39 protein-coding genes (1 of these 39 running past the window's edge) are annotated in these 57,671 nt (G+C 43.5%); 5 read left to right on the top strand and 34 right to left on the bottom strand.

The features are described 5' to 3' along the window. Positions 1-1,522 precede the first annotated feature (1,522 nt). Entirely contained in the window at positions 1,523-2,899 is a 1,377-nt protein-coding gene (locus NO989_RS09850; RefSeq protein ID WP_371342447.1) for a rhodanese-like domain-containing protein, read from the top strand. 120 nt (positions 2,900-3,019) lie between these two features. Here the strand turns inward: NO989_RS09850 and NO989_RS09855 are convergent, their stop codons facing one another. The 4 genes from NO989_RS09855 to NO989_RS09870 all read right to left on the bottom strand — a co-directional run bounded on the left by NO989_RS09855 (position 3,020) and on the right by NO989_RS09870 (position 7,545). Continuing rightward, a complete protein-coding gene (locus NO989_RS09855) occupies positions 3,020-4,312 on the bottom strand; it encodes a DUF2254 domain-containing protein (RefSeq protein ID WP_371342448.1) in 1,293 nt (430 codons plus the stop codon). A gap of 133 nt (positions 4,313-4,445) precedes the next feature. Then, positions 4,446-4,592 carry a DUF2256 domain-containing protein gene (locus tag NO989_RS09860; RefSeq protein WP_371342449.1) on the bottom strand — a complete coding sequence of 49 codons (147 nt, stop codon included), beginning with the start codon at positions 4,590-4,592 and terminating at the stop codon, positions 4,446-4,448. Next, positions 4,579-6,117 carry a cryptochrome/photolyase family protein gene (locus NO989_RS09865; RefSeq protein WP_371342450.1) on the bottom strand — a complete coding sequence of 513 codons (1,539 nt, stop codon included), beginning with the start codon at positions 6,115-6,117 and terminating at the stop codon, positions 4,579-4,581. Before NO989_RS09865 ends, NO989_RS09860 begins: the two co-directional genes overlap by 14 nt. A 3-nt stretch (positions 6,118-6,120) precedes the next feature. Further along, complete coding sequence (locus NO989_RS09870) at positions 6,121-7,545, bottom strand: deoxyribodipyrimidine photo-lyase (protein ID WP_371342451.1); 1,425 nt, start codon at positions 7,543-7,545, stop codon at positions 6,121-6,123. A 111-nt stretch (positions 7,546-7,656) separates the two neighbouring features. On the opposite strand from NO989_RS09870, the gene NO989_RS09875 reads away from it, so the two are divergent. Beyond that, positions 7,657-8,964, top strand: coding sequence for a DASH family cryptochrome (locus NO989_RS09875; RefSeq protein WP_371342452.1), 1,308 nt, complete (start codon positions 7,657-7,659; stop codon positions 8,962-8,964). Positions 8,965-8,976: 12 nt separating this feature from the next. Continuing rightward, the gene (locus NO989_RS09880) at positions 8,977-10,608 is read left to right on the top strand and encodes a deoxyribodipyrimidine photo-lyase/cryptochrome family protein (protein WP_371342453.1); all 1,632 of its coding nucleotides are present in this window, start codon (positions 8,977-8,979) and stop codon (positions 10,606-10,608) included. 2 nt (positions 10,609-10,610) lie between these two features. On the opposite strand, the gene NO989_RS09885 is transcribed toward NO989_RS09880, so the two are convergent. Continuing rightward, positions 10,611-10,898, bottom strand: coding sequence for a hypothetical protein (locus tag NO989_RS09885; protein WP_014998414.1), 288 nt, complete (start codon positions 10,896-10,898; stop codon positions 10,611-10,613). Positions 10,899-11,108: 210 nt separating this feature from the next. Here NO989_RS09885 and fabA point away from each other — a divergent pair, with 210 nt between their 5' ends. Next, on the top strand, positions 11,109-11,627 hold the full coding sequence (gene fabA / locus NO989_RS09890) for a bifunctional 3-hydroxydecanoyl-ACP dehydratase/trans-2-decenoyl-ACP isomerase (RefSeq protein ID WP_014998413.1): 519 nt from the start codon (positions 11,109-11,111) through the stop codon (positions 11,625-11,627). A gap of 101 nt (positions 11,628-11,728) precedes the next feature. On the opposite strand, the gene rmf is transcribed toward fabA, so the two are convergent. The 28 genes from rmf to NO989_RS10030 form a co-directional block, all read right to left on the bottom strand. Then, on the bottom strand, positions 11,729-11,905 hold the full coding sequence (gene rmf, locus NO989_RS09895) for a ribosome modulation factor (protein ID WP_014949558.1): 177 nt from the start codon (positions 11,903-11,905) through the stop codon (positions 11,729-11,731). 302 nt (positions 11,906-12,207) lie between these two features. Further along, positions 12,208-13,965 carry a DUF3466 family protein gene (locus NO989_RS09900; RefSeq protein WP_371342454.1) on the bottom strand — a complete coding sequence of 586 codons (1,758 nt, stop codon included), beginning with the start codon at positions 13,963-13,965 and terminating at the stop codon, positions 12,208-12,210. Between the two features lie 12 nt (positions 13,966-13,977). Further along, positions 13,978-15,918, bottom strand: a complete 1,941-nt coding sequence (locus tag NO989_RS09905) for an ABC transporter ATP-binding protein (protein ID WP_371342455.1) — start codon at positions 15,916-15,918, stop codon at positions 13,978-13,980. Beyond that, complete coding sequence (locus NO989_RS09910; protein WP_014949555.1) at positions 15,915-16,148, bottom strand: glutaredoxin family protein; 234 nt, start codon at positions 16,146-16,148, stop codon at positions 15,915-15,917. The genes NO989_RS09905 and NO989_RS09910 overlap by 4 nt, the downstream gene beginning before the upstream one ends. Beyond that, positions 16,145-18,241 (bottom strand): bifunctional 23S rRNA (guanine(2069)-N(7))-methyltransferase RlmK/23S rRNA (guanine(2445)-N(2))-methyltransferase RlmL, encoded by a 2,097-nt coding sequence (gene rlmKL / locus NO989_RS09915; protein WP_371342456.1) that lies wholly within the window; start codon positions 18,239-18,241, stop codon positions 16,145-16,147. Before rlmKL ends, NO989_RS09910 begins: the two co-directional genes overlap by 4 nt. A gap of 67 nt (positions 18,242-18,308) precedes the next feature. Beyond that, on the bottom strand, positions 18,309-19,316 hold the full coding sequence (gene pyrD / locus NO989_RS09920; protein WP_371342457.1) for a quinone-dependent dihydroorotate dehydrogenase: 1,008 nt from the start codon (positions 19,314-19,316) through the stop codon (positions 18,309-18,311). A gap of 166 nt (positions 19,317-19,482) precedes the next feature. Beyond that, positions 19,483-24,321: an NAD-glutamate dehydrogenase gene (locus tag NO989_RS09925; RefSeq protein ID WP_371342458.1), complete on the bottom strand. Its 4,839-nt coding sequence runs from the start codon at positions 24,319-24,321 to the stop codon at positions 19,483-19,485. 196 nt (positions 24,322-24,517) lie between these two features. Beyond that, positions 24,518-26,836 carry an RND family transporter gene (locus tag NO989_RS09930; protein WP_371342459.1) on the bottom strand — a complete coding sequence of 773 codons (2,319 nt, stop codon included), beginning with the start codon at positions 26,834-26,836 and terminating at the stop codon, positions 24,518-24,520. Positions 26,837-26,851: 15 nt separating this feature from the next. Then, positions 26,852-27,898 (bottom strand): WD40/YVTN/BNR-like repeat-containing protein, encoded by a 1,047-nt coding sequence (locus NO989_RS09935; protein ID WP_371342460.1) that lies wholly within the window; start codon positions 27,896-27,898, stop codon positions 26,852-26,854. Positions 27,899-27,977: 79 nt separating this feature from the next. Further along, positions 27,978-29,345 (bottom strand): DUF1329 domain-containing protein, encoded by a 1,368-nt coding sequence (locus tag NO989_RS09940; protein WP_321825475.1) that lies wholly within the window; start codon positions 29,343-29,345, stop codon positions 27,978-27,980. 11 nt (positions 29,346-29,356) lie between these two features. Beyond that, entirely contained in the window at positions 29,357-31,417 is a 2,061-nt protein-coding gene (locus NO989_RS09945; protein ID WP_371342461.1) for a DUF1302 domain-containing protein, read from the bottom strand. A 335-nt stretch (positions 31,418-31,752) separates the two neighbouring features. Next, positions 31,753-31,995, bottom strand: a complete 243-nt coding sequence (locus NO989_RS09950) for a DUF2835 family protein (protein WP_044556800.1) — start codon at positions 31,993-31,995, stop codon at positions 31,753-31,755. After that, complete coding sequence (pepN, locus tag NO989_RS09955; protein ID WP_371342462.1) at positions 31,982-34,591, bottom strand: aminopeptidase N; 2,610 nt, start codon at positions 34,589-34,591, stop codon at positions 31,982-31,984. Before pepN ends, NO989_RS09950 begins: the two co-directional genes overlap by 14 nt. A gap of 47 nt (positions 34,592-34,638) precedes the next feature. Beyond that, the gene (gene nhaC / locus NO989_RS09960; protein ID WP_014998400.1) at positions 34,639-36,114 is read right to left on the bottom strand and encodes a Na+/H+ antiporter NhaC; all 1,476 of its coding nucleotides are present in this window, start codon (positions 36,112-36,114) and stop codon (positions 34,639-34,641) included. A gap of 83 nt (positions 36,115-36,197) precedes the next feature. Continuing rightward, positions 36,198-37,532: a sodium-dependent transporter gene (locus tag NO989_RS09965; RefSeq protein WP_076011650.1), complete on the bottom strand. Its 1,335-nt coding sequence runs from the start codon at positions 37,530-37,532 to the stop codon at positions 36,198-36,200. Positions 37,533-37,614: 82 nt separating this feature from the next. Beyond that, positions 37,615-39,657, bottom strand: a complete 2,043-nt coding sequence (gene prc / locus NO989_RS09970; RefSeq protein ID WP_014998398.1) for a carboxy terminal-processing peptidase — start codon at positions 39,655-39,657, stop codon at positions 37,615-37,617. A gap of 2 nt (positions 39,658-39,659) precedes the next feature. Next, positions 39,660-40,328 carry an RNA chaperone ProQ gene (proQ, locus tag NO989_RS09975; RefSeq protein WP_371342463.1) on the bottom strand — a complete coding sequence of 223 codons (669 nt, stop codon included), beginning with the start codon at positions 40,326-40,328 and terminating at the stop codon, positions 39,660-39,662. A gap of 16 nt (positions 40,329-40,344) precedes the next feature. Beyond that, entirely contained in the window at positions 40,345-40,635 is a 291-nt protein-coding gene (locus tag NO989_RS09980; protein WP_014998396.1) for a hypothetical protein, read from the bottom strand. A 2-nt stretch (positions 40,636-40,637) separates the two neighbouring features. Beyond that, complete coding sequence (locus NO989_RS09985; RefSeq protein WP_014998395.1) at positions 40,638-41,093, bottom strand: GAF domain-containing protein; 456 nt, start codon at positions 41,091-41,093, stop codon at positions 40,638-40,640. 12 nt (positions 41,094-41,105) lie between these two features. After that, on the bottom strand, positions 41,106-41,837 hold the full coding sequence (locus NO989_RS09990) for an SIMPL domain-containing protein (protein ID WP_371342464.1): 732 nt from the start codon (positions 41,835-41,837) through the stop codon (positions 41,106-41,108). Between the two features lie 391 nt (positions 41,838-42,228). Next, on the bottom strand, positions 42,229-43,350 hold the full coding sequence (locus tag NO989_RS09995) for an alanine--glyoxylate aminotransferase family protein (protein WP_232375932.1): 1,122 nt from the start codon (positions 43,348-43,350) through the stop codon (positions 42,229-42,231). Between the two features lie 519 nt (positions 43,351-43,869). Next, the gene (locus NO989_RS10000) at positions 43,870-44,394 is read right to left on the bottom strand and encodes a gamma carbonic anhydrase family protein (protein ID WP_338851356.1); all 525 of its coding nucleotides are present in this window, start codon (positions 44,392-44,394) and stop codon (positions 43,870-43,872) included. Positions 44,395-44,404: 10 nt separating this feature from the next. Then, positions 44,405-45,265 carry an acyl-CoA thioesterase II gene (gene tesB / locus NO989_RS10005; RefSeq protein ID WP_014949536.1) on the bottom strand — a complete coding sequence of 287 codons (861 nt, stop codon included), beginning with the start codon at positions 45,263-45,265 and terminating at the stop codon, positions 44,405-44,407. Then, on the bottom strand, positions 45,258-47,138 hold the full coding sequence (locus tag NO989_RS10010) for a phosphotransferase (RefSeq protein ID WP_371342465.1): 1,881 nt from the start codon (positions 47,136-47,138) through the stop codon (positions 45,258-45,260). The genes tesB and NO989_RS10010 overlap by 8 nt, the downstream gene beginning before the upstream one ends. A gap of 88 nt (positions 47,139-47,226) precedes the next feature. Next, the gene (locus tag NO989_RS10015; protein ID WP_371342466.1) at positions 47,227-48,105 is read right to left on the bottom strand and encodes a 23S rRNA (adenine(2030)-N(6))-methyltransferase RlmJ; all 879 of its coding nucleotides are present in this window, start codon (positions 48,103-48,105) and stop codon (positions 47,227-47,229) included. Between the two features lie 147 nt (positions 48,106-48,252). Continuing rightward, positions 48,253-49,953: a dihydrolipoyllysine-residue acetyltransferase gene (locus NO989_RS10020; RefSeq protein WP_371342467.1), complete on the bottom strand. Its 1,701-nt coding sequence runs from the start codon at positions 49,951-49,953 to the stop codon at positions 48,253-48,255. A 16-nt stretch (positions 49,954-49,969) separates the two neighbouring features. Next, entirely contained in the window at positions 49,970-50,947 is a 978-nt protein-coding gene (locus tag NO989_RS10025) for an alpha-ketoacid dehydrogenase subunit beta (protein WP_014998387.1), read from the bottom strand. Then, positions 50,947-52,134, bottom strand: a complete 1,188-nt coding sequence (locus NO989_RS10030; RefSeq protein WP_014976583.1) for a thiamine pyrophosphate-dependent dehydrogenase E1 component subunit alpha — start codon at positions 52,132-52,134, stop codon at positions 50,947-50,949. Before NO989_RS10030 ends, NO989_RS10025 begins: the two co-directional genes overlap by 1 nt. Positions 52,135-52,635: 501 nt before the next feature. Here NO989_RS10030 and NO989_RS10035 point away from each other — a divergent pair. After that, on the top strand, positions 52,636-56,604 hold the full coding sequence (locus tag NO989_RS10035; RefSeq protein WP_371342468.1) for a S8 family serine peptidase: 3,969 nt from the start codon (positions 52,636-52,638) through the stop codon (positions 56,602-56,604). Between the two features lie 42 nt (positions 56,605-56,646). Here NO989_RS10035 and rmuC read toward each other — a convergent pair whose 3' ends face one another. Continuing rightward, on the bottom strand, positions 56,647-57,671 hold the 3' portion of the coding sequence (gene rmuC, locus NO989_RS10040; RefSeq protein ID WP_371342469.1) for a DNA recombination protein RmuC. Its footprint extends 265 nt past the window's final position; only the last 1,025 of its 1,290 coding nucleotides appear in the window; its start codon lies off the right edge, out of view — the gene reads right to left on this strand; the stop codon is at positions 56,647-56,649.

Below are 57,671 nucleotides of genomic sequence, written 5' to 3' on the forward strand. Positions count from 1 at the left end.
TAGAGTTTAAAAATTAGGCAGGTGATGCTGCGGCTTAACTAAGCGTTAAACTGCGGGACTTATTCGCAGTTTCCCTAGTAGTTATTACCTTTGCTTTTTATATGCTTTTCATAGAGCGCCTATCTAATGGCGACTACGGTACGACGATAATAAAAATACGGTACGTTGCCGAATAAACTACGTCTACGCAGATATGAATTCAATAAACATCGCGTCGATTATTTTTAATTCTACGTGCTATCCACGCCACCCAACTTTAAAACAACGAACGGCCTTCATGCTCAAAGTTTAATTTAATAAGAAGTATAAATAATTGATGATATTTAAAATAAAGAGCAATTAATAAATGGGTTTTACGGGCCGTAATTACTACATTTAACGCTAAATGTTAGAAAACCTTAACCTTACAGCTAGTCGTCTTATCTTAGAAATAGTTAGTTTCCTTTATTTAACTCATCAGCGTTAAGCCTTTGGTTATTTGAGCTAGTAATTAATATTACAAACTGTGCATTCATTATTTAAAGTAAAGAAGACTAAAGCCTGAAAAATGTTTTTAGGAACATGATTAAGTCTATTATTCATCTGTGCTAGTTGTCATTAAACCTTACGAATATCTAAATATTACGAGAAGGATAGCGTAAAGCATCTTGCAAAGCTTCATCTGGCTCATTCACCATCAATTTTGATACTCTATTTAACATAATATACATTATGCGTAATTGAGTATATGTACGATTAGGGCGATGATGTCACTCTATTCGGATGCTTTGTTGGCTGTGATTACTTACAGACTTTTATGCGTGGCTGTCATGTAGACTTATTGTCGGTACTGGTGTTTGTGCGCTTACATCTCACATGCGTCAGTACTTTTAATTTAAAACTGCTCAGTTAATTTGATTTGGACGTAATAAATTGAATCGTGCGCTACGTAAAATCTGCAGTACTATGCCCCTGATTTTTCAATTTAATTCACGTAGCGCACGGTATGTTTTTGCGACGTTTTGTTGATAAAAAAAGTTAAACTATTTTGAGGCATTTATTATTAGGTTAAACAACTGAGCATTTTATAAAAGCTCATTACTTTCTTGATATCGATGTTTCTATCTTGCTTGTTGGTATTTTTACTGCGTTATTTAATATGTGATTTCATCTCTATTATCTATGCCGCAAATGACTATAAATGTTTTAAGCTCATAGCTTATTTAGATGCTCTTTTTAATCTAGAGGTATTTGATTACCTCATGTTTAAGTTAATCACCGCAATTACACCATACACAGCTATTTAAGGCTTTTTTATAAACCTGCGTTCTCGATGCAGCACGTCTATCCATAACGGCTATGCAAAGAATCTAACTCAACTGGTAAATCACTAATGCGAAATCGCAGTCACAATCTTCATTACGTATCTATTCCTTATTGTCTTGGTAGCAACGCAAACCAAATTACTAGAACGTGTGATCGTATGTACGTTTCTGTGCATATAAAGCGCTAGCTACTCGTAAACGCACTGCTAAGGAAAGTTATGAAAATTCAAAGTTTTAAGGCTGAAGGTTTAGCGCAGTTGTCATATTTGGTTTCAAGTGGACAATTTGCGTTTGTAGTTGACCCACAATTAGATATATCCACCTATATCGATGCTGCAACAAGTCTTAATGTAAAAATAGACTGCATATTTGAGACCCACCGTAACGAAGATTTTATATCAGGCGCTGCAGCGTTGGCACAGCGTCTTGATATACCTGTTTATCACGGGCCGAACGCTGACGAAAATGTTGAATATGCTTCTTGCACCAGTGATGGTGATAAATTCAACGTTGGAGATTTACTTGTATCCGTATTAGAAACGCCTGGTCATACTAAAGACAGTATCTGTCTAGCCGTATCTGATACTGCTATAAGCGACGAAGTTATTGCGGTGTTCACCGGCGATACATTATTTGTAAATGATGTAGGTAGAACTGACTTTTATCCTAATGAAGAACATGAAATGGCGGGACGCTTATTCGAAAGTCTTCAGAAGTTGTCACGCTTACCCGAATCGGCTGTTATTTATCCAGCGCATGGTGCAGGTTCAGTTTGCGGTGGAGGTATGGCAGACAGAGAGTTCTCGTCTATCGGATATGAGCGTAGGAATAACCCCAAGTTCTCAATCAAAGACAAGCAACGCTTCATTGAAGAAAAGGTACAGGAAACACATTACTATGCGCCCTACTTCGAAAAAATGGAAAAATGCAACGTTACAGGTGAGCTTTGTACTATAGATATCACCTCTCCTGCTTTCATTGGTAATTTCGATCCTTTTGAACTTTCAAATCAATGTTATAACAACAAAATAAAGATAATAGATGTAAGGACTAAAGATGAGTTTTGTAGCACTCATATAGATGGCAGTTTGTTCTTTGGTGAAGGTTTGGTTTCATCATATGCAGGTTGGTTTCTAAATGATAATGACAAAATCATTGTAGTCGCTAATAGTGGTGAACACGCCAGTTCAACGGTGTTGCAGCTACGTCGGATGGGCTTTAATAACGTTAAAGGCTATATTATCAATTTACCTGTATTAACCGGCGACGCTAACGTCGATAAAGGATTGTGTTCCTTAAGTCTCACTAGTGCCAAAGCCGTTAAAGAACACTTTGATAGTAATAGCAGTGACTGGGTTTTATTGGACGTTCGAAAACAAGATGAACGTGACAGTGTGGCAATTGACGGGTCGACGCATGTTTATCTGGGTCATCTTAGTTCGTCAATTGGAGATTTTGACAAAAACGTTAGGTATACGGTTTATTGTGGGTCGGGTGTCAGGGCTACGACAGCGGCCAGCGTTCTTAGACAAGCAGGTATAAAAACCGTGGATGTGATGGAAGGCTCGATGAAAGCATGGCAAAAGCTTAGCTAAACTTATCGATAAGCATATGTAACAAGCCTAGAGCACCATTATTATTTAACTGCTCTGTAAATAGCCAGCTAAGTGAAGTGCACCATTTAGCTGGCTCTTGTATCTAACTGACTAGGTATATCAGTCCTCTTTAAGGATTTGATGGAAGTGCTTTACTCGCTCTATATCATTATCATAGTTCATCAATAACTTATTTCTCTCAAAACTGTGCTCTGCCATGCGTATCGCCTCTGATTTAAAATCATCGTTTAGGTTATTGAAGCATGTCTTTAGGGTGGTTAACGACTTTTGAATTCTTATAGCGACTTCTATATTGGCGCCACCATCTCGCGCTATAGATGTGTATGCGTCGTCGTATAGGTCGGCAACGTTCAACTCAGGAACAGAAATACGATCATACTTTGCAGTCTCGCTCTTTTTTTCCTTTTGTGTTTTCGTGCTGTCTTCGAATTGCTTTCGCCACATAAGCATTAATCGTGTAATGATGCTAATAGTATTTATTGCCGTACCGTGATCATTGACGGATGGCGACAACGCTCTTGATGCTATCTCAGCCAGTACGATAAAGCCGAAGCGCGGGTCTGCCTCAAAGGAGCGGGCTTCTCCAATAGTGAACGCGCTAATTACATCCTTGGTTTGTTCATCTTTATTAACGTAGGCTATGGGGCGCTCTGGTGTCACAAACTCACCCGGCAGCATGGCAACATTTATAAAACAGTCTTTACTTTCAGCCCAGCGCTGTAGTTTTGCAATATCTATTAACTGAATGTAGCCTACTTGCTCGGTAAAAATAGCGTGAACCCCCTGCTCTTTTACTTGTCCCTGTGGGACTGCGCCCAAGCAAGGCATATCAATTCTGTTTTTAATGGCACGAGTGGTTGCGTGCTCCACTTTCAGTAGTGTTGAGCCTACGCGCCCTAAGCGTGCTACGCTGTCTACCCATCGTATAAACGTTAAGATAACAATGATGAAAGCCACACAGGTCAGACAGAATAAAATGAACAATCCCGCTTCATCGAAGAACGCCTGAGTCATTGCAGTAAGTGCAACAGCACTATAGATAAATGCGCCTATAAAAACTGAGAGCGCATTTTGCGAGACGTCGTCTGATATTATAAGGCTTAATGAGCGAGGTGTAGATGATTGGCTCGCTGACGCATAAGCATTGACCATAGTGCCTGCGGAAAACGTAGCAATAACCATCATACTTGATGCCATTATTGAGAGTAGCGTTTCAACAGAATCGGGCTTTATTTCAGGGATATGTTCGGCAAGTGATGTACCGTCAGCAACTTTAGCTATAAAAACCGCGAAGATAGAAAGCAAACAAAAGCCAAGAGGCTTCACCCAAAGCTTCTCTTTGAGACTGTATAAAAGAAAACGTAGCCTATCTACGGTTATCGGTGCTTCCACAACACACTCCTTGTATTTTCACTTTATTTCATACGCAACAGTAGCGGCGAATGATTAACTATAGTTTTTATTTAGCGGTAATGATGCCTTAGCGATCTATGTCTCTAGTTTTGCCCACACGCCATATCGCGCTTTACTCATCGGTAGCGCTTTTTCTATTTCCGGCGCAACGCTTGGAGCAATAACGTACATTTTCCCAATTCTTTTCCCATTTTTTGCGCCACGTAAATGGTCGTTGGCAAACCGGACATACCTTTGTGGGTAAATCAGACTTCTTCATTTTTGGTTAGCTTTGATAGAAATATTGCAGCATCTTGCTTCATGGTCTCGATGTTTTCTTCCTTCATTCGTCCATAGGTTTTGTAAATCATGGCCATTCGATGATTGTTACTCAGTTTTTCTTTGTGCTTATCAATAAAGTGCCAATACAAATAGTTGAATGGACAGGCTTTCGGCCCCGTTTTTTTCGAAACCTGGTATCCACAGTTTTTGCAATAGTTGCTCATTTTGTTGATATAACTACCGCTCGCGACATAAGGCTTACTCGCTAAGTTGCCGCCATCGCTATACAGAATCATGCCTGCTACGTTAGGAAGCTCAACCCACTCGTAGGCATCGGCGTATACCAACAAATACCATGCTTGAACCTCTTCTGGGTTAAGTTCGGTCAACAAGCTGAAGTTACCAATTACCATGAGACGCTGTATGTGATGGGCGTAAGCGTTTTGTTGCGTTTCTTTAATGCATTGCCGCATGCAATTCATATTTGTTTCAGCGTTCCAAAAGAACGAAGGTAGTGAGCGGCTGTTATTAAAGTAATTATCCGTTTTCAAATTTGGCATAAAGTGCCAATAGAAACCTCTAACATACTCGCGCCAGCCTAGGATCTGACGTATAAATCCCTCGACAGAATTTAGAGGTACTTGTCCTGCGTGGTAGGCTTGCTCAGCAGCGTGGATAGCCTCGCTAGGTGTTAACAAACCGCAGTTCAGATAAAAGGCTATATGAGAGTGGTAAAGCCAAGGCTTACCTTCCACCATGGCGTCTTGATACTGACCAAAATTAGGTAATCTTTCTTCTATAAAAGTATTTAAGACGCTGAGTGCACCTTTTCGAGTTACCGCAAAGTGGAAGTTATCTATATCGCCAAAGTGATCGTTGAACTCCTCTTTCACAAGTTCGATAACATCTGCTGTTATGTCGTCAATTTCAAACGTCGAGTGTTTAGGAACCTTATGAGTTTCAGGCATAGATTCGCGATTTTGCGCGTCATAATTCCACTTACCCCCGATGGGGTTCTTACCATCCATTAGTATGTTGTGCTTGCGGCGCATCTCACGGTAAAAAAACTCCATACGAAGTTGTTTTTTGCCGTTTGCCCAGTCGGTAAATTCCTGAGGGGTGGATAAAAAACGATTGTCATCGCAAATCGTAACAGGAACCCCAAGGGTATTTTCCCATTGCTCCATGCTTTTAAGCAGGCGGTATTCACCGGGCATGGTCACTCTTACTTCATCAAACGTGTTTTCGTTAAGCGCGTATTTTACCTGGGCGAGTAAACCGCCTTGATTGTTTTCGTCGTTATAATGAACGTAGTTAACGTTAAAATTGTCGTCGCGCAACGCATTGGCAAAATGACGCATAGCACTAAACAAAAACGCTATCTTCTTTTTATGGTGTTTTACGTACGTGGCTTCCTCACGCACTTCCGCCATTAATATGGTGTCATTACTTTTTACTGCATTAGCTATTGCCGGTAATGTTTCGGTAAGCTGGTCGCCTAAAACTAAAATAAGTGCCGCCATACCCTACTCTTTTATTTGTTGAAAAGCGTCAAGTGCACGCTGACGCGACGCTTTCAAATCAACGATTGGCTTTGGGTATTCCTTGCCAAGCTCAATGCCTGCCTCTTTCAATATGGCGTTTGGAGCTTCCCAAGGCTTATGAATGTATTTGTCTGATAACTTATTCAACTCGGGGCAGTACTTGCGAACGTATTGCCCTTTGCTATCAAATTTCTCACCTTGCAGAATTGGGTTAAATATCCTGAAGTAAGGTGCTGCATCGGCCCCTGAGCCCGCTACCCATTGCCAGCTGGCGCTATTGCTGGCAAGGTCGGCATCTAACAATGTGTCCCAAAACCACCGCTCGCCTTCGTGCCAACTGAGCAGTAAGTTTTTGACCAAAAACGAGCCTACAATCATACGTACTCTGTTATGCATGTAGCCTGTTTGCCACAGTTCGCGCATACCCGCGTCGACGATAGGAATACCCGTTCTGCCTGTATGCCATGCTTTAAGTGCCTTAGCGTCAGTACGCCAGGGAAACTTGTCAAATTTATCGTTAAAGTTTTTATTAGGCAGGGTCGGAAAATGGAACAATAAGTAATAGCTAAACTCCCGCCAACCAAGTTCACTTAGATAAGTTTCAATGCTCTTGTCTTCGCTATTACCAAACTTGTCTTTAATCGCATACCAAACTTGATTTGGCGACACTTCCCCGAAATGTAGGTGGGGAGATAAGCGAGATGTACCTTTTGCTGATGGTATATCTCTTCCATCTTTATACTTTCGCGCTGAATTCTGAATAAAGTCAGCTAGGTTATCAGCGGCGCCGTCTTCACCTGGAGCCCACGTTTTGGCGATGGTCTCATCCCACTTGATAGTGGGTAACAAACGTAAAGATGCTAAATCATCACCTTCATTACTTACATCGGCATAAGTAATACGTGCTGGCGGTGCTTTGGGGTAACGAGGCTCTTCAATCTGTAAACAGCCTTTTTTGTAGTATGGGGTAAAGACTCGGTACGGTGTACCGTCTTTCTTTAGAACCTTCATGGGTTCCCACAATAAACTACCGTTAAAACTGTGAGCTTCGTAATCACTATCGATAAGTGTTTTCTTAATCCCTTTATCCCGATTTATTTGCCACGGTTCGTAGCACCGATTCCAGAAAATACCCTTGGCATCAAATGACGCCATTAACTTGGGAATAAGCTTCTGAGGATCACCCTTAAATATTTGTAGATGCCCGTTCAGGCGTTTATTCAACGACGCAAGCGAATGATGAAGCCACCATTTGCTGGCGCCTCCTGGTTCTCTTCCGTTAGGTGTTGTGTCATCGTAGATGTAGATGGGAACTATTTTTCCCATGTCGCAAGCAGCGTTTAATGCCGGATTGTCTTTTACACGAAGGTCTTGTCTAAACCACATGATACTAACAGGAACGGTCACTTTTTTTCCTCAGGCGTTGCGCCAAATTTTAATATTATTCGTATTGCACGTATTACGGTAATAAACGGGTTCAGGATCCGTATAAACAGTAAAAAAGTGCTCTAAATTAGTATGATAAACAACCACACTCAACAACAGTGTTCAAACCTTAATCAACGAGGTTTGTTCTGGTTTCGACATGACCTAAGACTTCACGATCAAGCAGCCATCGCCGCGCTTTGTAAAAAAGTTGCTCAGATTACTTTTGTCTACATCTTAGATGATAAGAATTTCAGCCCAAATGAGTTCGGATTGTCTCCAATGGGACAACACAGGCATACATTCTTGTTGCAGACTTTAGAAGATTTAAAACGCCAGTTGGCTGGCTTAGGTCATGAGCTACTCGTACTAAAAGGCAAGACGGAAGAGTGCCTAGCGAATCTTTTACAGGCGGGCCAATATACCCATATAGGTGTTAGTCAACATTGCGGTTATGATGAAACTGCTCAATTAAACGCAGTAAGGCGTCTCTCTAATTCATTGACTGTGGTTGAAACCCCAACGTTCGGGTTGTTTGATGTTTCGACATTACCATTCAGCATTGAAGATATGCCTGATGTTTTCAGTCCGTTCCGCAGAAAAGTAGAGAAGCATAGTGAACCTTCACCGGTTCACGATGCGCTAGCGTCTTTACCCGACGCATTTACGCCCCCGTTGGATGAGTCATTTCATTTAACCCTTGATATTGATTTACCCGCGCCATCAGAAACATCATTTGTAGGAGGTGAAACAGCGGCGCTATCCCACTTAGGCACTTACCTCTTCGACTGGCAGTCGGCGTCTTCATATAAAGAAACGCGAAATGCGCTTGATTCTTGGCAAGACAGTACTAAGTTCTCGGCCTGGTTAGCTAACGGTTCACTTTCTGCGCGAGAAGTCGTTAGGCAGGTACAGCTTTTTGAAGCAACAGTCGAGAAAAACGATTCCACTTATTGGATTTACTTTGAGCTACTGTGGCGAGAATTCTTTCACTGGTTGCAGTATAAATATGGAGCAAAATGGTTTCACTTCAGTGGGATTCAGGGGAAAACGCCATCTACACAACATTGTCCAGAAACGTTTAGACTTTGGTGTGAAGGTAAAACAGGCTATCCAATTGTAGATGCGTGTATGCGACAGCTTGCTGAAACGGGATACATGTCTAACCGCGGTAGACAACTAGTAGCAAGTTGTTTTGTGCACGAACTTCGTCAAGACTGGCGATATGGCGCAGCGTGGTTTGAGCATCAACTCATTGATTACGATGTGGGAAGTAATTGGGGAAATTGGCTCTACCTTGCTGGTGTTGGCAGTGACCCTCGCGGACACAGACAATTCAACTTGATAAAGCAAACAGAGATTTACGACCCCAAGGGCCAATTCCGTAAAAAGTGGTTATAGGTTATATGTTCTATGGTGCCAGATAACCCTAAACCGTCCATTACGATTATATGGTTTAAGCGAGATTTTCGCCTGCGTGATCATGAGCCACTTTTTCGAGCTGTAGAAGCGAAAGAAAATATATTGCCGCTTTTTTGCTGGGAACCATCGCTTATTGAAGACCCACATATGGACGTTCGCCATTGGCGATTTGTTCAGCAAAGTATCGACGATATTAACAACCAGCTTCCTGCACCTGCCCGTATTTTGACGTTGCACTGTGAAGTGATAGATGCATTTAAATTTATTGCTCGGTATTACACCATTTCTGCGGTTAGGAGTTACCAGGAAACAGGCCTAAAGGTTACGCATAACCGTGATGTAAAAGTAGCTAACTATCTGAATAATAGAAATATAGCTTTGAAGGAAAGCCAGTTTGGAGCAGTAATTCGAGGTTTGCCCCATCGAGCTCAATGGCAGTCGAATTGGGAGCACCATTTTACAACAAGCACTTACGATTTTGATATAAACAGTGCAAACTGGGTCGCTTGGACGCAGCATGCTGCGATAAAAGATGCTGAAAAGAATTTCGACGACATCGCCGGTTATAGAGCGTCTATTAGCCGCCAATTTGACCCTAATTCAGTCTACGAAACCAACCTTCGTCCCGAGGTCATCGCGCACCTAAGTGAACTTGAAGCTATGCAACCTGGCGGTGAAAAACGTGCATGGCATGTGCTGAAAGACTTTTTTAAAAGTCGGGGGAAGTTTTACCATCAGCATATATCGATGCCAGAGAATGCGAGGCGAGCATGCTCTCGATTGAGTCCATATTTGGCTTGGGGCAATATATCAATCAAGCAAGTTTACCAAAGTGTTTTGCAGCAAAAACAAGTGAAGAAGACGTTAACGGGCGACGAAGGAAAACAATGGGGGCGTGCCCTTTCTGCATTAACTTCCAGACTTCACTGGCATTGCCACTTCATCCAAAAATTTGAAAGCGAACACAGTATAGAATGGCGCCCAATGAACCGTGCCTATGAGAACTACCCTTTTATTGACGGCCCTGAAGCTGAGCGTCGTTTTTATCGTTGGAAAACCGGCCTAACTGGCTATCCACTGGTTGACGCCTGTATGCGAGCGTTGAAGTATACCGGTTATCTAAATTTTCGCATGCGCGCTATGATCACTAGTTTTCTGTGCCATCACTTAAATGTTCATTGGCTAAAAGCTGCGCATTACCTAGCTACGCAGTTTTTAGATTTCGAGCCAGGTATTCACTATCCACAAATTCAAATGCAAGCCAGCGTAACAGGTATCCACACCGTGAGGTTGTACAATCCTGCTACACAATCAAAAAAATTAGATCCAGAGGGTCTATTCATAAGAAAGTGGGTGCCAGAGCTTAAATCATTGCCTGGCGACGCAATACACGCGCCGTATCTATTGCCTCCTCTAGAGGCTCAAATGCTCGACTTTGACCTAGAGCGAGACTATGTCGCGCCCATTACTAATATTGCTATTCATAGCCAGAGCACGGCTAAGCGACTATGGGACTTTCGAGACAGAGATGATGTGGTTAAAGAAGCGCAGCGCATAGTGAAACGTCACACCATGCAAAATAGCCCCAGTCTAGCATGGCTTAAAACTAAGCTAGACCATTAGGCCTAGCGGTTATTTTTTCGAAGCCACTCGTTTAAAAGTTTAATTTGTCCGCACTTGTATGCCGCGTACATAAGTCTCATGGCGTTCGACATTGCTTCACTATCTGTCCAACCCGTCTTGTCGCGTATTTCGTCATAACACGCTTTTGCTTCTGGGCTTACATAGCCTCTTACTAGCTTTTTACCCGCGTCTTTTTGTCTTTCTCTGAAACGTCGCTGTTTATCTGCATTGGCTTTAGCTCTATCTGCTGCACTTTTCTTAATGATCTTTTTCGTCGTTTGTTCTGTCATAGTTTTCACATAAAGTTACGTTATGGTAGAGCCTAAAAAGTTAGGGTCTGCACATATTTCATACGCCTAGCGTGATATTTATACAGGCCCAAGTAACTAAAGCTATATTAGCACGCGTTTTTCTTCAGAAAAATGACTGTTCAGAGTTGTTTGGCGTACAACTGTTCGCTAAATTAGCACCGTCACTTAAATAACAGCAACGAGTTGGGAATGTCAGAGAAGAAAAACAGTTTTAATAGAGAAGATTTATTGGCGTGTAGCCGTGGTGAAATGTTTGGACCAGGTAATAGTCAACTTCCCGCCCCTAACATGCTTATGATGGACCGTGTAGTTTCAATCACAGAAGATGGCGGCGAACATGGCAAAGGCGAAATCATCGCAGAATTGGATATTACCCCGGATTTATGGTTCTTTGACTGTCACTTTCCGGGCGACCCGGTAATGCCAGGCTGCTTAGGCCTAGACGCGATGTGGCAACTGGTTGGCTTCTTCTTAGGTTGGAGTGGCGGCCCAGGTAAAGGTCGTGCACTGGGCGTAGGTGAAGTTAAATTTACCGGGCAAATACTGCCAACAGCTAAAAAAGTTACGTACAAAATCACTATGAAGCGCGTGATTAAGCGCAAACTGTTCATGGGCATGGCTGATGGTACTGTAGAAGTTGATGGCCGTGAGATTTATGTAGCGAAAGATTTGAAAGTTGGCTTGTTCCAAGATACGTCAAACTTCTAAGCTGTCTTTATTGAGCTTTACGGTCAAATAATCTCGACCTACAAAAAAGCCCCTTTTCAGGGGCTTTCCTTTTTGCATAATCAGTTCATAAAAGAGAAGTGTTATTTGACACTTAAACCTAAGTGTCTGTCTTCTACTGCCTCACGCCATCCACCTAACCATTGTGAACGTGCATCGTTTTGCTGAAATGGACAATTTTCCTTTGAACGACCGCTAATGCCAGCTTGATAGCCTTTAGAATGGGCGCGTGTCAGTTTATCTCTTTTTTGTCTTTTCATTGATTAGCCTCTTTTGTTTGTTGAAAGTACAACAAATCATTTTCTCGAGCGCTCTACATCATTTCGGTTGATAGTGCCGGAAAAGTGATTGCGTACACTACTTTGATAGTGCAATTAACTAAATGGTTCAAGAAAAATAAAAAATAAAAGGGCTTGACAAAGTTTAAATAAATGAAGTTTCGATAAAATTTTTGTTACATTTTTTATGCATAAATATGTAACTTTTTACATTATTTAGGCATAAAAAAAGCCACGGGTGTGTGGCTTTTTGAAATGTGATCACATAATAACCAAATGGTCAGTTATTTTTTCAACCGTCTGCGCATAAATACACCTGCAAACAGACCGAAAAATGCTAACCATCCTGTGGAAGCGCCCTTGCGCTCATAGGGTTGTTCGTCTTCTGGAATTTCACATTCTTCTATCGAGCCATTCGCTAACGGAGAAAGTTTGACTGCTACAATTGTGTCAATTTCTTCAGTTTCACCGTCAGAATTAATAACGTCATTGCCCGTTACGTATTTGTTAGTGGCTTTAATTCTCGCATTCGCAATGATTTCGTCATTGTCATTGATATCTACCGCTTCAATAAGTTCGTACGGGTTATCACACGACACTAAATCATTTAAGTCAATAAACTCTCCCGTATCGATGTTGTACATGAACGCGGCAGTTTCACGTAGCGTTTCACTGGTAGCGACTACATCTGCCTTACCAACAACAATATTATTGTTATTAATGGCATTTGCAGTTACCCCTGCGCTCACAAAGAAACCATCTGGATAATGTTGCTCTTGTGTGTCTAGGTTATAAACAAATAAACGCGAACGTGCGACATCGCTTTGAGAGCGAAGCACAGCACCGGTTACCCAGTTTTCGTCGTTAATTGCAATTGCTTGGCTAATGATATTTTCTTCGCGTGGAAGAAGTTCAATGGTTTCACCGTCTCTGAAAACCGTTGCAACTCGTTCACTTTCAGTCCTGCCTGATGTATTTGGGCGCGTTATCGTAATGCGATCTCCAGTAAGGCCTTCACCGACTGCGATACCTTGGTTATTTATGTCATAGGCATACGTGAAATAGTGGCGTGTATCGTCTTCATCAGGTTCAAATAATAACGGGTAGGTATCGGTGCTGATTACATCGCCGTTGACATCGATCTGCCAAATGGTAGCGTTAACCTCAGACAGCAATACGAAGCTCGGTAAGTAATTTGTAGATGAATTAATGAAGTAGCTAGAAATACGTGGAACAGCAAAATCGCCATTATAAATAGTAAACAGGCAGCGACCTTCAGATGTGTCACCACGAGACTCATCGTCTGTACACGTTTCAACAGCATCGGCAACATCATCGCGGAAACTAACAGTACTGAAACCTGCAACCTGTAAGTTTGCGTTTATTGCTCGAGCTGAAGAGAACCCTCCTACAGTGTCATCAACAGCTGGAAGTACTTTAGTCTCTCCAGATGCTTGAACAAAGGCTTGTTGTGCTGACTCTGGATACGTGTAGTTTAATGTATCGCCATCTTCGTTCTCATATGGGTCTAGAACAACCAGTCCCGAAGAATCACCGACAATAAAGTTACCGTTCAAGCTGTCACGACCAGTCGATTCAACAGATCGCGTATAGTCATCAAATTTGTCTGTAACTTCATCAAGACCTGGTACTAATGATATATCTTGAGTGTCGGTTGCATAGGTTCTATACGACGCTAGCTTCTGTCCCGTTGTAAGATTTGGGTTCGATAGAAGATAATTTACTACCGTGGTATAGTCTATGTCTGTAAAAACACCCTGGCGTGCGTCATCTTCGTTTTCTAGACTCTCACCGAACTGGTCAAAAAAAGTCGTGTCTTCTTCAAGCTGCTCTGCGTCGATTGGTGGATTGAACTCCAGTTGAACGACAGACAACATTTTGCCTGAGTTATCAATCGAACGAGCAAAATTGTTTCTAGCGGTATCCTGTAAAGGAAGAGGCGTCACTGAATAGGTCGCGGCGAATGCCGAAACACTTCCTGTTGCCAACAGAACGGCGGCGGCAAGCTGAGTTCGTTTCATTTAAAATCCTATTTACTGCTGATTATCTTCCAGCATACTTTCTAGTTCATCCCAGCGCGCATATTTCTGGGAAAGTAATTCTTCTTTATCTGCCAACTCGGCTAACGCCTTGGCAGTAATGTCACTGTCTTGTTTGAAAAAGTCCGGGTCGTTCACTTTTTCTTGCATAGCCTCAAGCTCTTCCTCAAGTGTCTCTAGTTCTTTCGGCAAGGACTCAAGTTCACGCTGGTCTTTGTATGATAGCTTTTTCGTCTTACGGGGAGAAGACTTAGCACTAGGACTGTCTGAAGCTGAATTAGTTTCATTCTTTACCTTGGCTTTTTCTTCCTTTTCGATTTGCTGACGTTTTTCCTGTTGCTCTTTATACCAGTTTTCTACGTCAGTGAAACCCCCAATAAATTCGCGAAGCATTCCATTACCTTCGAATACCACGCTACTATTTGCTACGTTATCAACAAATTCCCTATCGTGACTGACTAAAAGCACGGTGCCGGTATATTCGTTGAGTAAGGTTTCGAGCATTTCCAAGGTTTCAACATCTAAGTCATTGGTAGGCTCATCCAGCACCAAAACGTTGCTCGGTTTAAGCATCAGTTTTGCTAGCAACAGGCGGTTTTTCTCTCCACCTGATAGCGACTTAACCGGGGCATTAACGCGTTCAGGCGTAAATAAGTAATCTTGTAAGTAGCTGATCACATGGCGTGGGTGACCATTTACCATCAGATCGCGTTTACCGTCGCCTACCGCGTCTATCACAGACTTTTCTAAATCCAGTCCGTGGCGGTGCTGGTCAAAGTAAGCAACTTCAAGGTTAGTGCCTTGTTTGCAGTTGCCGCTATCGGGCTGGAGTTCGCCGAGTAGAAGCTTGATAAGCGTACTTTTACCGCTACCATTTGGACCAATGAGAGCAAGCTTGTCTCCACGCAAAACATTCAGGTTTAACCCTTTAACAATAGGCTTGCCTTCAATGCTATAGCTTAAGTCTTTTACTTCAAACACCATCTTTCCAGAGCGCGCGCCCTGGTGTTGATTGACTACCGCATTGCCCTGAACCGCTCTTCTCGCTTTACGCTCCTCGCGTAGTTTTTTCAGCGCTCTTACTCGGCCTTCGTTGCGGGTACGGCGGGCTTTAATGCCCTGACGAATCCATACCTCTTCTTGCGCTAGTTTTTTATCAAACTCAGCGTTTTGTGAAGCTTCAACCTCTAAATCGTGCTGCTTCTTTTCTAAATAAGTTTCGTAGTTACCCGGATAGCTCGTAACCGAGCCGCGGTCTAGATCAATAATTCGCGTAGCCATGGCACGTATAAATGCACGGTCGTGGCTTACAAACACAATTGCGCCTTGGTAATTACTCAAGCTGGACTCAAGCCAGCGGATCATTTCAATATCAAGGTGGTTAGTTGGTTCGTCTAACAGGAGCAAATCCGGCTGTCGAACAAGCGCACGAGCTAGCGCTGCTTTTCTACGCCATCCCCCAGAAAGAGTAGATAGCGATATCTCAGGGTCTAGCTTTAGCATGGTTAGCGTCTGTTCAATTTGCTGTTCAAACTGCCACGCGTCTCTGGCTTCTAACTGTTCTTGTAGTCGCTGTAATTTATTTAAATTTGATTCGCTTGGATCTTCACCAACGATACGGGTTTGATGAAAGTAGGCTTTCAGTGTTTCACCTACGTCAGATAAGCCTTCGGCAACATAGTCAAAAAGCGTCACATCGGTGGTTTGAGGCGGGTCCTGCTCTAAGCGCGCAATGACCGTATTATTTTCAATTATACGCTGCCCATCGTCGGCAATAATATCGCCAGCGATAACTTTCATTAGCGTTGATTTACCACTACCGTTGCGACCTACTAAGCAGACGCGCTCTTTAGGCTGTACAACCAGTTCGACACGGTCTAACAGCGGCGGATTCCCATAAATAACAGTGATGTTTTTTAACTGCAAAATGCTCACTGAAGAAACTCCTCTAAATCGGCGGTATTAAAAGGCCAGCCGATTTCTTTTTCATTATCTGCCCGTTTCAAAACGGGGATCCTTGCACCGTACAAATGATAAAGCTCAGTGCTAGTGCGAATGTTAACCTTCTCTATATTAAGCGATGAAAACATAGACGTTTGTTGAAGCTCAACATCGGCTAAGTCGCACAGGCTACATTGGGGCCCGGTGTAAAAATAAATTTTCATGAGCCTAGCACCCAGCACTGATGGATGTTGCCTTTACGTGCAAAATCTTCTGGAATAGTGTCTTTGGTAATATTGTCTACTGACAATCCCAGTTCACTCATGGCTGTCTCATCTAGCTTAAAGCCACGCTTGTTGTTAGAGAAGATGATGATCCCCTGCTCTTTTAAGCACGCTTTAGCATCGGTAAGCATTTTTACGTGGTCGCGCTGCACATCCCACGTATTTTGCATACGCTTTGAATTCGAAAATGAAGGTGGGTCGATAAAAATTAAGTCGTATTTGCCTTTATGCGTGCCTAACCAAGTGGTGCAGTCAGCTTGAATAAAAGCATGAGGCGCAGTGAGTTTGTTCAGCGCTACGTTCTTCTTTGCCCACTCTAAATAAGTATTAGACATATCCACTGTCGTTACAGACTTTGCGCCACCTTTAGCGGCGAATACCGACACACTACCCGTATATGAAAACAAGTTAAGAACGTCTTTACCTTGGGACAACGCCTGCACTTTTTGGCGGGTATTACGGTGATCTAAGAAAAGGCCTGTGTCCAAGTAGTCAGTAAGGTTAACCAGGAAACGAGCGCCATTTTCAAACACTTCCATCATGTCGCCAGTCTGATTAATTTTCTCGTACTGTTTTGTACCTTTTTGTTGGCTACGCACTTTAAGCGCTATCTGTTTTGGTGAAACACCTGTTACTGCTGGCAAATGAAGCAAGACTTCTTGCAGACGCTTGCGTGCTTTATCTTCAGAAACCGTTTTTGGCGGCGCGTATTCTTGAACGACCAGCCAGTCACCATATCTATCTACGGCAACGTTATAATCTGGCAGGTCAGCATCGTATATGCGGTAACAGTTAGTGTTAGCGTTCTTGATCCAGCCTTTCATGCGCTTGAGGTTTTTCTTCAAACGATTGGCAAACTCGTGGTTGCTAGCGTCCTCGCTAAACTGTACCGTGTTTTCTTCATCCAACACATAATTCGCTAAACGACATTCCAGCTTACCGTTATTCATAGCATAGTCTTTGGTGGCGCGAAGCTTTAAAACCCGAAGCAAATCACGATTGCTGCTAAGAAGCGACACATGCCATCCCTTCCAGGCTTCTTTAAAACGCTTACCCCAATCACTAAATAGCGGTATTAACGATGTTAGCTCGCCCAAACGTTCTCCGTAAGGAGGGTTTGAAACGACGTAGCCTGGTGTGGCAACGGGAGGAGAAGATTTTGTTGCGTCTTGCTGTGAGAACGAAATATCGTTAAATACGCCAGCAAAATCAGCGTTTGCTTTTGCAATTGCTACCATTTTACGGCTGAAATCACCCGCGTAAATACCACTGCAGCTAGGCTTCTGAACGGAAATAGCTTGTTCTACCAAATCATCCCAAAGCTTCTCTTCGTGGCCGAGCCACTTAGTAAAGCCCCAATACATACGCTTTATACCTGGCGCAATATTGCGAGCGATGTAGGCTGCCTCAATCGCGATGGTGCCCGAGCCACACATCAAATCGACCAATGGCACATCGGTATTCTCTGTCCATCCACTACGCATTAGCATTGCGCTTGCGATATGCTCTTTAAGCGGCGCGTCACCGGTTTCTTGTCGGTATGCGCGTTGGTGCAGACTTGCCCCCGCTAAATCTATGCCTAAAATTACATTATCGCGATGTAGTCTTGCATACACAGAAATATCAGGGCTCTTTCGTTCTACTGATGGGCGCGGTAAGCCTTGTTCTACAAATGAATCTACTATGGCGTCCTTAACACGAACCGCACCAAATTGAGTGTTTTTTATGGCAAAGTTTGTGCCGATAAACTGTACAGATAAGGTATGACGTGAATCCATCTGCATTTGCCAGTCAATACCCATAGCCGTATTATACAGTGCATCTGCATCGCCTGCTTTGCCTGATGCCAACACCCAAACTACGCGGTTAGCTAAGCGTGACCATAAGCAAAGTTTATACGCATCCTCTTTTGAGCCTTCAAACTGAATAGTGCCAGGCCCTTGCTTAACTTGCGCATCAGGGCAAAGGCGTAGCACTTCTTGTTTTAATAGTTCGTCAAGACCGCGACTGGTCGTAACCAGAATAGTATTCATTCATGTACCTGTTTTTGATGTACGTGCTTAAGAAAAAGCACGTACACGAGAGATTGGTTTGGGTATATTATAACGCGTTTACGATGCGTTTAACGAGCGATGGGCCTTGATAAATAAAAGCCGAGTAGACCTGCACCAGTGATGCGCCAGCGTCCAAGCGTGCTTGTGCCGCTTCGGGTGAGTCAATACCACCAACGCCAATAATAGGAATAGCGCGGTCAAGTGCTTTGTTTAGCTTGCGTGTTACTTCTAAGCTCATATCTGTCATAACTGAACCACTTAAACCCCCCATTTCCTCAGCGTGCTGTAATCCGGCAACGGCATCACGTAAAAGTGTAGTATTAGTAGCAATTACGCCATCCATTTTGCTGTTAATTAGCGAGGCAGCAATACTGTCAATTTCCACATCGCTCAAATCTGGCGCTATTTTAATAAACAGCGGCACATATTTACCGTGAGTTTGCGTTAGCGTTTCCTGTGCTGCTTTTAGGCCAACTAACAGCTTATCGAGCGCTTCACCGTATTGAAGGTTTCTTAGGCCAGGTGTATTTGGTGACGAAATGTTAATAGTGACATAGCTTGCGTAAGGATAAACTTTGTTTAAACAAATCAGGTAATCGTCGAGCGCATTCGCTTCTTCGGTATCTTTATTTTTACCAATATTAATACCAATAGGCCCTTTAAACTGAGCCTTTTTCACTTGTTCGACAAGATGATCAACACCTTTATTATTAAATCCCATGCGATTAATAATGGCGTGCTTTTCCGGAATTCTGAATAAACGAGGTTTTGGGTTTCCTGGCTGCGGACGAGGCGTTACCGTGCCTATCTCAACAAAACCAAATCCCATGCTGGCAAACGCATCAATACAATCGCCGTTCTTATCAAGCCCAGCGGCAAGTCCTACGGGGTTATCGAAGGTCATGCCTGCAACGGTAACGGGCTTTTTAATCGTCGGTGTGCTGTACATCCATTTCAGCGGTGTATGTTGGGTCTTGTTTAACCAGTTAATGGTGAAATCGTGACTTTTTTCAGGTTCACACTGAAGCAAGAATTTTTGCACTAGAGATTGCATGGTTATTATTACCGCTCGCTAATTAAGGGCCTGTTGATCATCAACGTATATTGCGCTTGTATTGGGTTTGCTTTTACAAACGATGCTGCAAAAACGTACAGCAATGTTCAGTCGGCCAATAAAAAGCCCTGATAAACAGGGCTTAAATCATTAAGGTGCGTGTATTCTAATGGTTAGACTTCACGCTTAAAAGCATCAATTCACGTAAAGCGACAGAAAATTTCGCAAATTCGTGCGTTGTACTGGTCTTAAACTCAGACATCATGTGATACCAGCGCTTAAGTAGGACCTGATTGCTTTCAATCCACTCATCAAGAATTTGATCTGCACTACTTACGTCTTCGCGAGAAGCTAGCAGGTTAGCTGCAATGGAACGCTGCTGCCAATCTAACTCTTCACGATACGAGGCGCGAGCTAACGCTTGCCAGTGGTTGCTTACCGCCTGGTTGTTTATCTGGTCTAAGAACCAGTGAAGTTCTAAACGAGAACCTAGCTGATAGTAAAGCTTAGCGACTACATCGGTATCGTGCTTATCTGCTTCAACGATTTGCGCAAGGTCAAAGCTAGAGAACATGTTAGAGAAGCTTGCAACCTGATAAGCGATGTCTTCTGGTACACCCTTATCAATGTATTTCTGCGTAGCGTTTTCAAGCTGAGTAAATTCGCTTTTAACCAAGTAGTTTTGCAGGTTCTTCGATAAAATATCGAAGGTACCACGGTAGCTCGCGATGGCTTCTTCAATGGATTGCGTCTTATTACCGTGGCGAATATACCAGCGCGAAGCGCGACGCATAATTCTACGTGCTTCATCCAACATTTTAAGCTGTAGCTGAGCTGGAATAACGTTATCCAGTTGTTCGATGCGCTCCCACAGCGTCTTCATATTAAAGATACCGTGAACAATTGCGTATGCGTCAGCAATTTCGCTCACACTTGCGCCAGTTTCTTCCTGCATTCTAAACACGAAGTTAAGGCCCATGTCGTTAACCATATTGTTGGTTAACTTAGTCGCAATAATTTCGCTTCTAAGCGGATGCTGTTGCATGTGTGTTGCGAATTTTTCGCGGAGCACTTTAGGGAAGGCTTCTACTAACAACTTACCGTGGTAAGGGTTGTCAGTAATTTCCGGAATATTAAGCGCATCTTTAAGTACCATTTTGCCATACGCAATCAAAACGCTTAACTCTGGGCGAGTTAAACCTTGATCCGTGGCTACGCGATCTGAAATCTCATCGTCACTTGGAATAAATTCCAATTCACGGTTTAGCTGACCTTCACGCTCAAGACCGTGGATAAAGCGAAGCTGTTCTTTAAGTTGCTTAACGCCAGCTAACTCAGTAATAGAGATAGACTGAGTTTGACGGTAGCAGTCTTTCAGTACAATTCGACTTACATCGTCGGTCATATCGTAGAGCAACTTATTACGCTGTTTAAGCGTAAGTTCACCGTCGTTAACTAGGCTGTTAAGCAAGATTTTGATGTTTACTTCGTTATCTGAGCAATCAACACCACCTACGTTATCGATGAAGTCAGTGTTAACTCGGCCACCGTTAGACGCATACTCAATACGACCTAACTGCGTTAGACCTAAGTTACCGCCCTCGCCCACAATTTTAGCTTGTACGTCACGACCATTGACGCGTAAGTCGTCATTAGCACGGTCACCTACGTCTGAGTGAGATTCTTTCTTGCTCTTAATATACGTACCGATACCACCGTTCCACAGTAGGTCAACTGGCATTTTCAATATATTGTGAATTAGCTCATTAGGCGTCATGGTTAGTTGACGCGTACCTAACCACTTTTTCATTTCAGGTGAAAGCTTGATAGATTTAGACGCGCGGCTAAATACGCCACCGCCTTTTGAAATCAGCTTACTGTCATAGTCTTCCCAGCTTAGGCTTGGGTTCTCAAACAGGCGTTGACGCTCTTTATAACTTGCTGCTGCATCTGGGCTTGGATCAAAGAAAATATGTAAATGGTTAAACGCAGCGATTAGTCGCGTATGCTCTGATAGCAACATACCGTTACCGAATACGTCACCTGCCATGTCACCCACACCAACAGCGGTAAAGTCAGTGGTCTGGCAGTCGATACCAATTTCTCTGAAATGACGTTTAACCGACTCCCATCCGCCGCGTGCAGTAATACCCATTTTCTTATGGTCATATCCAATACTACCGCCAGATGCAAATGCATCGCCCAGCCAAAACCCAAACTCTTCCGCAATACCGTTTGCGATATCAGAGAATGTGGCGGTGCCTTTATCTGCAGCAACAACTAAATAAGGGTCGTCATCATCAAGGCGAACGACATCCTTAGGAGGAACAATTTCACCATTTACAATGTTGTCAGTAATATCTAACAAGCTGGTGATGAAAGTGCGGTAGCATGCTTGGCCTTCAGCCTGAATAGCTGCGCGACCTTCGCCTACAGGTAGGTTCTTACAAACGAAACCACCTTTTGCACCAACCGGAACGATCACCGTGTTTTTAACTTGTTGCGCTTTTACTAGGCCGAGTACTTCTGTTCTGAAGTCTTCTTGTCTATCAGACCAACGAAGACCGCCGCGGGCAACTTTGCCGCCACGCAAGTGCACACCTTCAACACGAGGACTGTAAACAAAAATTTCAAATTTAGGCAGTGGTAATGGCATGTCAGGAATGAGTTCCGGCATCATCTTAAATGATACATATGATTTCTCATTGCCGGCATCGTCTGCCTGATAGAAGTTTGTACGTAACGTTGCAGACATCATATCCAGATAACGACGAATAATTCGGTCATCATCCAAGTTACTAACGTTGTCTAACTGTTCCTTAATAGTCTCAAGAATACCTTCCTCTTTTTTCTCATTGCGCTTTTTCTTAGGATTAAAACGCTGGTCGAAAAAGTCTACGAGTAAACGAGCAATGTCTGGATAGTTAGCTAGTGTGTTTGCGATGTAGTCACGGCTGAAAGAACTGCCGGTCTGGCGCATGTATTTAGCATAAGCACGGAGTACCGTAACTTTACGGCCAGTCATATTCGCGCCAAGGATAAGACGGTTAAACGCGTCGTCTTCTAGTGTCTTATACCACACTTTGGCGAAGGCATCTTGAAAGAGAATCTGGGCGTTTTCCATGTCAAAGTGCTGACCACTTTTGTGTAACATGGTGAAGTCCATGACCCAGTTACGTTCACCTTCTGAACACGTGACTTTATAAGGGCTTTCATCGATTACGCGTAACCCAAAATTCTCAAGCATCGGTAACACGTCAGACAAATGGATAGGCTCGGCACGGTGGAAAAGCTTAAGCTTAACTACTTGGCTGTCAGCGTCTTCTTCTTGTGGACGATAGAACAACATATCCAGTGTGTGGCTGTCGTCTAACATCTCTAGTTTGCCAATATCTACAAGCGCTGCTGACGGTAGGTTATGCTCCATATAGCTGCGAGAGAAAGCATTGTTGTATTTGCGTTCCAACGCTTTACCCGAAGCCTCACCGTGTGCCGCTGAAATAGCTGACGCGAGTCTGTCATTCCAGGTTTTGGTCAACTCAATAATGTTTTGCTCTATTTCCTTCACATCGAATTCCGCGTTGTTGTCGTTGACTCTAGCAATGTAATGCGTACGGGCATATACAGACTCTGAGAAGAACGTAGTAAATTCCACTTCTTCGGTTGCGCCCAATGACGCTTTAAGTAGCGCTTGGGTTTCTTTGCGTAACTGGGTGTTATAGCGCTCTCTTGGCACAAAGACCATGCACGAGAAAAAGCGGCCAAAAATGTCTTTTCGAATGAATAAACGTGAAATTCCACGCTCTTGCATTTGAAAAATACCCATCACAATTTGCGCTAGTTCTTCTGCTGGCGTTTGTAGCAACTCATCTCGTGGGTAGGTTTCTATAATATTTGCAAACGCTTTGTATGCGTGAGTTCCAGGCTCGAAGCCAGATAGCTCACAAATACGTTTGATTTTTTCACGTAAAATCGGAAGCTGAGTTACGCTGTTGTTATAGAAAGAGGCAGAATACAGACCTAAAAAGCGGTGCTCACCAACAACCTGACCTTCTTTGTTAAACACCTTCACGCCTACATAGTCCATATATGCAGGACGGTGTACTCGCGCGCGTGAATTTGTTTTGGTCAGAATCAATGGGTTTTTGCTAAGCGCTTCCGCACGGGCTGATGCAGGCAAGCGAGACAACAAACGCTCACGGTCGTTTACTGAGTTTTTAAGCAAACCCAAACTGGTGTCGTTTTGAGGGATCCATCTATGGTCCCCTTCAATAGCTTTAACGTCATAATAACGGTAACCCATCATTGTGAAGTTGTGATCGCCTAGCCATTCTAAGTAAGCTTTAGTTTGCTTTTTGGCTTCTGCAGATACTGGCCAGTTAAATTTAGCATTGTTTTTAATTACGTCTTGCAAGGTATTTGTCATGCCTTGCCAGTCTTGAACTGCCAAAGAAACTTCATCAACGACAGAGTGCAGTTCTTGTGTTAGAGCATCGATGTCTTTTTTCGATGTTTGTCTATCGATTTCGATAAAGATGACCGTTTCTTTTTTCGCACCTTCAAGCGATTGACCTGGCTCAGCAAACGCTTCAACTTTGTTCGCTTTGTCGCGCTTAATGCCAATTGGGCTGTGAAGGAATAAATGTGCGGTGATGTTCAAACGATTTAGCAACATGCGCACCGAGTCAACCAAAAATGGCATATCCGACACAATAATCTCAACAATTGTGTGGCTTGAGTGCCAGCCGTGTTTGGCAATTTCCGGGTTAAATACGCGTATGTATGGCGACGTATGCTCAAACTTCGCCAAGCCATTCCATAAACTAAGTGTTGCACCGTAAAGGTCGCTGTCGTTGCGATTTTCTAGGTCATCGCTTGAAATATTTTTATACAACAGACGTCCGAATTGCTGCACAAGAGACTTCTGCTTTGTATCTACTTTTTTGTCGATAAGTGCAAATACATTGTCTAGCAGTACTGAGTGTCGCTGTGAGGTGACTGTCATTTGTTAACCTTTTTTGAATGTCGTAATACCAATCCAGCTTGGTATAAGTGCCGAGTACCTAACTATTTTCCCTAATAAATGACGCTAATGAAAGCCCATTTTTAACCTTATATTAACAGCATAGATAAGTATGCAGAAAACACCCAAAAAAAAGGGCCTAAAGGCCCTTTTTAATGCTTAGCTATGCAAAAATATTTTATGCATCAGGGTCATTCTTGTTCCACCATAGGAATCTTGCTAGTGCAGGCAGTACAATTATTGCTCCAAGCATGTTCACGACGAACATAAATGTAAGCAAAATGCCCATATCCATTTGGAACTTAAGCGAAGAGAACACCCATGTGCTCACGCCTATTGCCAGCGTAATACCGGTAAATAGTACAGCACTTCCACGTTCTTTTAAGGCAGCGAAATATGCTTCTTGCACGGTAGCGCCTTTCTTCAGCATCAAGCTCTTGGTAGAGAGTATATAAATACCATAGTCTACACCTATACCCACGCCAAGTGCGATAACTGGTAATGTAGAAACGGTGAGGCCAATTTGAAGGTATGTCATTAGGGCTTGCGCCAGTACAGACACCACATACAGCGGAATAACAACAACTAACGTAGCACGCACCGAGCGGAAGCTAATTAGACACAACGCAATAACGGCGCCAAATACATAAAGCATCATAGGGTCTTGCGCTGCACTAACCGCTTCATTAGTTGCGGCCATCACGCCTACAGGTCCAGAAGCAAGACTGAACTTCATATCATCGGTTTGATATTCATCGCGATACGCTTTCACCGCTTCAACTACGCGAGAGATCGTTTCTGCTTTGTGGTCTTCCATAAACAGAATAATTGGCATGACCGAGCAGTCGCCGTTAAGTAAACCAGACGACGTTGGAACGCGAGAAATTGCCTGCACCAATGTTTGCTGGTTACGAGGGAGTACCTGCCACTTAACGTTGCCTTCGTTGTAACCTGCGTTAACAATTTTTGCTACAGATGCCAACGAAACCGCCGATTGAACGCCTTGAACATTTTCCATTTTCCACTGGAAGTCGTCCATGGCCTTCATCACGCTGTGTGACGTACAAGCTTCTGGTGTGGTTTCAACCAAAATAGAAATGTAATCTACCGTTACTTCGTACTTATCGGTAATCAGGAAAGTGTCCTGATTGTAGCGTGAGGTTTCATGAAGCGCAGGTGCACCCGCATGTAAGTCCCCTATCTTCATATTCTGAGCTTGGAAATGACCAAACACGAATAGGATAGCAGTAACGATAAGAATTATTGCCGCAGGCTTTTTACGTGAACAAGCTGCAATGACTTCCCAGAATTTCGAATTAGCGTTTTCTTTACCCGCGAATTTTTCGACATATTTCTGGTCAAGTTTTAAGAAGCTCATCAGCACAGGCAGCAGCAACAAGTTGGTAAGAATGATTACCGCTACACCCATACTTGCCGTAATCGCCAACTCGCGAATAATGCCGATATCGATTACCAATAACGTCATAAAGCCAACCGTATCAGATAACAATGCAATTCCGCCTGGAACCAGCAAGTTTCTAAATGCCGCCGTAGATGCCCGTTTAGCACCAATACCGGTTACTGCTTGTTTTTCTACCGCGTTAATCATTTGTACGCCGTGGCTCACACCAATGGCAAATACCAAAAATGGCACCAGTATTGACATAGGGTCCATACCAAAGCCAATTGAAGTAAGCAGGCCTAGCTGCCAGATAACGGCAATGATTGAGCATACTAATGGCAATAACGTAAGCATGATGCTGCGCGAGAAGAAATACACCATTACGGCAGTAATCGCGATAGCAATGGCGAAAAAGATCAGCACGTCTTTTGCACCGTCGGCCACATCGCCAATCATTTTCGCAAAGCCAATTATATGAATAGACGTATTTTCGTTTTCATATTGACCGCGAAGCTGCTCTTCAAGCTCTGCCGCTAATGCCAATGTATTGAGAGGCTCGCCAGTTTGCGGGTCAATATCGAGCAATTGCGCTGTTACCATTGCGCAGCTGTAATCACTGGATACTTGTCTTCCGACGATGTTTGCCTTTTCTACGTTAGCTGCCACCAACTCTAATGCTTCTGGGCTCGCAGAATTAAAGTCGGCAGGAATGACCGGTCCGCCTGCAAAGCCGCCTTCTACAATTTCAGTAAAGCGGGTTGAAGGAGAGAAAAGCGAAATAACTAACGAACGGTTCACCCCATTAATAAAGAAGAGTTGGTCGTGAACATTCTTTAATGTATCGAAGAAGTTTTGATTATAGATGTTATCGTTTTTATCACACACAGAAACTAATATATTGTTAGCGCCACCAAAATCTTGGCGGTGCTCAATGTACGTTTTCATGTATTCGTGATTTAGCGGTATGTTCTTTTCAAAACCTGCGTCTAAGCGCATTTGTGAAGCTTGGTAACCAAGGAAAACTGTGGCTATAGCAAACAAGGCTACGACAATTTTACGGTTTCCGAATACTAATTTTTCAAGAAAATGGGTCATTGTTTTTATACTGCCCTATTTTAAATTCAACGTTTTAATGCCATTCGCAGTAACGGCAATATTCTTACCTTTAAACTGTGTTGCATTAAGAAGCGCGGCTTTGTCTTTAATTTGTGAAACGACAATGCCTTCATCAGCTTCGCAATCTGAAAGGTTTGCATAGGGGTCTCGCATACTGGTGGGTAAAGGTCGCTGTGCGCTTACCATCATCCCGTTGTTACCCAAAGCATAAACCTTCGATTCAGAGCCAATTAGAATTGAATTTAGTGTGCTGGTGGAGCAAGTTTGTACGTATTCCCACTCACCTTCGTTTCTGTTAACAAATATATTTCCGCGAAGGCCAACCGCTAGAACGGTATTTTCATCAAGCGGCTTAATATCGAAAAACGATCCTGTATAGTCGACGTAATACCGTTCCCATGATTCTCCCATATTGGTACTTTTGGCTAGTAGCCCGGCTTCGCCTGCTAGGTAAAGCGTATAACCATCAAGGGTAATTCTGTTTAAGTGGGGTAAAATAGATTCAAGTTCTTGCTGATAGAAGTCTTCATCTTCTTTTCGAATATCTTCAAGATATTCTTGATCCATTGGGTCAAGCAGACTGGCATGACGTTCTGCCGTCCACGTTTTTCCACCGTCTAAGGTTCGATAGAACAAGCCATAGGCACCTGTAGCAATCCCCTGCTTTTCGTTGAAAAATAAAACGTCTAGAAATGGGCGCTGAAGGTCAGGTTGGAAATTTTGTATTTCCCACGTCTCGCCTTTATCTGAAGAATGAAGAATGACAGCGTCGTGGCCCACTGCCCAAATATTGTCGCCTACAACAGTTGTCGCTGTAAGCGTTGATTGTGTTGGTACGGCTTTTTGAGTAAATGCCTCACCATCCTCTGAAACTAACACGTGACCGCGTTCACCGACAATAACGACAAATGTATCAGCGTCTATGTCCAAAAGAACCGATTGCTCAACCAATGGTGCCATGAATGCTTCTTCGGCGATTGCAGTTGTAGAGTAATTAACTGCGAAAGTGGCGGCAATGCACGCTGCAATGGTTTTTTTCATAATTAACCATTCCCCCTATTTATAATTGTCTGCATACAAAAACGGTTGGCATTTGCCAACCGTTTGTTGTGTAAGGCGATTAGCGCATACCTTCTCGTCGTAACGCTTGAGGCGTGAATTCCACGTCTCTAGGGCGTACGGTGAAGTCATACATCTCTTCTTCGTTGTCTAAGCCAATGGCCAAGTAACGTCGAGAGTTTAAGTCGTAATACGCGTCAAGCGTCGACCATTGTGTTGGTACTTCATAATAGTTCACACCATAAGCTACACCAACGCGATACAGTTCGCCACGATTATCATACATATCAGCAACTTGAATTTGCCAGCTATCTTCATCGATGAAGAATACGCGTTTTTGATAAATATGTCGGAACCCTTCTTTTAGCGTCGCTTCAACTACCCAAACACGGTGCTTTTCCCAGCGTGTTAAATCTGGATTAACGTGATTTGGCTTCAAAATATCCTCATATGAGGCATTATCTGAATGAAGTGCATAGTTGTTATAGGCAACAAACATTTCCTGCTTGCCAACAAGTTTCCAGTCATAACGGTTTGGAGAACCGTTAAACATATCAAAATCATCGGTAGTACGAAGACCGTCGGCTGCTGTTCCTGGCGTGTCATACGCGATATTTGGCGCGAGACGAACACGACGCTGTCCAGTGTTGTAAGTCCATGCTTTACGCGGCTCTTTGACCTGATCTACTGTTTCATGAACAAGTAGTGCAGTTCCCGCCAAGCGAGCGGGCTTAGTCACCTTTTGCTTAAACATGAACAAAATGTTGTCTTCTGTTAGCTTCTCCGGTGTAGCATCTTCTTCTGCGTACTTAATTAATAACTGCTCGTCAAAACCAATAACGTTGTAGTCACCGCCGGTAGTAACCGCCGCTTGGCCACCGTTGCGCTGAACCGCTTCGCCACGATAGCGAAGGATGTGGTTCCAAATTGCCTCAAGACCGTTTTGAGGGATTGGGAAAGGAATACCCAAAACCGCGCCTTTAATACCATTACCGTCATCTAGCAGTTCGGCGCGTGTCGCATTTACCTTAGTAGCATCATAAATCGCTTGTGGATTTGACGCAGAACGGCGTGTTGGGTAAACCGGCATGCGGAACGTTTCAGGGTACGCTTCAAATAGCTTCTTCTGACCTTCTGATAAAAATTCTGCGTACTCTTTGTAGTTTTGAGCCGTAATTTCAAACAGCACTTTATCATCTGGATATGGATCAGGGTGATGGTCACCCACGGTATAACCTGAAGGTGCAGTAGTAATACCGCCAGTCCATGCTGGAATACTGCCGTCTGCATTTCCTGCTTTAACCGCACCTAATGGTGTTAAATCATTACCCAGTTTGTTTGCGTCTGCTTCAGACACTTTAGCCATCGCGCTTGCACCAGACAAGGCTAGTGACAAGGCTGCAGCGATAATTCCTACTTTTCTAATCATAAAAACCACTCTTAGATTGCGTATTTGATGTTAAATGAAATGAAGTCTCTGTCAGATAGCGCATTGGTTGTACCAATACCACCCCAGAATGCACTGTAAGACGCCGTTGCAGACCATTTGCTTAAATAGTCAAACGTGAAAGAAAGTGCAGCAGACTTAACATCTTCTGTGAAAAGGAATAATGGATCCGGCGTTGTACCTTCAACATCGTGCGAGAAGGTGCCGCGAACGCGAAGGTTCATACCCGCGAATATTGAATTGTAATCAGCAACAGCTAATAAACGGTAACCCCATGCGTCGTCTGTTGCAAACGGGTTAGTTTCAGGGCCATCCGAAAGGCCAACGTGTAATCCTTCACGAGCATTGCCGTTGATTGGTTCTAAAGACGGTGTTCGTGCTGTGCCCGGTGCATTTAAACGAATTACGTCTGGGTCTGGCATATCAACAACGTTCACATAACCTACTTCACCTAGAAGCACAAAGTTATCAGAGCCGAACTTAGGACCAAATACGTGTGATGCAGTAAACTGCATTTGCCATGTATCAGAGAATAGGAAACCTTCTGCAGTTTCACCTGGTCCTACAGCGCGACCAATGTTGTTTAGCTGTGATATACCTGCTAAATCAGGACGTAGGCCAGCATTCGCAAGCTGCTCAGGCATACCCATATAAAGCAGTTCAACATCGTCGATTTGTAATGGCTCATCTACACGGTAAGCAAATTCACCCGCAAGAGCCGTAGTACCGATGTTAGTGTTAAAGCTCATACCATAAAGTTTGATATCTTCTGGGTAGTAGAACTCTGACTGAGTAAATGCACCCAGTTCAGTGATGTTGTCGCGAGTAACGGTATTAGACGCTAGGAACGCGAGATCCGCGCCAATTCCTTCAGCAGTAAAATCGGATGTCTTACCTGAAATAAGCGGGCGTTGGCTGTGGTAATTGATGTGATAGAAACTAAACTCTGTTTCATTCAAATTTTCAGCAAACCACGTCAAGCGTAAACCGTATTGACCCTGATCGTCCGCGTCATTGTGCGCTTCGTCAGAAAAACCGCGGATAGCCACTTTGGTTGGATAAGCAAGGTAGGCTTGCGAAATGTCAGCTGGATTAGCGCCAGAGCGAAGCAAATCGCCATATCCGTTTAACGCAGTGAGAAGGTGATCTAAGTCGATGTCTGGGTTACCACTGAAACCAAGCTGGATATTTTGGCGTTGACCGCCCTCACCCGCAAAATCGTTACCGGCAAAGTAGCTACCAGATACTGGAAGCCAGCTGCGTTCCCACTCGTATTGATAGTAACCAGAAATACTAACAGTATCTGTTAAACCTAATGACGCGTATACCATACCTACAGGAAGGAATACTTCTTTCAGTTCTGCGCCTGGTGCGCGTGCACGGGTAACGTCTACAGGGTTAGTAGTGTTAATACCATGCTGAATGAAAGTACTTTCACCCCAGCTGATTACCTGACGACCTACGCGAAGTGTAAGCGGCTTGTCACCAATCCACCAATCGCCGTAGAAAAATGCATCGTATAAACGTACATCGGTACAAAGTAGGTCTTCTGCTTCAGGATCTTGGCACAGGTCGTATTGGTTGCCCGTAATCGGGTTAGAATATGGGCGATCGCCGTCCATTTGCTCGAAGTCGTAGAACCAGAAGCCACGGGCGAAGAAACCATAGTCACCAAAATTAACGTCTAATTCATGGCTTCCTGAAATTTGCGTTGCAAATGCGTCACCTGGATCGTGCGCAAGGTTACCCAAATCACCGTTAGTTGAGTAACCGCCATCTGCCAGCGCCCACACGTCGGCACTTGGGTATATAGGGTTGAAAGCTGCGTGATAACCGCTCCAGTCGAATTGAGGCTGGTTACTGTTACCAATAAGGCTGTAATCTCGTGCCTCTGTTCGAATACTTGTAGCTAATGTAAATGTTGAATCTAAAGAAATACTTACATCACCTACTTGCCAATTTGCAGCGTGTGCTGGTACTGCAGCAGCACCTAGCAGTGAGAGAACTCCCGCTGCTACCGGTGATATCTTAAAAGCGCTAGGCCCGTTTTTCATATTTTTATACTCCCAAGTCGATGTGACTTAATACGTGACATCATGACCAACCATAACGATTAACAAAATCATTACATCATTTTGCCATAACCGCAAGAACTAATCCTACCAGTTAACAAAATTTACAACATTAGTCGTATCAAATAGTTATTGCTTTATTGTCAGTATAAAAGGCATTTATATACTTGCAGGAAAATTGTACAAATTTGTTGCAAAGGAATGTTGAGGCAAATTACGTATTAGCGAAGGGATTCGAAGCGTTAACTGACTAAAGCTTTTTCAAGAGAATTTCAGAACCAAAACTATGTGGAGGGTGAGCTTGGAATAGAAAGGCCCTAGGCGAGCCTTTCGAAAGATTTAATTTTTTTGTTCGCATCGACAATCATCCTAAAACGACCTTTGATGCCATCCGATGTCACAAACTGGCGCAACCGATTAGTAGGAACCTGAACGCTAATCCCTGACTCACTAACCATTACCACGTCCGGCATTGACGGAACATAGAGCACCTCACATTGCTGATAAGGTGCGTTTATCGAAAAATAAAAGACGGAGTCAGACGGTCTAATGCTTGTCATAAGCAAGGCTTTTACTTACTTTTTCAAACACGTCTTTACTTAGGCCTTTGTGATTAAGCAAGCGCCCAAGTTGCTGCTTCATGTGAACCTGGTGTTCGCTTGCAAAGCCCTGCCATTGGGTTAAAGGTGTCACAATACGCGCCGCTACCTGTGGATTTACTGCGTCTAGCTTAAGTAAATAGTCGGTAACGAATTTATATCCGCTGCCATCGAGCGCGTGGAAGCTTTCGCTATTATAGAATGCAAAACTACCTATAACAGAACGAACGCGGTTAGGGTTACTCATCGCGAACTGTGGGTGTTCGCACAACATAGTGATAGTGGCGAAAATATCGTCGCGATTTTGTGTCGCATGAAGCGCGAACCATTTGTCCAACACAAGAGGATCATGATTCCATGTTTCTTCGAATCTTTCCATTAACCTATCAAAGGTGGATGCACTACAGTGCTGGGCACTTCGCAACGCACCTAGTGTGTCAGTCATGTTATCGGCGGTGTCGAACTGAGACACAACGAGGCTTTCATGCTGTGACAATCTCGCCAAGTGAGCGAGCACCACATTTTTACAACGTCGTTGATTGACAGCTTCTTGGTTATATTGATATGACGTTTTCTCGATATTGTTGAAAACTTGTAATAATTCTTGCTCTAGTGCACGAGCAAACTGGTCGCAAAATGCCTTTCTCGCTTTCGCAAGTGCAGAAACGTTAATATTGCTGCGGCTTTGACATAAGGTTTCAAATGAAGGGATAACTAAACACTCACCTAGCAACTCAAGATTGTTTTGCTCTTGTGCTATCGCGTGTTTGATACCGTCCCAGATCTCATTACTAATGGCAGAACCAGGTGACTCTTCTAGTTGTTTAACGCAGCGGTCATACAAGGTTTGCATTGCGTCCCATCGATTAAACGGGTCTTGAGCATATTTAAAGATAGTAAGTAACGAACCTATTCCCAGCGGATTTTCTACCTTTGCTGGAGCAGAAAAATTACCCAACACTACGGGCGTCAATTGGTCAGTCTCTGCGTTGACAGTGAAGCGCATGGAGGCGTCTTTAAGAATAACCATTCCGTTTTGAATGACCGACTCATTATCTGTATAGGTATGACCCTTCTCGTCGATAATTTCGATGTTTACTGGTATGTACAGCGGAAGCTTTTCACTTTGATCAGAGGTGGCCGGCGTGTGCTGTGACAGTGTGAAAGTATGCTTCACTGCGCCATTTTCAGCATCTTCAGTACTATGCTCAACTGAAATTACCGGCGTACCCGATTGACTGTACCAGCGCGCAAATTGGGTTAAATCTAAATCAGTGGCTGACTGCATGGCTGAAATGAAATCGTCACACGTTACTGCCTGACCATCGTGCCGTCTAAAGTATTCATCCATTCCGCGTCTGAAGCCATCAGCCCCTAACAATGTGTGTAACATGCGAATAACTTCTGCGCCTTTGTCATAAACCGTCACCGTATAGAAGTTGTTCATCTCAATAACTTCTTCAGGGCGAATCGGATGGCTCATTGCGCTTGCGTCTTCTGCAAATTGGTGTTCACGCATGACACGAACATGTTTTATACGGTTGCTCAATGCTGAAGTCATATCAGCGCTGAACTGTTGATCTCTAAAAACGGTTAAGCCTTCTTTAAGACTTAACTGGAACCAATCGCGACAGGTAACCCGGTTGCCTGTCCAGTTGTGAAAGTATTCGTGCGCGATTACCGACTCCACATTAAAAAAGTCATCGTCAGTCGCACTCTTTTGATCAGCTAATACAAACTTACTGTTGAATACATTTAACCCTTTGTTTTCCATCGCTCCCATATTGAAGAAGTCAACGGCAACAATCATGTAAATATCAAGGTCGTATTCTAAACCAAAAACATCTTCGTCCCACTTCATCGCCCGCTTGAGCGATTCTAATGCGAAGACACCTTGAGACTTTTTACCCTTATCAACATAAAGTTCTAGTGCAACCTTTTTTCCACTCGTAGTCGTGTAGCTATCGGTGAGTAAATCAAAGTCGCCGGCGACAAGTGCAAATAGGTAGCAAGGTTTCGGGTGTGGGTCGTGCCATTTAACGAAGTGTGTGTTCTCGTCTATATCGCCTTTCTCTACAGGGTTGCCGTTTGCTAGCAGCATAGGCACTGATTTATCGGCAACCACGGTTACTGTGTAGACCGATAAAACATCGGGGCGGTCTAGAAAATAGGTAATGCGGCGAAAACCTTCCGCTTCACACTGCGTGCAATAAGCACCACCTGATAAATACAAACCTTCCAGTGCTTTATTCTGTTCAGGGGCAATCGTATTGGTAATTTCTAATACGAAGTCATCCAGGTCAGTAACAATGCTTAGTGAACTATCTGTTACTGTGTATTCACTGGTAGATAAAGGCGTGCCGTTTATAGCAATGGAATCTAGCGATAAATTATCGCCATCGAGGACTAAAAGATTGTTATTCGCGCCGCTGCGAGTTACCGCTAATGTACTAATAACTTTAGTTTGAGTTGGGTGAAGCGTTATATGTAGGTCAACTGTCGCTATTGAAAAAGCGGGCGGCTGATAATCCGCCCGGCGTTTAGCTTGAACTGACATAGATCCTCCTGGAAGAAAGCCTACGAGGGGTTAGTTGGAACGTGTTGTTAAACCGTACCTTTGCTGTTTACTTCAACATGTGGTGGCGTAATACGTAAAATCTTAATACCTAAATACGCGTAAACAACAGCAAGGATCGGGTTTATTACGTTGAAGAATGCATAGAAAACGTAATCAAATGGATTTACTAATAAAACGCTGTGCATATAAGCACCACACGTGTTCCAAGGAATAAGTGGTGACGTTAGCGTGCCGCCGTCTTCAAGGCTGCGAGAAAGATTCAGCTGGTCTAAGCCACGCTTTTTGAATTCTTCTTTATACATACGACCAGGCATTACAATTGAGATGTATTGGTCGGCAGTAACCAAGTTAGTACCAAAACAAGTAAGAATAGTTCGACTCACCATATCTCCGGCAGATTTAGCGCCAATGAGTATGGCTGAAACTGCACGCTTTAATAGTCCAACACGCTCTAATACAGCACCGAACGACATGGCACAAATGATCAACCAAATGGTATTTAACATGGAAGACATACCGCCACGAGAAAGTAAGCTATTTAAGTTCTCGTCGGGCGTTGAAAAGCTTACGCCATCAAATAGCGCAGTCCAGACCACTTTCAGCGCGCCAACATTCACTGAATCGTCGCTACTTGCCATAGAGGTAACTACGTCCCACTGAAACACAACAGCCCATATGCCACCTAGCAAGGCACCCATGAACACTGCCGGGAACGCAGGCATTTTTTTAATGGCTAACGTCAGCAGAACTACTAATGGAACAAGTAAGTGCCAGCCCAAATCAAAAGATTCATTTAGCAATAATTGCATTTGTTCAATGCGCTCTGCTTTGGCTTCACCGACTTCGCTAAAGCCTAGAATCGTAAATAGAATAAGGGCAATAACAAAGCTTGGAATGGTTGTCCAAAGCATGTAGCGAATATGCTCAAATAAATCGGTACCCGCAACAGCTGGCGCCAAGTTAGTTGTCTCTGACAAAGGTGAGATTTTATCGCCAAAATAAGCGCCAGACACCACTGCCCCAGCCGTGATTGCTGCCGACATTTCCATGCCTGCAGAAACGCCCATTAACGCAACGCCCACTGTAGCGGCAGTGGTCCATGAACTGCCAATACTCATTGCAACAACTGCACAAATTAAACAAGCAGCAGCATAGAAAAACGAAGGGTTAAGCAACTCTAAACCAAAATAAATAAGCGTGGGTACGGTTCCAGCAAGCATCCACGTACCAATGAGTGAACCCACGGCTAGTAGAATTAAGCAGGCGCCCAAAGACATAGAGATACCGTCAACGATGCCCTTCTCGATTGTCTTCCAGCTATAACCATTTTTCATACCGATAATGGCAGCCAAGCCCATGGCTAAAAGAAGAGCAATTTGGTTAGGGCCATATGAAGAGTTATCTGCAAAAAGATAAACTGCGCTTCCCATCATTACGACTAATGCAAGAATAGGAAGTAATGCATCAAGAAGTGACGGTGTTTTTATTTCTTTGTTCGTCATGTCGAATTCAAAAACCTTATTATTGTATTTTTAACGCGTTGAGCGTGCTGACTACGATTGAGCTCTTATCTTTGAGCCTAGCGCTAGAATACTGAGCGATAGAACATTAGCGCAATAATCACTGGACACACAAAACGAACATACCAAGGCCAAATCTTCCAGAAAATACTGTGTTCAGCAAATTGGTCGCCTTGTTTAAGTTCTTCTAATATCGCGTCTCTGCGCCAAACCCAACCAGCAAAAATACAAAGTGCAAAGCCAAGTAAAGGCTGGCTGTATTCAGTAGTAAGTGCAATCACGAAACCAAACAACGCGTCAAAATTTAAAATAATGATGCAGCTAAGTGCGAAAATTACTGATGACATCAGCAAGACGGCTTTCTTACGTTGAAGGCCCTTACTCTCTACCATAAATGCAACGGGTACTTCTAGCATTGAAATTGACGACGTGACTGCTGCAATTGCCATTAGAGCAAAAAAGGTAAACGCAACGAAAAGCCCTACTGTTCCAATTGTATCAAACAGTGCAGGTAAGACCTTGAATATAAGTGTGTCGCCTTGAATCAATGCGCCTTCCGGTGTGAAGATTTCAACACCATTATTTAGCGCAACGTACATAGCGGGAATTATCAACATACCTGCAATAACCGCTACGCCAATATCTACTAGAGCAACAGAAGCACCAATACTCGGTAAGTTTTCATTCTTGCTTAGGTATGACCCATAAACCAGCATCGTACCTACACCTAATGACATAGAGAAGAATGCTTGTCCCATTGCGTTAATAAGCAAGTCTGGATCTAAAACACGGGAGAAATCAGGTACTAGATACGCTGACCAGCCCTCTACCGCACCCGGTTGAAGACTTACATAAACAATCAATGCAAGGATAAGAATGACCAGAGTAGGCATAAGTCTCACTGACCACTTTTCAATTCCCGACTTAACGCCACCTACTACGATGAATGCAGTTAACCCCATGAATAGAAAGCAGAAAATAACGTTACGCGTAACTGAGGATGTAAGTAACCAGTCGCTGGCGCTTGTTAATCCAACCATACTTACAGCAGCATCAGCGAAATAAACCAGCATCCACCCACCAACAATGGCGTAGAAAGCCAGGATAAGCGATACGGTAACACAGCCCCATATCCCGGTTAGCCTTCCAATGAAGTTACCTGAGATTTTACCTAAAGCGTCTACCATATTTGAACGTGAGCTACGTCCAATGATGAGTTCAGCCATAAGTACGGGATAAGCAAGTACGAAAGCAAGTAATAAGTAAACGAGAACAAACGCTGCACCGCCGTTACTTGCTACCTTTGTGGGAAAGCCCCAGATATTACCTAGTCCTACTGCTGAGCCTGCCGCTGCTAGCACGAACCCTATACGAGAGGAAAATTCGCCTCTGATAGCCATGTTATTTCCCTTTATTATTGTTTTAATAATTTATAGACACAAAAAAAGGGCTGGCCCTAGACCAGCCCTTTTTTCTAATCACTTAGTTTCTTGTGATAGCGTAACGGCCTGTTTCGATCATATCGAATGTGATGTTGGCTGCCTCATCCAAGAATGGATCTAATTCTTCCATATCTTCAGGTAAGTCGTCCAATGTTGTGACTGTTTCCATTCCCATTCGCTGTAAACGTTCGTTAGCACGTGCGAGCGATTTTGCTTCCGCTTCTTTCTTTTCAGCTTCACGTACCGACTTAACTAACGAGATGAAATTCTTATCTTTATTCTCTTTGTACTCTTTAATATCGTCTTGAATATAAGAGAACTCAGGGTCCTGAAGAATACGTTTATTGTGCTTTGCAGTGAGTACATCAAGGGCTGCAGTACCATCCGCGAACGTGGTGTAGTTAGCGCGATTGATACTGTCCCATGGCAACGCATTCTCTGCTTGGCTTTCACCCCACTCTGCTGGTTCTATTGCAGATGGATAGAGAATATCTGGAATTACGCCTTTATGCTGTGTACTACCACCGTCGATGCGATAGAACTTTGCAATAGTAAACTGAACACTTCCTAATGGGTTATCGTAAAGGTCGTAGATTTTGCCTAAGCCGCGATGCTGTTGCACTGTACCTTTACCAAACGTTTGTTCACCAACAATTAGTGCACGATTATAGTCTTGCATTGCAGCTGCAAAAATTTCTGAAGCAGATGCGCTGTATCTGTCCACAAGTACCGTTAGCGGACCATCGTAGGCTACTTCGCCGTCTGTATCGCGATTAACACTAACTTTGCTTTGACCGTAGCGGATTTGTACCACTGGGCCTTTTTCGATAAATAGACCCGTTAACAGAGTTGCTTCAGTCAAAGAACCACCACCGTTGCCACGTAAATCGACAATTACGCCTTTAACGTTCTGCGCTTTCAAGCTTTCAATTTCTTTCGCAACATCCATACTAAGGTTGTTGTAAAAGCTTGGAATGGTAATGACACCTAGCGGCTCACCTGCGTGAGGACCGGTCTCAGGTATATAAACTTCCGACTTAGCTGCGCGATCTTCTAACTTAATTTTATCGCGAGTTAGGCTGACTACTGACGTTGTTTTTGCGTCAGTCGCGCCTTTTTCAACCTGTAAACGGACGGTACTACCTTTAGGGCCTTTAATTAACTCGACCACTTCGTCTAATCGCCAGCCGATAACGTCTACAAATTCTTCGTCATCTTGCGCTACACCAACAATTTTATCTTCTGGCTTGATCGCACCTGACTCATCTGCTGGACCGCCAGGCACTACGCTTTTAATGACGGTGTAGTCATCTTCGCTCTGAAGTACAGCGCCTATTCCCTCGAATGACAAATTCATGTCCATCTGGAAACGTTCAGCGTTACGAGGCGATAAATAACTGGTATGAGCTTCAATTGTGCGGGCAAAAGCATTCATAGCTGTTTGAAAAACGTCTTCGCTTTTTGCTTGCTTAGTGCGTTTAATAGCGCGCGTGTAGCGCTTTGAAAGGAGCTCTTTTGCTTCTTCCCACGTTTTGTCCGCGAGTATAAGATTCAACGCATCGTACTTAACGCGTTGACGCCAAATTTCATCTAACTCAGCTTTGTTAGCAGGCCATTCAGCATCTTCTCTGTCATAAAAAAACTTATCGCCTTCTTTTTCGAAGTCGAACGGACCTTTTTCTAACAACTCTAACGCAAACTCATAACGTTCGATACGTCGTTTAGCGCTAACGTTGTACATATCATAAGCAACTGAAAGGTTGCCTTTGCTCAGCGCGTCATCAAATAACGTGCGGTATTTCTCAAAACCAACTACGTCTGATAACAAAAGCACTTGCTTGTTGTGATCTAGTGAATCGATAAAGCGCTGATAAACTCGAGCTGAGAGTGCATCATCCAACGATATTTCCTTGTAGTGCGCTCTGGTAAAGAGTGCGCTTACTCGCTTAGCCGCAACACTATGTTGAGATTCCTGCTGTAAGATAGGAAGCTCGTCTACTTCAGGTGTTGACGTAACTGCGCCCGCTCCTACCCCAACGGTAAGAAAAGCACTGGCGATGGAAATTCGAAGGATGTCTCTCATATTTACGACCTCTTGGAGCGTGCCAAACGTAAAGCGTCTGCGTTTACTTTAACTACCATGCCTGAGTCTAATTGAACGTGAATGCCATCTTTAGCAACTTCTGTAATTACTGCTGGCATAGGTGCTTTACCTAACTTAACGGTAACTTGAGTACCTTGCTGTAAATCACTGTCCGTCAATTTTGCAGGCGGTGTATTGTTTGGTCTGTTATTTTTCGGTTTAGTTCCGCGCTTACTATCAGCATGGTCCGAATTTGCAGATTTTTCACCTTTTGGACGGTTAAATTGACGTTTATCTTTTCGCTTAGGCTGTTGGGCTAGCTTTGCTTTGCGCTTTTCAGCGGCTTTCGCTTTGCTTTCTTCCAACTTCTGCTGAGCATGATCAGCGTGTTCTTTTTCAATTGCATCGCCTTCAACGCCGTCTAAATCTACACGATGTGCACCTTCTTTGATGCTATGAAGATAGCGCCAACTATTGGTGTAATGACGAAGCGTAGAGCGAAGAAGTGTTTTACTAACACGTTCCTCTTCTTCTAAACGAGTGGCAAGATCTTGAAAAATACCGATCTTAAGTGGGCGGGCCTCGCCTTCAATGCTAAAACATTTCGGAAAGGTCTCTGCAAGGAAAGCTATTACTTCCTTACTGTTGTTAAACTTCTCTGGTGATTCCATTAACTTTCTAAATTATTCAGGAGATTTCATCGTTACTTGCATCATCCCAAGTTGCCAGCGTGTGGTCAACCCAATCAAGCAATTCGTCGTCATCTATTTCTAATAAATGCTTATCTTGTTGCCAAGATTCCCATGCGTAGTGCAAAATTTGCTCTAAACGCTGTGTTTCAATATCTTCTTCCGCATTGTCATATATACCGTGAAGAATGAAATTTAAACGTTCAGATGCCTCATCTGGGTCATCATGAAAGTCTTCCATATCTTCAAAGGTGGATAAAACAACGTGAATATCAACACTGGACTTCATAATTATTTCTGCGAATCCATAAGAATTTGAGCAATCTCAATTAGCCCTTTTTCGTCTTCTTCGGTAAAGCGTTCAAAAACAGGGCTGTCGATGTCCAATACGCCAATAAGCGTATCGTTTAACACCAGAGGAACAACTATTTCAGAATTTGATGCAGCGTCACAAGCGATATGACCTTCGAATTGATGCACATCTGCTATACGCTGTACCGTTCTTGTACTTGCACTCGTACCACAAACACCTTTTCCAAGAGGAATGCGAATACATGCAGGTTGCCCCTGGAATGGCCCTAGTACTAGCTGGTCTTCTTTATACAAATAAAAACCTGCCCAATTCACCTCTTCGAGGCTATTGAAAAGCAGCGCACTTATATTTGCCATATTAGCGATAAGATCGTGCTCGCCAGATACCAAACTCTTAGCTTGGCTAATTAACTGACCATACTGTTGTTCTTTCAATCGTATTTCCTGCTATTGAACAATGTTAAAAGACACATTAACCCGCGCTTCTACACGCTCTTGCCCTGGTAGCGACATTGACATGTCTTTGGCAAAAGCCTCTGCGCGCATTACTGGAATCGGCATATTGCCACCAGATTCTGAGATTGCAACAACTTCGCCTACTTCTATACCCAATTCTTTCGCTAATAACTGTGCACGTTGCTTTGCGTCTTTCACAGCAGCAATAAGCGCCTTCTGATACGCATCGCCTTCACCTATAGAAATGAAATTAAACTGTTGGATACGATCGACACCTCTTTTAAGCACACCATCAAGTACTTTGTCGTAAGTATCGAGGTCAGTCGAAGTTACAGTGATATCACGAGAAAGCGTAAAGCCTTCTTGCACACGCCCTTGGGGGGTATTGATGTAGCGAGGCTGCAGACGTACCTGCATACTTTGAATATGCTTTTCATCTATACCTTGATTAAGCAAGAACTTAACAATAGAGCGGAGGTCCGAATCAAGCTGAGTGTTCAGTTTACCTACTGTATTACCTTCTTCTTCAACAACGAGTGTGACTGAATAAGCGTTTGGTGTCACTTCTACCGCTCCTACGCCTTGCACATTTATAACCGCTTCTTGTGCGGCCTGTGCAGCAACCATAGGTGCAGATAAGGCAATAAATGATGATGCTAACAATGCTTTTTTAACTACACTTTTAGCTGTCGAATAAGTATTAGTACGCGTGATCATTTTCATAGAGATTCCTTTTTTATGGTGCCTTTTAATTACGTTACCTAAAGGATAAATGTTTAAAACTGAATAGTTTATGAATATACGCAATAAACGAAATCTTAGCACTGAACTAAGACGAGAAGAGATATAACTTCGCCGAGATGCGCTTTTTATGAGGCAAGACCCAAAAATGGATAAGTATTACCAGTCAACTTGATGTAGTGCCACTATACCTGCGGTAACACGACGTGATTACGAAGATTTTAAATCTCACTGAGTGGGTAATGATCTATGCGGACTGATATTAAAGCGCGATGTTAAATGGGTTTTATATGCTAAATGGTTAAAAGCCAACCGTTCAGCTAAGCATCTCGCTGAACGTGTTGACCGAAAAGAGTAAAAGGCGCTAGGCGTTTTACTTAAGCACAGTGCGCAACGCAGCAAGGCAGTGATCGATATTACGGGGTTTACATGCGTATCCCATAAGACCAATTCGCCATACTTTACCGGCATGATCGCCTAAACCGGCGCCGATTTCTAAATTAAAATCTTCAAGCAATTGCTTGCGAACGGCAGCATCGTCTACGCCGTCTGGAATTTTAACTACATTCAATTGAGGCAAACGATAAGCACTGTCTACTGTTAGCTCTAACCCAAGTTCATTTAGACCCTGCGCAAGTTTTTCATGACCCAATGCATGACGCTGCCACGCATTTTCTAAGCCTTCTTCTTTTAAAATCAGAAGTGCTTCGTACATAGCGTACATACTGTTGACAGGTGCGGTATGGTGGTAGGCACGCTTGGCGCCCTGCCCCCAATAACCAACAATCAAGTTCATGTCTAGAAACCAGCTTTGCACTTTCGTTTTTCGGTTTTGAATAACGTTAACTGCTCTTTCACTAAATGAAACAGGAGAGATACCCGGCACGCAACTCAAACACTTCTGTGAACCTGAATAAATAGCGTCAATGCTCCAACCGTCAACATCTAACTCGATACCTCCAAGAGAGGTAACTGCATCAACAATGCTAAGACAATCATACTTTTTAGCCAGCTCACAAAGCGCTTTGGCTTCATTGCGTACGCCCGTAGATGTTTCGGCGTGAACAAAGGCAAGGATCTTAATATCCGGATTGGCTTTAAGGGTGTCTTCTACCACATTAAGGTCAGTTTGCTCGCCCCATGTATTGTTGACGGTAATAGCCTCTCCACCACAACGCTCTACGTTTTCGACCATTCGATTGCCAAATACGCCGTTAATACACACGAGTACCTTATCGCCTGGTTCTACAAGATTAACAAAACATGCCTCCATTCCTGCTGAGCCCGGAGCAGAAATAGGCATAGTAAGTGCATTCTCAGTTTTAAACGCATACTGTAAAAGCTGCTTGGTTTGATCCATTAACTCAATGAATAATGGATCGAGATGGCCCAGGGTGGGTCTCGCCATGGCGTTTAAAATTCTGGGGTTAACATCGGATGGTCCTGGACCCATCAAAGTCCGTTCAGGGGGAATAAAAGTAGAAAATGATTGCATAATCCATCCTCGTATTAATGTAAGAGCCTGTTTTTAGAGTCAGTATCACGCATATTTAGCATGAACGTTGACGTCATACTACAAGGATAATGGCATGGTACAACCGTCTGTTTTCAACATAACTTACATGAATGAAAGTATGTCTATATATTTAACAAGGGTATACATTAACAACGCTTTATCACGTGGATAAAATGTGTGCAACATGTGGATATAAACTGTACACCTTTCTCTCAAAAAACATCACATCCGACCAGTTTTTAGTCCATTGATTACTAACGTATAAGTTCTACAATTTAATTGACGTTGAGAGTGTAAGATAAAATTCACACAAAAATTGTTTATAATTTAAACAAATGTATTCTATACTCATTGTCCGTTTAAAAGATTTTATTTAAACTCTCCTGTGTAAAAGTTAGCGCACGGCTCAGCAATGAGCCATTCCCCTAGGCCCGGAACGTTTGTTCTGGGCATTTTTTATGGGGATTCAAAATATCGCGAACAGCCTAGTCTTAAATATCAGCTATCAACTGGCTGTAATGATGACTTATATGTTTTGGCGTTATCTACGTAATGTTCAGCGGACGCTTTTAGTTTGGGTTCGATCTTGTCATCAAATGTTCTAATGACTTTACCAGGCGCTCCAACTACTAAACTGTAATCCGGAATTTCCATGTTTTCCGTTATCAAAGCGTTAGCGCCAATGATGCAGTACTTTCCAATTTTTGCACCGTTTAATACGACAGCGTTAATTCCTATCAAGGAATAGTCACCAATCTCGCAGCCGTGAAGCATGACTTTATGTCCTACTGTTACCCCTTCACCTAGCACTAAAGGAATACCTACATCGGTGTGTAATACGCTGCCATCTTGGATATTCGTATTTTTACCAACGGTTATCTTGTCCATATCGCCGCGTATAACCGCATTGAACCAAACGCTTGAACCCACTTTGAGTTCAACATTACCAATAACATGTGCGCCTGGCGCTATAAACGTACTTTCATCAACCAGCGGTGATGTAGAACCTAATTTGTAGCGCATTACCCTCTCCCTATTCGTCTACTTTTCTCATTAATCCTTCTTGCATGGTTGACGCAACAAGTTCACCATTTTGGTTAAATATTTGTCCGCGTACCAAACCTCTAGAGCCTCCGCTAAAGGGACTCTCCATTGCATACAATAACCATTCGTTCATATTGATTGGGCGGTGGAACCACATAGCATGGTCTATCGTTGCGATTCGAAGTGATTTATCGGTTACCGCAACACCGTGTGGTTGAAGCGACGTACTGAGAAAATGATAATCTGATGCGTAAGCAAGCGCAGCTTGATGAACAGTCAGTGATGCATTCATTGTATCTCTTGCTTTTAACCAGATATAACGCGTCGGTTCACGTTTCGCTGACTGGTAAGAGTTAGCTGCATCTACCGTGCGGATATCTACAGGTTTATGATAGCTCAACGCTTCTTGCATAGGACGTGCAATCTTATTGAAGTTAGCTTCATAGAATTCAATGTCAGACTGCACATCTTCCGGCGCAGGCACATCTGGCATTGTTGGGTTTTGATGCTCCATGCCATCTTGAGGAACCTGAAAAGACGCTGTCATGTAGAAGATATTTCTACCATCCTGAATGGCTTTAACCCGTCTAGCAGAGAAACTTCTGCCGTCTCGCACTACTTCAACATCGTAAACTACAGGCTTTTTAGCATCGCCTGGTAGTAAAAAATAAGTGTGGAATGAGTGTGCGACTCTACCAGCCTCCACTGTTTCGTATGCAGCTGCTAACGCTTGCCCCAAAACTTGTCCACCAAACAAGGCGCGGAAGCCTAAATCCCAGCTTTGACCTCGATAGATGCCAGCTTCCACTGTTTCGAGTTCAAAAAGTGACGATAGTTTAATCTCAGACATGTTGTACTTTCTCTTCAATTACTGCTTTTGGGTTTCGCGGGTAGTACTTTTCAGGCAATTTTGCTTTATGCTCGAAAAAGCGCGTATCTTTATAGGGTAACTTCATAAACCCTGAAATGCCTAGCCCTTTTATTTTGGGAATTTGCTGAACGAGTTGCGCTAATAATGCGTGGAAGCGCTCTTCTTGGCTGTGATCAAGCAACGTGTAATAGTTGTGAATTTTCAAATGCCGCGGTAATGCTTCAAATATAATACAACCAGTGTGATGTATTGTATTAAGTTGAACGATGGTATCGATAATCTCCTGAGGCAGCTTTAATAGTTCGTCCGGATCATCGCCATCTTCGAAATATGAGTGAGTACGGCTTTCATCCTTTTGTGCAGAAACCCGTGATAGTTCGTAGGGAATAAACATACCGCCTGCTGGTTCAAAGTCTTCATCTTCACTTTCGCGTTCAATGTGCAGCGTGTTTTTGGCGTTGAACATACAACATTTGAACACCGCGGGCTTGTGAATAGCCCTTGCTAAATTAATGACATTATTTACTGCTAAATCAAACGCTGCTTTCATTGATTCATCATATAAGTTCAAACTCGAATCGACATATATACCTTCTGGCTCCCAGCGCACAGCCATACCGCCAACTACAGGGTAACGGCCTAGTCTGCTTATTGCAGAAACAAATGCTTTTTCGGTATCCCCCATGCCCTGTAAATAGTTTTTGTAGTAGCGGTCAAATTGCGCATCGTCTATATAACGAAGTTCCTCTACGTCTTTTTCATCTAACGAGTCAGACAGTCTTGCCTGTTGGCGTAGGTAAGATTTTCGAGAGCTGTAAACAACGGTTTCAATATCAGCACGGTTCTGAGCGTGGGCCAGCCACGTAGGTATTAGCGGAGTGTACTGCGGTGGCTTGTCTTGTGTGAAAACCATATTCTTCAAAACGTGGAGATGATTAAACAGGTAATCTCCGCCCTGCCTTCTCTTTTCTGGATCTTCACTGAGCATGTGCTCAAGGATATTAGCAAGCATTTTGGGAAGGCCAAGGGATGAAGGTGTAATAACCTTGCTTCCATAACGACACGATTGCCCTGATGCCAGTGCATATAATGTACTGGCCAAGCCTTGTTCATCGAAGCGGGGGCTGGAGAGTGCGCCATTAAGCTGCTCCTCGCCAATAAAATAAACATCGCCAAGTCGAGCGTTGGTTTGATGCAGTTCACCCGACATTAAATCCATTACATTGTTACCCACATACTGCCCAGTGATGTCAGTCTGTGCGAAGACTGAAGAGCCCCAATCGATCAATCCAACCGATTCATTTTCGGCATCCCAAACCAAATTCGAGGGTTTTATGTCTCCGTGCACAATGGGTTTAATTTCTCCATTTTCACTGTATTGACGAAAACTGGATAAAAGTTCACCGACCTGAACTGCGATTTTGACGATAATACGGGGCGAAAGTGGGCCTGTTTTCAAGCTGACTTTTTCTAGGTCTTCGCCAGGTGCGCGACCCATAACTAAGATGGATTGTTTTCGTATTTGTTGATATTCAATAAACCGCGGCACAAACTCGTGATTAACGTGAGAAAGCATAAAAGCTTCCTCTTCTAGTCTATCTTGCACATGCTGCGGCAACGTAATTCGTGAAAACTTAAATACCCGTGATTCGCCGCTTGGCGCGTTCCCTGCAAACGCAAACCCAAAGGCTCCTTTCCCTAAAAGCTCGATGTCACTGTACCCCAACCCTTCTAACTGTGAGATACAAAGGTTTACCCAGTCTTTTAACTTTTTCGCATCCGCATGTGATAGCAGATATATCGACTGCTCATCGGGTATATAGAAATGTTTTAGGCCTTTGAGTTGCGACATGTTTTTTACTTCACGCTTTTAGTGACTTATTTGAAACGGATTAATCAGCAACAATACGCTTACCATTGTTAGACTTTACAGTCATTGGTTAATTATCTTCGTTTATCCAGCTAACTTGCGATGTAGCGTGATAACCTGCTTCATTTTCACCTAGCATACCAACAACGCTTTCTAACGCACTTTTTAAATTAGTATCTAGCTGCCAAGGCGGGTTTAACACGAATACGCCAGAACCATACATTCCAGAATCTGGGGTATTTTCTGCCACCTGTATTTCTGCTTTAAAACAAGGTTTACCCATTGCTGAAAGCTTTTCACACATAGCTTCACTCGCACCACTTTTGGCGCCAGCCCTCTCTGACAATAGTGGATACCACACTACGATTTGTGCCTGCTGCCAGCGTTTAAATACCTGTTCCACACCCTTAACAAGGTCGCTATATTCATTCACGCGCTCATAAGGAGGGTCGATTAAAATAGCACCGCGATTGGGTTTAGGTGGCGTGAGTGCGCGAAGCCCTTCATATCCGTCTCGTTTATGTACGTGGCTATTAAGGGTACGTAAACAGGATACATTGCTGTCTAATTTATCGAATTCCGCAGGGTGAAGTTCCATCAGGTGTAAGTTATCACCGTCCCTTTTTGCCTTTGCGCTTATTGCCGGTGAGCCCGGATATTGCCGCTGCGCTAAAAAAGGTTCACACAACGATAAATAGTCGGCCAACAAGCCTGGCAAGTCCTGAGCGCCTTTGTCATCTGAAAGTAAACGGGAAATACCTGTCTCGTACTCTTTATTTTTTGACGACATGGCATCGGTTAGATCGTACGCGCCCGCGCCTGCGTGGGTGTCGAAAAGCGTAAAAGGTTTATCTTTTTTCTTTAATGCGTTTATTACGCCAATCCAACAAAGATGTTTAATGACATCAGCATGGTTTCCCGCATGAAAGGCGTGTTGATAACTAAGCACAAAACCTCAGTAAAATTTTTGTTTGTTTATAGTGCTCTATAATAACGTCAACGCGCTTTGAGGTATACAAAACAAAAAAGGGCCGATAGTTTTACTATTGGCCCTTTAAAAATATTGCTACTGCAAATCAAATTGCTTTGATTGATATCACTTAAGGTGCATCAACATTTTTTCTGGCTGAGTTAGGTAACTCATCCATAGATTATTGAATCGCACCATAGTCGCACCATCAATAATACGGTGGTCGCCAGACCAATTAACCGCCATGATATTTTGCGCGCTAACATTCCCTTCATCATCAAAACGCGGAAGTTTCTGCGTTTTGCCAAGAGCAACAATAGCAGCTTCTGGCTTATTAATTACTGGCGTTGCGGTAATACCGCCTATTGCACCGATATTAGAGATACTAATCGTACCGCCTTTAAGGTGCTCGCCAGCCACGCGGCCCGCTCTGGCTTGTTCGATAATATCCTGCATTTGAACAGCAATCTCTAACAGAGATAGGTCTTGAACACGCTTAATATTGGGTACAAGCAAACCAATTTTAGAGTCTACTGCAAAACCAATATTGTGATCTGCGAAGTAGCTTATCTCAGTGGCGTCTCCGTTAAGCTGACTGTTAACTACAGGGAACTCATTAAGTGCCAACGACATTGCTTTAACGAAAAACGGCATAAAGCTGAGTTTTACGTTCTTCGCTTCAAATTCAGGTTTAAGCAGCTTGCGTAGCGCCATCAGGTTGTCCATTACCAACTCGTCACTTACTGTGAAGTGCGGGATAGTATAGACCGAAGCCGACATTTGCTTCGCCATAGCTGCCTGAATACCGCGTACTTTTTCTGTTCTAACGCTGCCTTTAAGCACAGTGCTTGTGCTATTCGAATCACCCTTTTCTGCGTTAGATGAGCTTGGCGCAGAAGATGTCGAATTTTGAGACGACGTGTCAACATTCGAATGTTGTAGATTCAACACGTCAGACTTAAGGATCCGCCCCTTTTTACCCGAACCTTCCACAGTAGAAAGGTCGATATTCTTTTCTCTTGCAACACGTCTTACCGCAGGGCTAGCCAACACCTTACCTTCTATAGCGATAGGTGGCTCGTATTCGCCGTCGCTGAATTTTGAAGGAGCAACTTGCGCTGATTGCTGACTTGAACCGTTTGTTTGCGTGTTCACTGAACTTTGAGATACAACGCTTGAAGCACTGTTGTTTGCCGATGGTGATTCGTCATTAGTACCGCTAGTAGTTGTGGCTTCACCGGCAACTTCTAGCGCAAACAATGCACTATGCACTTTCGCTATATCGCCTTGCGCGTAATAAAGACGATGCACGGTACCTCCGTTTTTAGCAGGGATCTCTACCACTGCTTTGTCGGTCATCACTTCTACAACGGCTTGGTCTTCTTCTATTTCATCGCCTTCAGCTACATTCCATTTCACAATCTCACATTCAACTATACCCTCACCGATATCTGGTAGAATAAAGTCTTCAATGTGTTTGCCGTTTGAAGCGCTTGAAGAAGCACTGTCATTCGCTGTCGCTGTTTCAGCCGCATTATCTTTTACTTCCGTTTGCGCGTCTTCTTGAGTATCTGAGTTAGCGTCGGCATCATCTGGCGTCATAGAGAATAACGGTGCATGCACTTTAGCGATATCGCCTACCGCGTAATGCAGTTTATTCACCACACCCGCATGCATTGCAGGAATTTGCACGGTAGCCTTGTCGGTCATTACTTCCGCCACGGGCTGATCTTCTTCTATATGTTCGCCTTCAGAGACTAACCACTCCAGAAGTTCACATTCAACAATACCTTCACCAATGTCCGGTAAGATAAATTCAATTGTCATATCATCGTCCCCCGGCTTAGTAGTGAAGCGTACGTTTTATGGCTTCGTACGTCTTTGTTTCATCTGGCATATATTCTTTTTCGTGCGCCAAAGGATACGGCGTGTCTAAACCACACACTCTTGCAATAGGCGCTTCAAGGTATAAGAAACAACGTTCCTGAATGCTCGCTGCGATTTCACTCGCAAAGCCACCTGTTAGCGGTGCTTCGTGGTTTATCAGTAAGCGACCTGTTTTCATTACAGATTGCATAACCGTTTCAACGTCCCACGGTAATATACTGCGCAAATCAATGATTTCACATGACACACCATCTTCAAGAGCCATTTCTGCCGCTTTTTGCAGAATTTCTATTTGCGCGCCCCACCCTAGTAACGTGATATCGCTGCCTTCTTGAACAATATCTGCCTTACCTAACGGTAGTTCGTAATCTTCCTCTGGCACGTCCGATACTGAAGCGCGGTAAAGACGTTTAGGCTCCATAAACAATACAGGGTTTTTATCGCGAATTGACGCAAGCAACAAACCTTTCGCCTGATATGGGTCACGAGGGATAACAATCTTTAACCCTGGGCAGTGAGCGAAGAATGCCTCTGGTGATTGACTGTGGTAGTGGCCGCCTGCGATACCGCCACCATAAGGTGTACGAATTGTTAGCGTACCAACATCGAACTGACCGCCTGAACGGTAGCGCCATTTAGCCGTCTCGTTCACAATTTGATCGAACGCAGGGAAAATGTAATCACCAAATTGAATTTCAGCAACAGGTACAGAGCCTTGTGAGGCCAAGCCGTTCGCGAAGCCTATAATGCCTTGTTCAGTGAGCGGCGTGTTAAAGCAACGCGCCTTACCAAATTTTTCTTGAAGGTGACTGGTTGCACGGAACACGCCACCAAAATGACCCACGTCTTCACCAAAGACCATTACTTTTTCATCTTCGGTCATGGCTGTGATGAGTGCATTATTAATTGCTTGAAGTAGATTCATCTTAGCCATTATTTTACTCTCCCTGCTGTTTTAGGGTACATCTTCGGGTACTTCTTAATATGCGCTTTCAATTCACTGAGTTGTTCTTTTAAGTGCCAAGGTGCTGTGTCGTATACATCTTCGACAATGTCTTCAATGGCACATACGTCAGTCTTTTCACAACTCTTCATTGCTGCTAAAACGTCTTGTCTTGCTTTATCGACGCGCTTTTGGTTCTCAGCCTCGTCAAACCAGCCTTTGCTTTCTAACCATTTCGCCATACGAGCGATAGGGTCTTTTGCACGCCACTTATCTTCTTCTTCACGAGAGCGATAGCCTGTTGGGTCGTCAGACGTGGAGTGCGCCGCTAAACGATAAGTCATGGCTTCAATAAGTACAGGACACTTTTCTTCAATGGCAATACGACGGGCTTCTTTAGTAGCCGCATAAATGGCTAACACATCGTTACCATCAACACGGATAGTTTTAATACCGTAACCTAAACCACGAGACGCAATGCCGTCACCCGCGAATTGCTCTTCTGCTGGTGTTGAAATGGCGTAACCATTATTTCGGCAAAAGAAAATAACTGGGCAGTTTAATACAGCAGCCATATTTAACCCTGCGTGGAAGTCTCCTTCAGACGCTGCACCTTCACCGAAGTAGCAGATAGTAACCACATCTTTACCCGACATTTTCTGGCCATAGGCGTAACCAGATGCTTGAGGGATCTGTGTGCCTAGTGGTGAAGATATAGTCATGAAGTTAAGTGGCTTGTCACCATAATGGATAGGCATTTGACGTCCTTTATTCGGGTCGTCTTTATTGCTAAACATTTGGTTCATGAACTGTTCGGTGGTGTATCCGCGGTACGCTAAGGCGCCTTGCTCACGGTATTGAGACATGATCATGTCGTCGTCTGAGAGTGCTGCAGCACTTGCAACTGAAGCCGCTTCTTCACCTGTACTGGCCAAGTAAAAACTAATACGACCTTGGCGCTGTGCACCCACCATACGTTCATCCAATACTCGAATGTAATGCATGGTATTAAATATTTTTAATGCTTCTTCTTTGCTGAGGTCAGGTTCAACTGCTTTTTCAATGAGTTCACCTTCGGCAGAAAGGATTTGCAGCATTGGGATATCAACAACCCCTTTAGTAATAATTTCGACCTTATTTGTTGTTTTTACTTCGGCCAAATGATTTCTGTCTTTCACGTTTGTTCCCCTTAAATATGAGGGTTAATAGCGACTTATAGTGATAACAATATGCTAGTTGAGAAATTGCAGGAGCGTCCTACTTATTCATTGGCATTTTTTCAAATGGGTGAAATAGACATACTCAATTAGTCTAAATGAAAAGGATATTCGTCCTAAAAACGTAAACCCTATGTAAAAAATATGAAAACCAAGTAGGACAAACATTTCTTATTCACATCCAGTAATAGAGTTTCTAACGTTTCAAACGCTTATATATCCAATAATCTACTGTTTAGAACTTCAATGAAAAAAGGAAGTTATCTATGCAACGACTAATCGTCGTTAAATGTAACAAAATGTGTAAATTGTGTATTGCAGAAACACACGTTACAAAAAGAAAAAAAGTGTGCTAGTAATAGATAGTCACAGCGATAAGTTGCGTTTTAAAAAAGGCGAATGACCTTTTAAGCAAACAAAAAAATCGTTGGGCTCCAGGGAACTATTCACACGAGAATAATTATGAAAAAAACAATCCTTAGTACAGTTATTGCTACCGCATTAGCAGGCTCAGCCTTTGGTGCACTAGCAATATCAAATCAATTATCTGGCCACAGCGTTGAACAACGCAACGCCATCGAAGCATCCTTCGACAAAAAGAATATTCTTGCAAATGCAATCCAAGCGGATAGTGATAGCGTACGTGTTATCGTACAACTTACTGACGTGCCTATGGCGCAATTCAGCGCAGTAAATCCAAGTGTAAGCAGCATGGCTGCCCACAAAGGTCAAAAGGTAAATTTCAAGTCAAATGCAGCGAAGGAATATCAATCTTTCCTTGAAGCTCAACAGCAATCGGTTATCCAGTCTATCAAGTCATTCGATAAGTCATTTAAAGCTGATATGTCTTACACAGCAGCATTTAATGGTTTTGCGGGTATCGTTTCAAAAAGTGCACTTGATAAGCTTTCCAGCCTTTCAACGGTAAAAGCGGTATACCCAGACTTAGTACACCATGCCCAAATGGACGCTAGTTTGGACCTGATCGGCGCAGTTCAAACGTGGGAACAGTTCGGCGGGAAGGAAAGCGCCGGTGCAGGCGTGAAAGTAGCGATCATTGATAGTGGTATTCGTCCAGAAAACCCTTTATTCAGTGGTGAAAATTTTACAGCACCTGATGCTGCGACACTTCCTACTGACGACTATTGTTCAGAAGTTCCTGATTTTTGTAACAATAAATTGATTGTTGCTCGCGCAGCAGACATCGTAGAAGGCTTCTCTGTTGTTGAAGAAGAATACGAGAGCCCGCTAGGATTCAATGGACACGGTACGCACGTAGCAGGTACAGCAGTAGGTAATTACGGGGTAATGGCAGAGCGCGATGGCGCAGAAGCTGAAATCTCTGGTGTTGCGCCAGCTGCTTATCTAATGGTTTACAAAGGTTTATATGCCACACCAGCTAACCCTGCTTCTTCTAGCGGTGCTTCTTCAATGCTGCTTTCTATGCTTGAAGCTGCGCTTACAGATGGTGCTGACATTGTAAATAACTCGTGGGGTGGCGGTGCAGGTGGAAACCCTAACGGCTCAGTATATGAAGACGTACTTGAAGCCATGCACGATGCGGGCGTTGTTACCGTTTTTGCAGCGGGTAACGATGGTCCGGGTGCTGGCACTATTGGCTGTCCTGGTTGTTCAGAAGACGTAATAACGGTCGCAAATACAACAACGGGTCGTTTGTTCGCAAACGAGGTGACCGTTGAAGGCGATACCACTTTAGGTTCTATTCCAGCCCTTTACTCAGTGGGCAACCCTGCCATTGTATTTGATAGCCCAATTACTGCACCTGTTGTTTATGCAGGCGAAGTAGATGCGGCAAACGTTGAAGGTTGTGATGCATTTGCTGCGGGCGCGTTCGATGGCGCAATTGCGCTTATCAGCCGTGGTACTTGTGGTTTCGTGACTAAAATTGAAAACGCAGAGGCAGCGGGAGCAACTGCTGTTCTTATTCATAACGTTGATGGACGCGGTGAAGCGCCAATATTAATGGGCGGCTTAAGTGAAGCTCAAACAATTCCATCACTTATGCTTCCTGCTACACCAGGTTTAGCGCTTGCTAACCTAGCTGAAACTACTGAAGAGTCGCTAAATGTAACTATCGGTAGCGATATTGTTCGCGTTGTTTCAGACAGCCTTGCTGACATCATGAATGAAAGCAGCTCTCGCGGTCCTAACGGCGACCCGACGTTCCTTAAGCCTAATATTGCTGCTCCTGGTACTCGCATCTTCTCTGGCGAATCACCGGATGCACCAGGACACGAAGACCAGAACTTCTCGTTCAAGAACGGTACTTCAATGGCATCGCCACACGTAGCTGGTGCAGCTGCACTTCTTAAGCAAATGCATCCTGATTGGACTGCACAGCAAATAAAGAGTGCGCTTGTTACTTCTTCAATTCGCGATATTTTGAAAGAAGATGCGTCTACCGCAGCAGACAACTTTGACATGGGTGCAGGTCGTTTAGATCTTCCTCGTGCAACAACGGTAGAGCTAACTTATAGCGATTTAAGCTTAGTAGACGGCAACTGCTACCTGAACTGCGAAATGTCTATCACTGTAACAAACACCAGCGATGAAGAAGTTACAGTCGATGCTACAGCAATGTTTAATGACTCAGCTATTTCTGCAACCGTTACACCTCAAATGGCAACCCTTGCAGCAGGTGCTTCTGCTGAAATTATGGTTGCAGTAGATGTAACAACAGCGTCTACAGGGTCATGGTCTTTCGGTGGTATTAATTGGACAGACACTGACGACACAACAACCGATTATTTCATCCCAGTAGCTATCTATCCTATTAGCAGTGATGAACCATCATTGTTTGACAGCGATGTAAGCACGCAAGTAGCAGCTGAAGGTGAGTTGGTGGTAACCGAAGCGTTTGCTACTAACACTGACGTAACTGGTATGATCAGCATCACGGGTGAAATTGACCACAAATATGCGATTAACCCTTCTACAATTTCTGCTGTTAAAAACGGAAACCAAGAGCCAGTAAGCTATGACGCTGACTCAGGTACCGTATATTGGGAAGGCGCACTTAACACTGCTTCTTTCTCGATGAACGCAGATACTACTATTGGTGACATACTTGAAGGTTTCGGCCTTGACCGTTACGTACCAATGGCATCTATTGGTGTTGCGCCGCTAGAGTGCTCTGGTTCGTGTGATGACGCTTCAATTGAAGTAAGCCTACCTCGCACTATCACTTACTTAGGTAGCGAATACACAACCATGCAGATTTCATCTAATGGTTTTGTATCTTTAGGTACAAGCTCTGGCAACATTACTACACCGTTTGCAGAAGTATTGCCAAGCCTAAGTGAGCCAAACAATATTGTCGCACCTTATTGGACTGATTTTGACCTTGCGGGCGGCGGTGCAGGCGCTGGTAATATCTACGCAGTAAGCCTTACAACAGGTCACTTTGTTGTTGAGTGGGAAAACGCTCAAATTTGGAATGAAGATGGCACAAGCTTTAACTTCCAGTTGTGGTTTGAGTACGAAACAGGCAACGTAAACTTTGTATATGGTCCAATGGACTCACCTGTTTACGCAACGGTAGTTGGTGCTGAAAACATTTCAGGTAGCGTTGGTACAACGTACGCTGCACTAACATCTGCGGGCCTTCAAGGTACCCTTCCAGTTGAAGGTGACGAATTTGTACTAACTGCTAATGCGGGTGACGAAGTTACTATCAGCTACGCAGGTACTGTTGTTCCATCTAGTGAGTATATGGACGACATGTTGTCAGTTAACGAAGATGCGTCGGTAACGGCTAACATTCTTGCTAACGAAATGGACAGCACAATCATCAATAAATTCACCATGGACTCTCTGTCTGGTGAGTTCCGTACGTTTACGCCTATCACTATTGATAAAGCGCCTCTTGATCCATCAACAGTTGAAGTTACTGGTGAGCCAGCAAACGGCACAGTAACTGTAAATGATGATGGAACAGTAACGTATGCACCAAATACTGACTTCTTCGGTGAAGATTCATTTACATACACCGTTCGTGTTGAAGGTACAATTGATGAAAATGAAGAGCCAGTTGAAGGTGAAATTGTTGGTGAAGGCACAGTAACTGTAGCGGTTGCAGGTGTGCAAGATGCTCCAGTTATTTCAATATCTGCTCCAACTAGCGTTGATGAAGGGCAGTCTTACACTGTAACTGCTTCTGCAACTGACGCAGACGGAGACGACGTGACTATCACCATTAACGGTGTAGAGCGCACTTCGTTCACTGATACAGCGCCTAGTAACGAACAGTCTAACCGTGTAACGGTTCAAGTAACGGCTTCAGATGGTATTGAAACTACTACAGAAAGCGTGACTATTCGCGTTAATGATAAGTCTGGTGGTTCAATGGGCTGGATTGCATTGCTTCTTGCTCCAGCAGTTTACCTACGTAGACGCATGAAACGTTCATAACGTTTTTTGATAAGAGAAAAAAGGCCGCAATTGCGGCCTTTTTTAATCGTCTTGAGAAAGTTGCTGTAAGTGCTGAGACATTCGCTTACTGGGTTGTACACCAAGTTCTCTAAACTTTTCTATTTGCCTTACCAAGTTCCCTCTTCCACTGGTTAACTTATTCATTGCTTGTTCGTAATTTGCGTGAGCGGTATCCATCGACTTACCTACTTTTTCCATATCCGTCACAAACCCAACGAACTTGTCATAAAGCTTTGCTGCTTGTTCCGCAATAAGCTGTGCGTTTTGATTTTGGTACTCATACTGCCAAATGTTATTAATAGTACGCAGTGCAACCAGTAAATTAGTTGGGCTAACCAACATGATATTGTGATTAAGTGCCATTGTGACTAAATCTGGTTCTTCTTCGACAGCAATTAAAAATGCAGGCTCAATGGGAATGAAAAGTAACACATAATCCAGTGTCTTTATGCCTCTAAGCGTTTGGTAGTCCTTCGCGCCTAAGCCTTTGATGTGCCCTTTTATAGAAGCCACATGTTGACTTAAAAATTGCGCTTTCTCAGCTTCATCATCACAGTTGTAATACCTTTCATAGGCCGCCAAACTTACTTTTGAATCTATAATCACATCTTTATCATTTGGCAAATGCACCACGACATCTGGTTGAAATCGCTTGCCGTGCTCTGATGTTGCTGACATTTGTGTTTCAAATTCATGACCCTCGCGTAAACCAGATTCTTTGAGTATCCGCTCAAGCACTACTTCGCCCCAGCTTCCTTGCTTTTTATTGTCACCTTTTAGTGCATTGGTCAGCGCTGCAGCTTCTTCCGTAATTTTCTGGTTGAGTGCCTTTAAACTTAGAATCTCTGTTTTAAGTGAGGCTCGCTCCTGCCCCTCACGTATGTGTTGTTCTGAAATTTGACGTTTAAAACCATCTAACTCGTTTTTGAATGGCGCCAAAACAGCTTCTATATTGTGTTTTGTTTGTTGCGTGTAACGCTGTTGCTTTTCTTCAAATATGCGATTTGCTAGATTTTCGAATTGCGTATGCAGACGTTGTTCAGATG

Origin of the sequence: Alteromonas sp. DY56-G5 (assembly GCF_041414725.1) — a bacterium.
In the GTDB taxonomy this organism is placed as follows: Bacteria; Pseudomonadota; Gammaproteobacteria; order Enterobacterales; family Alteromonadaceae; genus Alteromonas; species Alteromonas macleodii.

Bases quoted from the DNA above. Each gene is read 5' to 3' on its own strand.
- NO989_RS09850 (WP_371342447.1), top strand. From the start codon at position 1,523: ATGAAAATTCAAAGTTTTAAGGCTGAAGGTTTAGCGCAGTTGTCATAT.
- NO989_RS09860 (WP_371342449.1), bottom strand. From the start codon at position 4,592: ATGAAGAAGTCTGATTTACCCACAAAGGTATGTCCGGTTTGCCAACGA.
- NO989_RS09865 (WP_371342450.1), bottom strand. From the start codon at position 6,117: ATGGCGGCACTTATTTTAGTTTTAGGCGACCAGCTTACCGAAACATTA.
- NO989_RS09875 (WP_371342452.1), top strand. From the start codon at position 7,657: ATGATAAACAACCACACTCAACAACAGTGTTCAAACCTTAATCAACGA.
- NO989_RS09880 (WP_371342453.1), top strand. From the start codon at position 8,977: ATGGTGCCAGATAACCCTAAACCGTCCATTACGATTATATGGTTTAAG.
- NO989_RS09885 (WP_014998414.1), bottom strand. From the start codon at position 10,898: ATGACAGAACAAACGACGAAAAAGATCATTAAGAAAAGTGCAGCAGAT.
- fabA (WP_014998413.1), top strand. From the start codon at position 11,109: ATGTCAGAGAAGAAAAACAGTTTTAATAGAGAAGATTTATTGGCGTGT.
- rmf (WP_014949558.1), bottom strand. From the start codon at position 11,905: ATGAAAAGACAAAAAAGAGATAAACTGACACGCGCCCATTCTAAAGGC.
- NO989_RS09900 (WP_371342454.1), bottom strand. From the start codon at position 13,965: ATGAAACGAACTCAGCTTGCCGCCGCCGTTCTGTTGGCAACAGGAAGT.
- NO989_RS09910 (WP_014949555.1), bottom strand. From the start codon at position 16,148: ATGAAAATTTATTTTTACACCGGGCCCCAATGTAGCCTGTGCGACTTA.
- rlmKL (WP_371342456.1), bottom strand. From the start codon at position 18,241: ATGAATACTATTCTGGTTACGACCAGTCGCGGTCTTGACGAACTATTA.
- pyrD (WP_371342457.1), bottom strand. From the start codon at position 19,316: ATGCAATCTCTAGTGCAAAAATTCTTGCTTCAGTGTGAACCTGAAAAA.
- NO989_RS09925 (WP_371342458.1), bottom strand. From the start codon at position 24,321: ATGACAGTCACCTCACAGCGACACTCAGTACTGCTAGACAATGTATTT.
- NO989_RS09930 (WP_371342459.1), bottom strand. From the start codon at position 26,836: ATGACCCATTTTCTTGAAAAATTAGTATTCGGAAACCGTAAAATTGTC.
- NO989_RS09935 (WP_371342460.1), bottom strand. From the start codon at position 27,898: ATGAAAAAAACCATTGCAGCGTGCATTGCCGCCACTTTCGCAGTTAAT.
- NO989_RS09940 (WP_321825475.1), bottom strand. From the start codon at position 29,345: ATGATTAGAAAAGTAGGAATTATCGCTGCAGCCTTGTCACTAGCCTTG.
- NO989_RS09945 (WP_371342461.1), bottom strand. From the start codon at position 31,417: ATGAAAAACGGGCCTAGCGCTTTTAAGATATCACCGGTAGCAGCGGGA.
- NO989_RS09950 (WP_044556800.1), bottom strand. From the start codon at position 31,995: ATGACAAGCATTAGACCGTCTGACTCCGTCTTTTATTTTTCGATAAAC.
- pepN (WP_371342462.1), bottom strand. From the start codon at position 34,591: ATGTCAGTTCAAGCTAAACGCCGGGCGGATTATCAGCCGCCCGCTTTT.
- nhaC (WP_014998400.1), bottom strand. From the start codon at position 36,114: ATGACGAACAAAGAAATAAAAACACCGTCACTTCTTGATGCATTACTT.
- NO989_RS09965 (WP_076011650.1), bottom strand. From the start codon at position 37,532: ATGGCTATCAGAGGCGAATTTTCCTCTCGTATAGGGTTCGTGCTAGCA.
- prc (WP_014998398.1), bottom strand. From the start codon at position 39,657: ATGAGAGACATCCTTCGAATTTCCATCGCCAGTGCTTTTCTTACCGTT.
- proQ (WP_371342463.1), bottom strand. From the start codon at position 40,328: ATGGAATCACCAGAGAAGTTTAACAACAGTAAGGAAGTAATAGCTTTC.
- NO989_RS09980 (WP_014998396.1), bottom strand. From the start codon at position 40,635: ATGAAGTCCAGTGTTGATATTCACGTTGTTTTATCCACCTTTGAAGAT.
- NO989_RS09990 (WP_371342464.1), bottom strand. From the start codon at position 41,837: ATGAAAATGATCACGCGTACTAATACTTATTCGACAGCTAAAAGTGTA.
- NO989_RS09995 (WP_232375932.1), bottom strand. From the start codon at position 43,350: ATGCAATCATTTTCTACTTTTATTCCCCCTGAACGGACTTTGATGGGT.
- NO989_RS10000 (WP_338851356.1), bottom strand. From the start codon at position 44,394: ATGCGCTACAAATTAGGTTCTACATCACCGCTGGTTGATGAAAGTACG.
- tesB (WP_014949536.1), bottom strand. From the start codon at position 45,265: ATGTCTGAGATTAAACTATCGTCACTTTTTGAACTCGAAACAGTGGAA.
- NO989_RS10010 (WP_371342465.1), bottom strand. From the start codon at position 47,138: ATGTCGCAACTCAAAGGCCTAAAACATTTCTATATACCCGATGAGCAG.
- NO989_RS10020 (WP_371342467.1), bottom strand. From the start codon at position 49,953: ATGACAATTGAATTTATCTTACCGGACATTGGTGAAGGTATTGTTGAA.
- NO989_RS10025 (WP_014998387.1), bottom strand. From the start codon at position 50,947: ATGGCTAAGATGAATCTACTTCAAGCAATTAATAATGCACTCATCACA.
- NO989_RS10035 (WP_371342468.1), top strand. From the start codon at position 52,636: ATGAAAAAAACAATCCTTAGTACAGTTATTGCTACCGCATTAGCAGGC.